The sequence below is a fragment of the Promicromonospora iranensis genome (genome assembly GCF_028994775.1).
Classification (GTDB): domain Bacteria; phylum Actinomycetota; class Actinomycetes; order Actinomycetales; family Cellulomonadaceae; genus Promicromonospora; species Promicromonospora iranensis_A.
In genome coordinates this window covers 460291-517447 of sequence record NZ_JAJQMN010000002.1, presented here as the reverse complement: position 1 = coordinate 517447, position 57157 = coordinate 460291, and the positions used below count along the sequence as shown (strand labels likewise).

The 57157-nt window shown below is 72.3% G+C and carries 51 protein-coding genes (2 of these 51 running past the window's edge); 24 read left to right on the top strand and 27 right to left on the bottom strand.

Features of this window, described 5'->3' with window-relative positions:
* Positions 1 to 891, bottom strand: the 5' portion of a protein-coding gene (locus LUU90_RS05085) for a helix-turn-helix transcriptional regulator (protein WP_275002206.1). Its footprint begins 99 nt before the window's first position; the window shows 891 of its 990 coding nt (coding positions 1-891); the start codon lies at positions 889 to 891; the stop codon falls past the left edge of the window.
* 48 nt (positions 892 to 939) lie between these two features.
* Between LUU90_RS05085 and LUU90_RS05080 the strand changes: the two genes are divergently transcribed.
* The gene (locus tag LUU90_RS05080; RefSeq protein WP_275002205.1) at positions 940 to 2070 is read left to right on the top strand and encodes an FAD-dependent oxidoreductase; all 1131 of its coding nucleotides are present in this window, start codon (positions 940 to 942) and stop codon (positions 2068 to 2070) included.
* Between the two features lie 137 nt (positions 2071 to 2207).
* Here LUU90_RS05080 and LUU90_RS05075 read toward each other — a convergent pair whose 3' ends face one another.
* Positions 2208 to 2915: a hypothetical protein gene (locus tag LUU90_RS05075; RefSeq protein WP_275002204.1), complete on the bottom strand. Its 708-nt coding sequence runs from the start codon at positions 2913 to 2915 to the stop codon at positions 2208 to 2210.
* 403 nt (positions 2916 to 3318) lie between these two features.
* Between LUU90_RS05075 and LUU90_RS05070 the strand changes: the two genes are divergently transcribed.
* The 8 genes from LUU90_RS05070 (at position 3319) to LUU90_RS05035 (ending at position 14114) form a co-directional block, all read left to right on the top strand.
* The gene (locus tag LUU90_RS05070) at positions 3319 to 4218 is read left to right on the top strand and encodes an ABC transporter ATP-binding protein (protein ID WP_275002203.1); all 900 of its coding nucleotides are present in this window, start codon (positions 3319 to 3321) and stop codon (positions 4216 to 4218) included.
* Positions 4215 to 5417, top strand: a complete 1203-nt coding sequence (locus LUU90_RS05065; RefSeq protein ID WP_275002201.1) for an ABC transporter permease — start codon at positions 4215 to 4217, stop codon at positions 5415 to 5417. The genes LUU90_RS05070 and LUU90_RS05065 overlap by 4 nt, the downstream gene beginning before the upstream one ends.
* Positions 5414 to 7201: a PQQ-binding-like beta-propeller repeat protein gene (locus LUU90_RS05060; protein ID WP_275002200.1), complete on the top strand. Its 1788-nt coding sequence runs from the start codon at positions 5414 to 5416 to the stop codon at positions 7199 to 7201. The genes LUU90_RS05065 and LUU90_RS05060 overlap by 4 nt, the downstream gene beginning before the upstream one ends.
* A 64-nt stretch (positions 7202 to 7265) precedes the next feature.
* A complete protein-coding gene (locus LUU90_RS05055; protein WP_275002199.1) occupies positions 7266 to 8885 on the top strand; it encodes a PQQ-binding-like beta-propeller repeat protein in 1620 nt (539 codons plus the stop codon).
* 41 nt (positions 8886 to 8926) lie between these two features.
* Entirely contained in the window at positions 8927 to 10585 is a 1659-nt protein-coding gene (locus LUU90_RS05050; protein ID WP_275002198.1) for a PQQ-binding-like beta-propeller repeat protein, read from the top strand.
* A gap of 30 nt (positions 10586 to 10615) precedes the next feature.
* Positions 10616 to 12325 (top strand): PQQ-binding-like beta-propeller repeat protein, encoded by a 1710-nt coding sequence (locus LUU90_RS05045; protein ID WP_275002197.1) that lies wholly within the window; start codon positions 10616 to 10618, stop codon positions 12323 to 12325.
* Between the two features lie 93 nt (positions 12326 to 12418).
* Complete coding sequence (locus LUU90_RS05040; protein WP_275002196.1) at positions 12419 to 13204, top strand: deoxyribonuclease IV; 786 nt, start codon at positions 12419 to 12421, stop codon at positions 13202 to 13204.
* A gap of 46 nt (positions 13205 to 13250) precedes the next feature.
* On the top strand, positions 13251 to 14114 hold the full coding sequence (locus tag LUU90_RS05035) for an NAD-dependent epimerase/dehydratase family protein (RefSeq protein WP_275002195.1): 864 nt from the start codon (positions 13251 to 13253) through the stop codon (positions 14112 to 14114).
* 59 nt (positions 14115 to 14173) lie between these two features.
* On the opposite strand, the gene LUU90_RS05030 is transcribed toward LUU90_RS05035, so the two are convergent.
* A complete protein-coding gene (locus tag LUU90_RS05030) occupies positions 14174 to 15043 on the bottom strand; it encodes a DNA/RNA non-specific endonuclease (RefSeq protein ID WP_275002194.1) in 870 nt (289 codons plus the stop codon).
* Between the two features lie 95 nt (positions 15044 to 15138).
* Between LUU90_RS05030 and LUU90_RS05025 the strand changes: the two genes are divergently transcribed.
* Positions 15139 to 17826 carry a phosphoenolpyruvate carboxylase gene (locus LUU90_RS05025; RefSeq protein WP_275002193.1) on the top strand — a complete coding sequence of 896 codons (2688 nt, stop codon included), beginning with the start codon at positions 15139 to 15141 and terminating at the stop codon, positions 17824 to 17826.
* Positions 17827 to 17880: 54 nt separating this feature from the next.
* Entirely contained in the window at positions 17881 to 18618 is a 738-nt protein-coding gene (locus LUU90_RS05020) for a sirohydrochlorin chelatase (RefSeq protein ID WP_275002192.1), read from the top strand.
* 61 nt (positions 18619 to 18679) lie between these two features.
* On the opposite strand, the gene LUU90_RS05015 is transcribed toward LUU90_RS05020, so the two are convergent.
* Complete coding sequence (locus LUU90_RS05015; protein WP_275002191.1) at positions 18680 to 19612, bottom strand: 5'-3' exonuclease; 933 nt, start codon at positions 19610 to 19612, stop codon at positions 18680 to 18682.
* A 138-nt stretch (positions 19613 to 19750) separates the two neighbouring features.
* On the opposite strand from LUU90_RS05015, the gene LUU90_RS05010 reads away from it, so the two are divergent.
* Entirely contained in the window at positions 19751 to 20149 is a 399-nt protein-coding gene (locus LUU90_RS05010) for a hypothetical protein (protein ID WP_275002190.1), read from the top strand.
* A gap of 96 nt (positions 20150 to 20245) precedes the next feature.
* Here the strand turns inward: LUU90_RS05010 and LUU90_RS05005 are convergent, their stop codons facing one another.
* From LUU90_RS05005 to LUU90_RS04975, 7 genes are all read right to left on the bottom strand, one after another.
* Complete coding sequence (locus LUU90_RS05005; protein WP_275002189.1) at positions 20246 to 20641, bottom strand: fluoride efflux transporter FluC; 396 nt, start codon at positions 20639 to 20641, stop codon at positions 20246 to 20248.
* Positions 20638 to 21168: a fluoride efflux transporter FluC gene (locus tag LUU90_RS05000; protein WP_275002187.1), complete on the bottom strand. Its 531-nt coding sequence runs from the start codon at positions 21166 to 21168 to the stop codon at positions 20638 to 20640. The genes LUU90_RS05005 and LUU90_RS05000 overlap by 4 nt, the downstream gene beginning before the upstream one ends.
* Entirely contained in the window at positions 21165 to 21626 is a 462-nt protein-coding gene (locus LUU90_RS04995; RefSeq protein ID WP_275002186.1) for a universal stress protein, read from the bottom strand. The genes LUU90_RS05000 and LUU90_RS04995 overlap by 4 nt, the downstream gene beginning before the upstream one ends.
* A 24-nt stretch (positions 21627 to 21650) precedes the next feature.
* Complete coding sequence (locus tag LUU90_RS04990) at positions 21651 to 22673, bottom strand: sigma-70 family RNA polymerase sigma factor (protein ID WP_275002185.1); 1023 nt, start codon at positions 22671 to 22673, stop codon at positions 21651 to 21653.
* A gap of 132 nt (positions 22674 to 22805) precedes the next feature.
* The gene (locus LUU90_RS04985) at positions 22806 to 25001 is read right to left on the bottom strand and encodes a SpoIIE family protein phosphatase (protein ID WP_275002184.1); all 2196 of its coding nucleotides are present in this window, start codon (positions 24999 to 25001) and stop codon (positions 22806 to 22808) included.
* Between the two features lie 91 nt (positions 25002 to 25092).
* Positions 25093 to 28122, bottom strand: a complete 3030-nt coding sequence (locus LUU90_RS04980; RefSeq protein ID WP_275002183.1) for a helix-turn-helix transcriptional regulator — start codon at positions 28120 to 28122, stop codon at positions 25093 to 25095.
* A 65-nt stretch (positions 28123 to 28187) separates the two neighbouring features.
* Complete coding sequence (locus LUU90_RS04975) at positions 28188 to 28442, bottom strand: hypothetical protein (protein ID WP_275002182.1); 255 nt, start codon at positions 28440 to 28442, stop codon at positions 28188 to 28190.
* Between the two features lie 406 nt (positions 28443 to 28848).
* Here LUU90_RS04975 and LUU90_RS04970 point away from each other — a divergent pair, with 406 nt between their 5' ends.
* The 5 genes from LUU90_RS04970 to LUU90_RS04950 all read left to right on the top strand — a co-directional run bounded on the left by LUU90_RS04970 (position 28849) and on the right by LUU90_RS04950 (position 33774).
* Entirely contained in the window at positions 28849 to 29466 is a 618-nt protein-coding gene (locus tag LUU90_RS04970; protein WP_275002180.1) for a hypothetical protein, read from the top strand.
* A gap of 176 nt (positions 29467 to 29642) precedes the next feature.
* Positions 29643 to 30011 carry a YciI family protein gene (locus tag LUU90_RS04965; protein WP_275002179.1) on the top strand — a complete coding sequence of 123 codons (369 nt, stop codon included), beginning with the start codon at positions 29643 to 29645 and terminating at the stop codon, positions 30009 to 30011.
* Positions 29999 to 31258: an RNA polymerase sigma factor gene (locus LUU90_RS04960; RefSeq protein ID WP_275002178.1), complete on the top strand. Its 1260-nt coding sequence runs from the start codon at positions 29999 to 30001 to the stop codon at positions 31256 to 31258. The genes LUU90_RS04965 and LUU90_RS04960 overlap by 13 nt, the downstream gene beginning before the upstream one ends.
* Positions 31259 to 31378: 120 nt before the next feature.
* Positions 31379 to 31564 carry a hypothetical protein gene (locus tag LUU90_RS04955; protein WP_275002176.1) on the top strand — a complete coding sequence of 62 codons (186 nt, stop codon included), beginning with the start codon at positions 31379 to 31381 and terminating at the stop codon, positions 31562 to 31564.
* 212 nt (positions 31565 to 31776) lie between these two features.
* Complete coding sequence (locus tag LUU90_RS04950; RefSeq protein ID WP_275002175.1) at positions 31777 to 33774, top strand: penicillin-binding transpeptidase domain-containing protein; 1998 nt, start codon at positions 31777 to 31779, stop codon at positions 33772 to 33774.
* Between the two features lie 57 nt (positions 33775 to 33831).
* Here the strand turns inward: LUU90_RS04950 and LUU90_RS04945 are convergent, their stop codons facing one another.
* The 7 genes from LUU90_RS04945 to LUU90_RS04915 form a co-directional block, all read right to left on the bottom strand.
* Positions 33832 to 34299: a hypothetical protein gene (locus LUU90_RS04945; protein WP_275002174.1), complete on the bottom strand. Its 468-nt coding sequence runs from the start codon at positions 34297 to 34299 to the stop codon at positions 33832 to 33834.
* Positions 34300 to 34516: 217 nt separating this feature from the next.
* Positions 34517 to 34921 carry an SHOCT domain-containing protein gene (locus tag LUU90_RS04940; RefSeq protein WP_275002173.1) on the bottom strand — a complete coding sequence of 135 codons (405 nt, stop codon included), beginning with the start codon at positions 34919 to 34921 and terminating at the stop codon, positions 34517 to 34519.
* A gap of 216 nt (positions 34922 to 35137) precedes the next feature.
* Positions 35138 to 35824, bottom strand: a complete 687-nt coding sequence (locus LUU90_RS04935; RefSeq protein WP_275002172.1) for a response regulator — start codon at positions 35822 to 35824, stop codon at positions 35138 to 35140.
* Entirely contained in the window at positions 35821 to 37200 is a 1380-nt protein-coding gene (locus LUU90_RS04930) for a sensor histidine kinase (protein WP_275002170.1), read from the bottom strand. Before LUU90_RS04930 ends, LUU90_RS04935 begins: the two co-directional genes overlap by 4 nt.
* 179 nt (positions 37201 to 37379) lie before the next feature.
* The gene (locus LUU90_RS04925; protein WP_275002168.1) at positions 37380 to 38615 is read right to left on the bottom strand and encodes an amidohydrolase; all 1236 of its coding nucleotides are present in this window, start codon (positions 38613 to 38615) and stop codon (positions 37380 to 37382) included.
* 51 nt (positions 38616 to 38666) lie between these two features.
* Positions 38667 to 38963, bottom strand: a complete 297-nt coding sequence (locus LUU90_RS04920) for a DUF4287 domain-containing protein (RefSeq protein WP_275002167.1) — start codon at positions 38961 to 38963, stop codon at positions 38667 to 38669.
* Positions 38964 to 39068: 105 nt separating this feature from the next.
* Complete coding sequence (locus LUU90_RS04915) at positions 39069 to 39500, bottom strand: HIT family protein (protein ID WP_275002166.1); 432 nt, start codon at positions 39498 to 39500, stop codon at positions 39069 to 39071.
* 95 nt (positions 39501 to 39595) lie between these two features.
* Between LUU90_RS04915 and LUU90_RS04910 the strand changes: the two genes are divergently transcribed.
* The gene (locus tag LUU90_RS04910) at positions 39596 to 41674 is read left to right on the top strand and encodes an NAD(+) synthase (RefSeq protein ID WP_275002165.1); all 2079 of its coding nucleotides are present in this window, start codon (positions 39596 to 39598) and stop codon (positions 41672 to 41674) included.
* Positions 41675 to 41776: 102 nt separating this feature from the next.
* Entirely contained in the window at positions 41777 to 42526 is a 750-nt protein-coding gene (locus LUU90_RS04905; RefSeq protein ID WP_275002164.1) for a copper resistance CopC family protein, read from the top strand.
* On the opposite strand, the gene LUU90_RS04900 is transcribed toward LUU90_RS04905, so the two are convergent.
* Positions 42523 to 43965 carry an MFS transporter gene (locus LUU90_RS04900; RefSeq protein WP_275002163.1) on the bottom strand — a complete coding sequence of 481 codons (1443 nt, stop codon included), beginning with the start codon at positions 43963 to 43965 and terminating at the stop codon, positions 42523 to 42525. The genes LUU90_RS04905 and LUU90_RS04900 overlap by 4 nt on opposite strands.
* A gap of 274 nt (positions 43966 to 44239) precedes the next feature.
* Between LUU90_RS04900 and LUU90_RS04895 the strand changes: the two genes are divergently transcribed.
* Positions 44240 to 44521: an HU family DNA-binding protein gene (locus tag LUU90_RS04895; RefSeq protein WP_275002162.1), complete on the top strand. Its 282-nt coding sequence runs from the start codon at positions 44240 to 44242 to the stop codon at positions 44519 to 44521.
* A gap of 109 nt (positions 44522 to 44630) precedes the next feature.
* On the opposite strand, the gene LUU90_RS04890 is transcribed toward LUU90_RS04895, so the two are convergent.
* The 3 genes from LUU90_RS04890 to LUU90_RS04880 form a co-directional block, all read right to left on the bottom strand.
* On the bottom strand, positions 44631 to 47183 hold the full coding sequence (locus LUU90_RS04890) for a lysylphosphatidylglycerol synthase transmembrane domain-containing protein (protein ID WP_275002161.1): 2553 nt from the start codon (positions 47181 to 47183) through the stop codon (positions 44631 to 44633).
* Positions 47184 to 47290: 107 nt separating this feature from the next.
* Positions 47291 to 48088, bottom strand: a complete 798-nt coding sequence (locus LUU90_RS04885; RefSeq protein WP_275002160.1) for a CPBP family intramembrane glutamic endopeptidase — start codon at positions 48086 to 48088, stop codon at positions 47291 to 47293.
* A 107-nt stretch (positions 48089 to 48195) separates the two neighbouring features.
* Positions 48196 to 49710 (bottom strand): S10 family peptidase, encoded by a 1515-nt coding sequence (locus LUU90_RS04880; protein WP_275002159.1) that lies wholly within the window; start codon positions 49708 to 49710, stop codon positions 48196 to 48198.
* Positions 49711 to 49860: 150 nt separating this feature from the next.
* Between LUU90_RS04880 and LUU90_RS04875 the strand changes: the two genes are divergently transcribed.
* The 4 genes from LUU90_RS04875 to LUU90_RS04860 are packed head-to-tail and all read left to right on the top strand — an operon-like array spanning position 49861 to position 52556.
* Positions 49861 to 50577: a hypothetical protein gene (locus LUU90_RS04875; protein ID WP_275002158.1), complete on the top strand. Its 717-nt coding sequence runs from the start codon at positions 49861 to 49863 to the stop codon at positions 50575 to 50577.
* Positions 50570 to 50872 carry a transcriptional regulator gene (locus tag LUU90_RS04870; RefSeq protein ID WP_129782740.1) on the top strand — a complete coding sequence of 101 codons (303 nt, stop codon included), beginning with the start codon at positions 50570 to 50572 and terminating at the stop codon, positions 50870 to 50872. The genes LUU90_RS04875 and LUU90_RS04870 overlap by 8 nt, the downstream gene beginning before the upstream one ends.
* A complete protein-coding gene (locus tag LUU90_RS04865; RefSeq protein ID WP_275002157.1) occupies positions 50869 to 51717 on the top strand; it encodes an ABC transporter ATP-binding protein in 849 nt (282 codons plus the stop codon). The genes LUU90_RS04870 and LUU90_RS04865 overlap by 4 nt, the downstream gene beginning before the upstream one ends.
* Positions 51714 to 52556: an ABC transporter permease gene (locus LUU90_RS04860; RefSeq protein WP_275002156.1), complete on the top strand. Its 843-nt coding sequence runs from the start codon at positions 51714 to 51716 to the stop codon at positions 52554 to 52556. The genes LUU90_RS04865 and LUU90_RS04860 overlap by 4 nt, the downstream gene beginning before the upstream one ends.
* 80 nt (positions 52557 to 52636) lie before the next feature.
* Here the strand turns inward: LUU90_RS04860 and LUU90_RS04855 are convergent, their stop codons facing one another.
* The 5 genes from LUU90_RS04855 to LUU90_RS04835 form a co-directional block, all read right to left on the bottom strand.
* A complete protein-coding gene (locus LUU90_RS04855; RefSeq protein ID WP_275002302.1) occupies positions 52637 to 55048 on the bottom strand; it encodes a heavy metal translocating P-type ATPase in 2412 nt (803 codons plus the stop codon).
* A 202-nt stretch (positions 55049 to 55250) separates the two neighbouring features.
* Complete coding sequence (locus LUU90_RS04850) at positions 55251 to 55559, bottom strand: heavy-metal-associated domain-containing protein (RefSeq protein ID WP_275002155.1); 309 nt, start codon at positions 55557 to 55559, stop codon at positions 55251 to 55253.
* Positions 55560 to 55608: 49 nt separating this feature from the next.
* Positions 55609 to 55977, bottom strand: a complete 369-nt coding sequence (locus tag LUU90_RS04845; protein WP_275002154.1) for a metal-sensitive transcriptional regulator — start codon at positions 55975 to 55977, stop codon at positions 55609 to 55611.
* Between the two features lie 52 nt (positions 55978 to 56029).
* Entirely contained in the window at positions 56030 to 56617 is a 588-nt protein-coding gene (locus tag LUU90_RS04840) for a hypothetical protein (RefSeq protein ID WP_275002153.1), read from the bottom strand.
* Positions 56614 to 57157: the 3' portion of a hypothetical protein gene (locus LUU90_RS04835; protein WP_275002152.1), read on the bottom strand. Its footprint extends 134 nt past the window's final position; only the last 544 of its 678 coding nucleotides appear in the window; the start codon falls outside the window, past its right edge; its stop codon occupies positions 56614 to 56616. Before LUU90_RS04835 ends, LUU90_RS04840 begins: the two co-directional genes overlap by 4 nt.

The window sequence follows — 57157 nt, the reverse complement described above, 5'->3', positions numbered from 1 at the left end:
CCCGGCGACGCCCGCCCAGGACCACGCGCCGATGGTGAGGCGGGACCGTCCGGCGTCGAGGTGCTCGACGACCGACCCGCCGGGCGCCCACCTGGCGACGGTCTCGGCCGGAAGATCGAGCTGTGCCGAGCCGACGCACTCCCACGCCGAGACGGTGTCCCCCCGGTCGTGCGTGGTCATGACGAGCTGGGCGACGTCGCCGCCCGGTACCTCCCTGCGGACGAACCGCTTCCCGGTCGGTGCGTGGGCGTGGATCTGGTCGAGGCGGTGGACCCGCCACGCGTGCTCGGTGAGGTCGTAGGCGACCAGGTACCAGCGCCCCGCCCAGACCACCAGGTGGTGTGGCTCGACACGTCGTGGCGGGACGAAGTCGGCGTCCCGGGGATGCGGGCGCGTGCCGTCGGTGCGCAGCGTCTCGAAGACGAGCAGCTCCTGGTGGCGGACCGCACCGCCGACGGTCCTCAGGGCGGCCGGCGGGATCGGCGGAGCCGAGAACTCCCAGTAGTTCTGCAGCGTGGTCAGCCGCAGCGCGTCCATGGTGGACCGGAGCGCCGGCGACACCACCTGCTTCAGGGTGTCCACAGCGCGCGCCGCGTCCTCGCCGAGACCGAGGACGCTGCTCGGCGCCGTCTGCAGGGCAACGGCCACGGCGAGTGCCTGCTCGTCGTCGAACAGCAGCGGCGGGAGCGGGTGGCCGGTACGGAGCTCGTAGCCACCGGCCGGTCCCCGGACGGTCGTCACCGGGTAGCCGAGCTGCCGCAGGGTCTCGATGTCCCGCCGAGCCGTGCGTTCGCTGACCCTGGTGCGAGAAGCGAGCTCGCTGAGCGGCCAGCGTCGGCGCGCTGCGAACAGGGACAGCAGCTGCAGGGCTCGTCGCGAGGTGTCGCTCACCACCAGGGGTTCGAGGCGGCGGTCTTCGAGAAGGATGTGGACGCGGCGGTGACCGGCGGCTACCACATCACCCTCGACGGCCCGGCGCAGTCAGCGCTGCGGGAGCTGGTCGAGCCGGAGATCTTCGAGCGGATCCTGGCGTCGGCGTCGGCGCTACGGCTGCGGGAACCGGACGCGTTCTGGGACCGGAAGGGCCGGATGCTGGGCCACGGGGGCGACCGGAGCGACGATCCTGGCGTGGACATCGACCGGATCACCCTGCGCCTCCTGCTGGCTGAGGCGGCCGGTGACAGTCTCCGCCTGGGCCGGACCGTCACCGAGGTCGGACGCACCGCCGAGGGGCGTCCGGACGTAAGGTTCGCCGACGGGTCGTCCGCCACCGGCGACCTGCTGGTGGGTGCGGACGGGGTGCACTCGCTCGTCGCACGCCACCTGGCCGGCGGTCCCACCAACCGTCCGGCAGGCATCATCGGGTTCTCCGGCAGGACCTCCGCCCTGGACCTCGACCCGGACGAGCAGCGGCGGCTCGGACCGAGATCGGGCATGGTGATCGGCCCACGAGGGGCTGCGCTCTACGTCGGGTTCCTCGACCCCGCGGGAAACGCCGTGCTGGACGCGCCCGGCTTCCGGGCCTCGATCACCACGGGACCGACCTACATCTGGGGCGCCATGTTCCCCGAGTCGCCCCGGACCGGCTCGCTGCGCGAGCTGGCAGGACCTGCGCTGCGGGACACCCTGCTGGCTCGCTTTCGGCAGCACGGCTGGAGCGAACGCCCCCTCGAGGTGATCACTCGGGCGGACGCCGCGAGCGTGGCCGCGTTCAGGTTCAACGCCGCCTCGACCCGGGCGCGCGACCTCGCCCCGTGGCCGGCGGGCCGGACCACCGCGCTCGGGGACGCCGTGCATGCGACGCCCCCGACGGCCGGTATGGGGGCCGGCGTGGCGATCCGCGATGCCGCGAGCCTGGTGACGCACCTCCAGGAAGCTCGCGCCGACACCATGGCGCTCTCGGTGGCCGTGAGCCGGTTCGAGGCGGAGATGCGGCTCCGCGGCGGCGCGATGCTGACCCTGGCCATGAAGACCGTGCGGATGATTCTGGCGACCGATACCCGGTTCGGGGCCGTTCTTACCGGAGCGGCACTACCGACGCTGGCTGCTGTCCAGCGACTCAGACGGTGAATCGGACTGTAAAGCGCCGAATCAGCAGAATATCCGTTTTCTAGAGGGTGCCCGGAAAGCGCGAAGAAGCGAGGCCCTCGGCAAAGGGCCTCGCTTCTCTGTGTGCGGTGATACCGAATGTCCTGCAGTAAACCGGACTATTCGGTCGGTTCGGTGGAGGGCTCGGTCGACGGGTCCGGAGAAGGGTTCTCCGACGGCTCCGGCGAAGGCTCCGTGGTCGGTTCCTCGGACGGCGGAGTCGTGGGTTCCTCGGACGGCGGAGTCGTGGGCTCCTCCGACGGCGGGTCGCTCGGCTCCGGGGTGGGCGTCGGGGTCGGCGTCGGTGTGGGAGTCGGCGTGGGGTCCGGCGCAGGTGTCGGGGTGGGCGTGGGCGTGGGCCGGGGCGACTGCGTCGGCGGGTTGGTCGGCGGGTTGGTCGGCCTCTGCGTCGGCGGCCTCACCGGATCCGTCGAGGGCCGCGTGGGGTAGCTGGGCCGGGACCCGTCGCCGACGTCGATACCAGGCAGGGGCGCCCTCGTGAAGCCGGTGCCTGGCTGGTCAGGGGTCGGGACGGCCAGGTGCCTGGGCGTGTACGTCGACGCGGGCGGCGGGGTGTACGTGAACCGGTTCGGCTGCTGCGGGCCCGCGTGCACGTCGACCGTGCCCCTCTCCCCCGGCCCGGACGCGGGCTCGCGCTTCAGCATCATCGGCGGCAGACCCTGCAGCGCGTCGGGAGCGGACGCCGGTCCGGCCGACGTCTCCCGGTCCTGGTCCGACCCCGCCGGTTGTACGGCGACGGCACCGACGATCCCCGCCGTCAGCACGAAGGCTGCGGCCGTTCCTGTGACGATCAAACGCTTGCGCACGCTTAGCTCCCCCTGCGGGTTCAGATACTGCCTTGTGCCCTTCTGCCTGACGTTTCGGTGGCTGAGTACCGAACCGCGAAGCATCCGCCGGAGCGCAGCGCTCATTTCTCCGGGGACGGGCTGACGAACCATTCAGCGCGGCCCTAGTTCGAGCAACGCTCCGGTCGGGACAATACGTGGCAGAACGCCATCGGCAACCGGTACGTGTAATACCAGGTCAAAGCCTGAATGGATGCAGGCGCACACACTGCGTTCGGCATAAAGTCGCATGATCGGCAACTCGAAATGCCGATCTTCTGACAGTTTGCCGACCATGGCGGGGGCGGTGCCCCACCTACAGGGTGAGGCGGGTCCCTCTTGCGGTGGATCTCATCAGAGGTGACGCCGCCATAGCGTGGCTGCCATGAGCGATCTGGAGGTGCGGGACCTGACCCGCGTGTTCTTGTCGGGTGGTGCGCCCCGGCGAGCGGTGGACGGCGTGAGCTTCACGGCGTCGTCGGGCCTGCTCACGGGGTTCGTGGGTGGCAACGGCGCCGGCAAGACGACGACCATGCGCATGATCATGGGCGTCCTGGCGATCACGAGCGGCGAGGTGCGGTTCGACGGCGCCCCGGTCACCCGGTTCGATCGCCGTGAGTTCGGGTACATGCCTGAGGAGCGCGGCCTCTACCCGAAGCAGCCGGTGCTGGAGCAGCTCGTCTACCTGGCGCGCCTGCGCGGCATCGCCGCGCCCGTCGCCCGGCGTGAGGTGCTGGAGCACCTCGACCGTCTCGGGCTCGCGGACCGTGCGAAGGAGCACGTGGAGAAGCTGTCGCTCGGTAACCAGCAGCGCGTGCAGATCGTCGCGGCGATCATGGGGCAGCCGAAGGCGCTCGTCCTGGACGAGCCGTTCAGCGGCTTGGACCCCGCGGCTGTTGACGCGATGGCCGACCTCCTGCGCGAGCACACGCGGCGGGGTGTGCCCGTGCTGTTCAGCTCGCACCAGCTCGACCTCGTGGAGCGGCTGTGCGAGCGGCTCGTCATCCTTGGTGGCGGCAGGGTGCTCGCCAACGGCGCGCCCGACGAGCTGCGCGCGCAGGGTGTCACCCGGCACCGGCTGGTGCTGTCGGGCGACGCGGGCTTCGTCCGCGGTGTTCCGGGCGTGCTGGCCGTGGACGTGGACGGCCCGTCCGCGCTGGTCGAGGTGCACGACGACGCCGCGGCCACCCGTCTCCTGACCGCTGCCCTGGAACGCGGCTCGGTCCGAGAGTTCTCCCCCGTGAGGCCGACGCTGGCCCAGATCTACCGTGAGGTGACCGCATGAGCAACGCGTGGATGGTGGTGGCGACCCGCGAGATCGTCGTGCGGGCGCTCAACAAGGGGTTCCTGATCGGCCTCGCGGTGACCGTCGCGATGATCGGCGGGCTGATCGGCTTCACGTCCTTCATGGAGGGGCGCACCCAGTCGTTCGACGTGGCGGTGGTCGCCGGCGACGAGTCGGCGGCGACGGCCGTGGAGTCCGCCGCGGCCGACGCGGCGTCGGACGACCGGAAGATCGAGCTCAGCGTGCTCACGGTCGACGACACGGCAGCCGCCGAGGCCGCGCTCGACGACGAGACCGCCGACGCGTGGCTCAGCTCCGGTGCGGCGACCGGCACCGACGGCTGGACCCTGTCCGGTTGGCGGGAGCCCGACCCGGACCTAGCGCAGCTGATCGAGACCACGGTGCGTGACCAGGTCCTGGCCGGCCGGGCGGCCGACGCGGGCACGAGCATGAAGGCCCTGACGGTGGGCAGCGAGGTCGAGACCGAACGGCTCGACGGCAATCCGGTGGACCCGCAGATCGTGTTCGCGGCCGGGTTCGTCCTCGCCTTCCTGTTCTTCGTCGGTGCCGTCGGCTCGGGCGCGATGATCGCGGGGAGCGTGATCGAGGAGAAGCAGTCCCGGCTCGTCGAGATCATCGCCACCGCCGTGCCGCTACGGCAGCTCCTGGCGGGCAAGATCATCGGCAGCTCCGCGATCGCTCTGGCACAGAACGTGCTGCTCGGCGCCGTCGGGCTCATCGGGGCCTCGTTCACGGACCTCTCGGCGATCCTGCCCGCGATGACGTCCACCATGCTGTGGTTCGTCGTCTTCTTCACGGTCGGGTTCGTCGCGGTGGCCGCCCTGTACGCGGTGGCCGGCTCCCTCGCGTCGCGGACGGAGGACCTCCAGTACACGACCAGCCCCCTGATGATGCTGCTCATGGGCGTCTACGTGGTCACGTTCTCCGCTGACGGCGTGTTCGAGCGCGTCCTGTCCTACATCCCGCCGGCCTCCATCGTGTCGATGCCGGTGCGGGTCCTGAACGGCGACGCGCTCTGGTGGGAGCCGCTCGTGTCGCTCCTGATCCTCGTGGTGACCACGCTCGGCGCGGTGCTCCTGAGCGAGCGCGCCTACCGCGGTGCGCTCATGCAGACCGGCGGCCGGGTCAGCTGGAAGTCGGCGATGGCCGCGGAACGGGGCACTACCCTCGGGGCGTGACCGAACGCACCCAGCACGACGACACCGGGAACGGGACGCCCGAGCCGTCGAAGGTACACACCTTCGACCTCATCGACGAGGTTCCCGGTGTCTCGGACGTCGGCGGAACGGACGCCGGCGAAACGGCAGCCGCAGGCACGGACGGCGACAGCCCGGACGGGGCCGAACCGGACGCCGCCGACGAGCCGGCTCCCCGCGAACCCGGCCGGGTGACGCAGGCGCTCATCGGTGCCGGGGCCGCCGTCGGTCGGACCGCGCGACGGGGTGGGGCGGCCGTCCGACGGCGGCTGCCCACCACCCGCCGCGGCAGGGTGCTGCTGGTCGGGAGCGTGGTGTCCGTCGTCGTGCTGGCGGTGGCGGCCGGGGTGCTGGTCGACGCACGGCTGCGCGAGCAGGCGCTCCTCGCGACCCCCGCCGGGGTGCGGAGCCTGGAGGCGAAGCCCGCCGAGCAGTGGTCGATGGACCTGGAGAACCCGATCGCCGCGACCCTGGTCGAGATGCCGGGTGTGCTCGCGATCGTGGGCGACGCGAAGGTCCGCGGCGTGGACCCCGCGACGGGCGAGGAGCTGTGGACCGTCGACCTCGAGGAGGATCTGGACTGCGGGCCGACGACGCGCCTCGGCACCGGCGGGTCCGAGTCCGGTGGGCCTGCCGACCCGCTGGTCTGCGTCACGTCGTCCGGTGACGGCGGCGATCGGGTGCAGGGCGTCACGGTCATCGAGGTGGACGGCGCCACGCGGAGCCGCGAGCTCGACCCGGCGGCCCAGGTGACGCCCGCCCCCGGCGGCGGGCTCATCCACTTCGAGCCCACCGGCGGCGAGCAGGAGCAGGGACCCGTGGTGGTCGACAAGCTGGGCGCCCCGCACCTTCCGAAGGCCTTCGTCGGCCCCGACCTGACGGTCCGCGTGGAGGACGCCGCGACGGGCACGGAGCGCTGGAGCGAGACGGTGGCCTTCGGGGCTCCGCGCCCCGACAGCTGCATCACCTACGACGAGAGCGGCGCCCCGGTCCTCGACGTCGCCGGCGCGCTGGGCTGGGACCTGCACGGTGACGTGCTGGAGGTGCAGGGCTGCGGGGTCTCGGCGGCGTTCCTGCTCGACGGGACCCGGCTGGACGACCCGGAGGACCCGGAGGACCCGCCCGCCGACGGTGTGGACACCGCGTCGTTCGCGGCCCTGCCCGACGGCGGCTGGGTCGGTCCCGACACGACGGTCACCGACGCCGCGGTCCCCGGCGACGTCGTGCACCTGCCGCACGGCGCGACCGTCCAGCTCGACGGCCAGGTCCTGGTGCCGTGGGCGACCGACGGCCGTGACCCGGGCATCCTGCTGGAGCGCGTGGGCGTCCACGTCGAGGCGAGCTCCACGTCCGAGGGTGACGCCGGGGCACGGCTCTGGTCCGCTCCTCAGCTCCGGGCCACGGCGCTCCTGGCCCGCGTGGCCCGCACCGCCGTCGTCCTGGACGAGCAGGGTGCGGTGCGTGGCATCGACCTCGGCACGGGCGCGGACCGGTGGACGCTCGATCCCGAGACGCTCTCGTTCGGCGACATGGCGTGGGCGGCGGAGTCGACGATCTTCGGTGCCTACACCGACGGCGACACCCTGCTGCTGCCGGTGAGCGCCGACCCGAGCGGTAGCGCGTCCGGCCTGCGGCTGCTCGCCGTCGACCTGCGGGACGGATCGACGCGCTGGGAGATCGAGCAGGAGACCCCGTACACCCAGCTGATCAGTGTCGACGGGTACCTGGCGCAGATCACGCAGGAGGGCGTGGTGGGCCTCGGCTGACCGCCGGTCGAGCCGCGGCCGGCTGCGGCCCGGAGCGCGCAGGTCGCGCGGGTAGGCTCCCGCCATGCCCCGGCCCGACAAGCAGGAGCCCGTCGTCTTCGACCTGGTCGAGGAGCACGGGCCGGACGCCGCGGCCGGCACCGACGAGGGACCGGACGCCGCTGCCGAGCCCCTGGCTCGCCCCCCGCTCCTGGTCAGGCTGTCGCGGGTGCCGCGCCGGACCTGGCTGCTCACCGCCGCGGCCGTCACCGTCGTCGCGGTGGCCGTCGCAGCCGTCGACCTGGTGCGGGACGACCGGCGCGAGGAGCTGATGCGCACCTCGTCGGTAGGCGTCGCGTCGCTCGCGGACCCGCCCGCGGAGATCTGGCGGGTGCCGTTCGACACGCTCCCCGAGCAGGGCCAGGACATGCCCCTGGATCAGCAGGTGGTGACCATGGGACCCCTGCTCGTGGTGCCACCGGCGAAGGCGCAGAGTCAGTGGGTGGCCCCGGCGCCCGACCGGGGCGAGCCGGTCCTGCCGGGCTTCGAGGACGTCGTGGCCATCGACCCCGAGCGCGGCGAGGTGGCCTGGCGCGTCCCGCTGGGCGACCACCCCACCTGCGGCCCCACCGGCTACGACGCGTCGACGTCGACCGAGGCGCTGGTGTGCGTGCACGGCGCGGACGATGTGCGCGAGGTGCTGACCATCGCCCCGGACGGGAGCACCAGGGCGCGGTCCGCGGACCTGGCACAGGGCGAGCAGGTGTTCCCGGGACCGGACGGGCTGGCCGTGCGGACGAGCCGGACCGGCGAGCCGGCCGGGGCGGTGGCGTGCGAACCGTCGGTCGGCTGCTCGCCCGAGTTCGTGACCACCGGCCGCGACCTCCTCGTCGTCGCGGAGGACGCCCGGACGGGTACCGCACGCTGGAGGGCCGTCGTCGACTTCGACCCGATGAACTCGATGAACTGCCAGGCGACGGTCGAGTCCGGCGAGCGGTTGACCGTCGAGTCGGCGGTCGACACCGACGTGGTCGCGGTCCGGGCGGGGGCCGGGACGGTGGTCGTCGACGGGTGCGGCGTGTCGGCGACCCTGTCGGTGTCGGGCACACGGCTCGATCTGGCCGTCGCCGCGGACGGGTCCTCGCCGGCGTGGGTCACGGAGCTCGACCCGGGCCGTTTCGCCCTCCAGGGTGAGGGTCCGGGCACGACGGTCGTCGACGAGGCCGGCGAGACCCTGCAGACCCTGAACGGCTGGGTGCGGGTCGACGCGACGTCACCCGACGCACCCGACGACCTGTGGTTCGTCACGACGAGGACCGACGGGTCGGGGTTCGAGGCGCAGCGCGAGGACGGCTCGGTGGCCTGGTCGGAGCGGTACGGCTGGAGCGTCCTGCTCGCCGGCCGGGACGTCGTGGTCGTGGACCGCGGGAACACGGTGGTGGGCCTGGAACGGTCCACGGGTGCGGAGCTCTGGACGTGGAGCCGGGACGGCCTGGCCGGGCTCGCCCGCTACCGGACCCTGACCGACGGTGAGGCGTTGGCGCTGGCGCACCTGTCGCGGGATGGGGTCGGTGAGGGACGGTTCGTTACCCTCGACCTGGACACCGGCGAGCAGCTCTGGGACATGCCGACGACCGGCCCGGTGGTCGCCGTCGGCGGACACCTCGTCGAGTTCACCCGGGAGGGTGTGCGCGGTCTGGGGTGAGGCCCGCCGGACCGGCTGATCCCGGCGCTACGCTCTGGCGCATGGCGCGCGGGCCGGACGAGGGCGACGCGTTCGTCTTCGACCTGGTCGAGGACGACGCGGCCGCTGGTGATGGGCCGGCGCGTCCGGCGGAAGCGGCCGATCCGGCCGATCCCGTGGCGTCGGGCAGCCCTGGCCGGAAGCGGCGGGTGGCCGCCCAGGTCGCCGCGGTCCTGGCCATCGTGCTCGGGACCGGGCTCGCCGTCGACGATGTCCGGGACCACGCGCGGAGCGAGCGGATGCGCGACGTCTCCCACGGTGTCACCGACCTGTCGTCACCCCTGGTCGGTACCTGGATGTGGGACGGCACGGTCGGTTCCGGCCCGAGCACGGACGTCGCGGTGCTCGGCGGTGTGCTGGTGCTCGAGTCCGACGGCGAGCTCGTCGCACTGGACCCGACGACCGGTGACGAAGCCTGGACCGTCCCGCTCGGCCGGAACGCGGACTGCGGGCCGAAGGGGTCGTTCGCCGGGACGGACCCGGACTCGGCAGCCCTCGTGTGTCTGCAGGGGATCGGCGCCGAGCGCGAGGTCATCGCTGTGCGGTCGGACGGGACGGCGTCCCGCCCACGCGTTCTCGACGCCGCCGACGCGCGCCGGTACGGACAGCCCCACGTCGGGCCGGACGGCACGGTGCTGCGCGCGAGACGGGTGGGGCTGCCCTCGGCGATCGATGTCGGCGATGCCGAGTGCACCGACCTCGGCGAGTGCACCGGAACGGTCCAGGCGGGCCGGGACCTGGTGCTGCGTGCGGAGGACGCGGCGACGGGTGCGGAGCGCTGGACGGTGACCGTGCCGTTCCGTGCGGCGGACGCCACGCAGTGCTCCCGCACGTTCGGAGGGTCCTGGGTCGGCTCGTCGACTCGCCTGGTGCTCAGCGGGCAGCTCGCCCCGGACACCTTCGGCGCCCGGGTCGGCGCCCGGCTCGTCGACCTGAACGGCTGCGGCATCCAGGCCTCCGTCACGCCGGACGGGGTGGTGCTCGGCACGGAGCTCTCACCGGGCCGGGGCGTTGTCACCGGGCTCGGCGCGACCGGCTACGCCGCGACGAACTTCGAGGGCGTGCCGCGCGCCACCCTGTACGCCGCGGACGGCGGCGTCGTCGGTGAGATCACCGGCTACCCGCTCGTCCCGTGGGCCTACGACGAGGCCGGGCCCGCGACGCTGCTCGCGGTGGACGAGCCCGCTCGTCGGCTGCGCGCCTACGAGGCGGACGGCACACCGCGGTGGGACATCGCGCTCCAGTCGGGCGGTCAGCAGTTCCTCGCGCAGGTGGGTGACACGGCGGTGGTCAGCACCGGAGGAGGGAACGTGCGCGGGCTGGATCTCGCGACGGGCGCGGAGCGGTGGGTCTGGGGCGGATCGGCCCCGGCATCGGCGGACGACGGCGGGTACTTCGGGAGCGCCCACGTGGTCCAGGCCTTCACCGACGGTGAGTCGGTGCTGCTGCGGACCGAGGGCGAGGCCGGTGGGACACAGGGGCTCGTCGCGCTCGACGCGGCTTCCGGAGCGGTGGTCTGGGACCGGGCCGGCGGCGGGCCGCCCACCACGTTCGGTCCGACCGACGGCGACACCGTCGAGCAGGGCGTGGTCGGCGACCTGGTCGCGGTCGACGGCAACCTGCTCGAAGTCACCCCGCGCGGCGTACGGGGTCTCGGGTGACTCGGGCCGGACCGGCATACGCTCGACCGCATGGCACGTGATCCGGATCAGGGTGGCGCGTTCGTCTTCGACCTGATCGACGACGGAGCGACCGATCCCGAGGGACCGAGCGCTCCACCCGGCGCGGGTTCAGAGGACGAGCCGGACGGTGCCGGGTCGGCGTCCGGCGAGCCGCCGTCGGGCGGGGCGGGCCGACGGCTGCGGGTCCTTGCACCGGCCGCCGCGGTCCTGGCGATCGTGTTCGGCACGGGGCTGGTGTTCGACGGCGTGCGGGACGGCGCGCGGATGGACCGGATGCGCGACGTGCACGGCGGTGTCGTCGACGTGTCCGCGCCGCTCGTCGAGACGTGGGAGTGGGAGGGCGACGTCGGCTCGCCCAGCGCCCTGGAGGAAGGGCTGGGAGCCGAGGTAGCGGTGCTGGGGGACGTCCTCGTGTTCGAGTCGGGCGCGGACCTGGTGGCGGTCGACGCGGCGTCGGGCGCCGAGACGGTCGAGTCGGGCACCACCCTGGTCGCGCTCGACGCGGCGACGGGTGCGGAGGCCTGGTCGGTGCCGCTCGGGGCTGTTGCCGACTGCGGGCCGATGGGCTCGGCGGACTGGGGTGAGGTCACGACGACGAAGCTGGTGTGCCTCACGGGCTCCGGAGCGGACCGGGCGGTCACCGTGGTGGGCCCGGACGGCGTGGTCTCGGCGACGCGTGTGCTCGATCCGGCGGACACCCGCCGGTTCGGCGCGGCGCGGCCCGGGCCGGACGGCACGGTGCTGCGCGGGGACCGGGTCGGACGGGCGTCGACGACGGACCTCGGCGACGCGCGGTGCACCGACATGGGGGAGTGCTCGGGCACCGTCGAGGCCGGCCAGGACCTCACGCTCCGTGCTGAGGACGCCGTCACGGGCGAGGAGCGCTGGCGGGTGACGATCCCGTTCCGGCCCACGCGCGCCGACCAGTGCGCCAACTGGTACGGCAGGTCCTGGGACGGGGGAAGCACTGCGGTGGACGTGACCGACATGCTCGATCCGAGCGCCTTCGGCGCGCGGATCTCCAGCGGGCTGGTGCAGCTGTACGGGTGCGGCATCGAGGCCGCCGTCACGGCGGACGGCGTGCTGCTCGGCACCGAGATCGAGCCCGGGACGGGCAGCGTGGATCGCCTCCGCGCCGGCGGGTACACCGGATACGCGTTCGGCGAGGAGATGCGGACCGTCCTCTACGACGCCGCAGGGGATGCCGTGGGCGAGATCGACGCGTACGCGGCGGAGCCCGTCGCCGTGGACGGGGTCGGGCCCGACACGCTCGTCGGGATGGGTGGACCGGGAGGCGGTGTGGGGGCCTACGAGCCGGACGGCACCCTCCGTTGGGAGGCCGAGGTGCCGGCGAACAGCCAGATGTTTCTCGCGCAGGTTGCGGGGACTGCCGTGATCCTGTCCGGCACCGGGGCGGTCCGTGGGCTGGACCTCATGACCGGTGAGGAGCGGTGGACGTGGGACGACTCGGGCTCCGACGAGACGGCACGGTACGTGACCCGAGCGTTCACCGACGGGCAGTTCGTGCTCCTGGCCACGGAGTACGCCTCCGGTGGTACGGGGCTGGTGTCGCTGGACGCGGTCTCCGGTGAGGTGGCCTGGGAGCTGCACGGCGACGAGGACACCGTCGATATGGACGTGCGCTTCGGCGGCACGATGTTGTCGGTCGACGGCAACCTCCTCGAGGTCACGCCGAACGGCGTCCGCGGTCTCGGCTGAAGAGATGGCTCGCCGTGACGCCGGTCGGCGTGCGCGCGCTGGGCTGACGCCGTCGGCCGTCGCCGTGTCGGTGTGCCGTCCTATGGTGGGGCCATGGTGAAGATCGGCGCGCACGTGGACCTGACCGACGCGATCGGTGCGGCGAAGTCGCTCGGCGCGGACACGGTGCAGGTGTTCCTCAGCGACCCACAGGCCTGGAAGGTTCCGGAACTGCCGTACGAGGGTGGCGCGGAGGCTCTCCGGGCCGACGCCGCGGCGGCCGGTCTGGACCTGTACGTGCACGCGCCGTACGTGATCAACGTGGCGTCCACGAACAACCGGATCCGGATCCCGAGCCGCAAGCTCCTGCAGCAGATCATGGACGGCGCCTCCGCGATCGGCGCCAAGGGCGTCGTGGTCCACGGTGGGCACGTCACCGCGAACGACGAGCCGGCCAAGGGCTTCGACAACTGGCGCAAGGCCATCGACGCCCTGGAGACCGACGTCCCGGTGCTCATCGAGAACACGGCGGGCGGGGACTACTCCATGGCCCGCCGCCTGGAGCGGATCGAAGCGCTGTGGGCCGCCGTGACCTCGGCGAACGGCGGCGAGAACGTCGGGTTCACGCTCGACACCTGCCACGCCTGGGCGGGCGGCATCGACCTCGCGACGGCGGTCGACCAGATCCGGGCGATCACCGGCCGCATCGACCTGGTGCACGCCAACGACTCGCGCGACGTGGCCGGGTCCGGGGCCGACCGGCACATCAACTTCGGCGCCGGCCAGATACCCGAGGAGCTGCTGATCGGTGTGATCGCGGCGGCGGGCGCCCCTGTCATCTGCGAGACCAAGGGCGACATGAGGCCCGACATCGCCTGGCTGCGCGAGCGCCTCGGCTGATCTTCTCGCTGTCGAGCTCGTCGAGACCACCTGGCAGGATCGGACGATGGCAACGACGCAGCGAGCAGTGGTCACAGGGGCGAGCGGCAAGCTCGGCCGGTTCGTGGTGGAGCACCTGGTGGAGTCGGGCTACGAGGTGGTCGGCACCGACCGCGTCGCGCCTGCCCCCGGCAGCCCGGGTGACTTCACCGTCGCCGACCTGACGGACCTCGGCCAGGTGATCGAGCTGCTGTCCGGTGTGGACGAGGGGCGCGCGGCCGACGCCGTCGTGCACCTGTCCGCCATCCCGGCACCCGGCATGGCGACCAACGCCGCGACCTTCCGCAACAACGTGCCCAGCACGTACAACGTGCTGCGCGCCGCGCAGGTGGTCGGCATCCGGAACGTGGTCACGGCGTCGTCGGAGACGGTGCTCGGCCTGCCGTTCGACGTACCGCCGCCGTACCTTCCGGTGGACGAGGAGTACGACGTGCTGCCGCAGTCCACGTACTCCCTCGGCAAGTCGCTCGAGGAGGAGATGGCCAAGCACTTCACCCGGTGGGACCCGGCGCTGAAGGTCGCCGCGCTGCGGTTCTCGAACGTGATGCGTCCTGAGGACTACGCCCGTTTCCCGTCCTGGCAGGACGACGTCGAGGCGCGGCGCTGGAACCTGTGGGGCTACATCGACGGCCGCGACGGCGCGCAGGCGGTGCGCCGCGCGCTGGAGGCGGACTTCACCGGGTTCGAGGCGTTCGTCATCGCCAACGAGGACACCGTGATGGACCGGCCGTCGGCCGACCTGGCCGCCGAGGTGTTCCCGGACGTGCCGCTCCGCCGTCCGCTCGTGGGAAGGGAGACGCTCCTGAGCATCGACAAGGCGCGCCGCATCCTGAACTACGCCCCGACCCACAGCTGGCAGCATCACGCCTAGCCCGCTGAGTGCTGGGTATTTGTTGCTTCCTGCCCCTCTATCGCGCAAATACCCAGCACTCAGCGGCGAGGGAGGGTGATCTGGTCGCGGGTTCGGATCTCCGACCACGCGCGTGCCCGGGGTAGCCGGTGGATGGTGATGTCCGTCGGCCGGCTGCCCGACGGCGTCCGGGGCGGCTCCGCGAGCACGTCCGCGCCCGGGAGCGGGCCGAGGCCCAGGCGGGTCAGCGCGGCGACGTCGGCGACGGGCACCTGGTAGGTCCGGAACGGACCGAGCGGCGGGATGTCGTCCCGGGCCAGGGCCTGGGCGGTGATCTCGTAGAGCTGGGCGTCGTCGAGCTGGGGCGTCTGGTCCAGCACGAACCCGGTGGCCTGCAGCACGTCGCCCGGCCCGACCCAGGCGACGATCTTCCAGAACAGGCGCGGGATGCGGACGCCGCGGTAGAGCGGGTCGTCGGCCGCGAAGACCGGCCCGGTCTGCACCACGATGCGGTGGTCATGGGCCGCGGCGTACCGGAGCACGTGGTCCTCGAGCCCGTTCCACAGCTCCTTGGACTGGTTGAACCTGTTCACCTGCGGCGCCGCGTTCGTGTAGGTGAACGTGTCGTGGTTGGCCCGTGCCGCGGTCTCGGCGTCGCCCCAGACGGGGTCGAGCCGCCGGACGAGGTGGCCGCGGTCGAGGGGGTTGCCCGAGTACAGTTCGCTGCCCGACTGCTCGTCGGTCGGGACGCGGCCGTCCAGCCGCCACCGGCCGCTGCGACGCAGGGCCAGGAGCGTGGCGCCCTCGACGACGCAGGCCGTCGCCGAGGCGAGCCGGCGGCGCGGGTCGAGCAGCACCGAGAAATGGGTGTAATGGAGGACACGTACCTCGACGGGCGAGACCGGGAGCGGGACGGTGAAACCGAGGAAATCTGCGTCGTAACCGGTCACAGGCAGACAGCCAACCAGAGTCGGACTGGTCATGACCAGACCAACAACCGGACACGATGAACGGGCATTGGCAATCTCGTCCTAGGCTCTAGCCCGTGAGTGAATCAACTCAGACCGTTCGCGGCAACGCCCGGCACGAGGTACCCGACCCGCTGCGCGAGGATGTACGCCTCCTGGGCGGACTTCTCGGCAGGATCCTCCGAGAGGACGGGGGCCAGGATCTGCTGGACGACGTCGAACGTCTCCGCGAGCTGACCATCCGTGCCTACGGCGACCCGTCGCCCCACGCGCTGGACGAGGCGGCGGACCTGGTGGCGTCCTTCACCGTCGAGCGTGCCGAACAGGTCGCACGTGCCTTCACCTGCTACTTCCACCTCGCCAACCTCGCCGAGGAGTACCACCGCGTCCGCGTGCTGCGCTCCCGCGAGGCCGAGACGACCTCCGGTCCGGCGGTCCTCGAGGACACCATTCCCGCGGCCTTCGCCCGGCTCACCGAGGAGGTCGGGCGCGACGAGGCCCTGCGCAGGCTCGGCGAGCTGGAGTTCCGGCCGGTCCTGACGGCGCACCCGACCGAGGCTCGCCGCCGGGCGATCAGCGGGACCATCCGCCGCATCTCGGATCTCCTGGCCGAGCGGGACACCCGCCGGCTCGGCGGGGTGACCCTCGTCGAGAACGAGCGGCGCGTCCTCGCCGAGATCGACACCATGTGGCGCACCGCACCCGTGCGGACCAGCAAGCCTTCGGTGCTCGACGAGGTCAAGACGGTCATGGGTGTGTTCGACGCCGTGCTCGTCGACGTCTTCGGCGACGTGTACCGACGCCTCGATGACTGGCTCCTGGCCGACGACGCCGGCCGCTCCACCCCCGTCGCGAAGCCGTTCGTGAAGCTCGGGACCTGGATCGGCGGCGACCGCGACGGCAACCCCAACGTCACCGCCGAGGTCACCCGGCAGGCCGCGTCCCTGGCGGCGGACCACGCGCTGGCAGCGCTGGAGCGGCTCGCGGTGGAGACCGGGCGCAAGCTGACGCTCGACGCAGAGGGCACCACCCCGTCGTCGGGCCTCAACGCCCTGTGGCAGCGGATCCGTCAGATGTCCGAGGAGGTCGCCCGGCGGGCCCAGGAGGCCTCGCCGAACGAGCCGCACCGGGCGGTCATGCTGGCCCTCGCGGAGCGCGTCGCCGCCACCCGGACGCGCAACGCCGACCTCGCGTACGCGAACGCCGAGGAGTTCGAGGCCGACCTGATGGTCGTGCAGGACTCGCTGGTGGCCGCCGGCGCAGCCCGCGCCGCGTACGGGGACCTGCAGCGGCTGGTCTGGCAGGTGCAGACCTTCGGGTTCCACCTCGCGGAGCTCGAGGTGCGGCAGCACTCACAGGTGCACGCGGCAGCGCTGGACGAGATCCGTGAGCTGGGGGTCAACGGAGCGCTGAGCGACAAGACCCGCGAGGTGCTCGACACCTACCGTGCGCTCGGCGCCATCCAGCGCCGGTTCGGTGAGAGCGCCGCGCGCCGCTACATCGTGTCGTTCACGCAGGCGCCGGAGCACCTCGCCGCCGTCTACGAGCTGGCGTCCTACGCCTTTGCCGACGACCCGCAGGCGGGTCCCGTGATCGACGCGATCCCGTTGTTCGAGACCTTCGCGGACCTGCAGAACTCGGTGCCGATCCTCGATTCGATGCTGACGCTGCCCGCCGTGCAGAAGCGGCTGGCCGACAATGGTCGACGCGTCGAGGTGATGCTGGGCTACTCGGACTCGTCCAAGGATGTCGGTCCCGTGGCGGCGACGCTCGCCCTGCACGACGCCCAGTCGCGGATCGCCGAATGGGCACGCAACAACGACCTGAAGCTCACGCTGTTCCACGGCCGTGGTGGCGCGCTCGGTCGTGGCGGCGGCCCCGCCAACCGCGCGGTGCTCGCCCAGCCGCCGCACTCGGTGGACGGCCGGTTCAAGCTGACCGAGCAGGGCGAGGTCATCCTCGCCCGGTACGGCGACCCCACCATCGCGTCCCGGCACATCGAGCAGGTCGCCGCGGCGACGCTGCTGGCGTCCGCGCCGTCGGTCGAGGCAGTGAACGAGAACGCCGCCGCGAAGTTCGCCCCCCTGGCCAAGGCGCTCGACGCGACCTCCCGCGAGCGGTTCCACGAGCTCGTGAAGGCCGACGGGTTCCCGAAGTGGTTCGCGCAGGTCACGCCCCTGGAGGAGGTGGGACTGCTGCCGATCGGGTCGCGTCCGGCCAAGCGCGGCCTCTCGGTCAACTCGCTCGACGACCTGCGCGCGATCCCCTGGGTCTTCTCATGGTCGCAGGCCCGCATCAACCTTGCCGGCTGGTACGGCCTGGGCACCGCGCTCGCCGCGTGCGGCGACGTGGAGCTCCTGCGGTCGGCGCGCAACGAGTGGCCGCTGTTCGCGACCCTGCTCGACAACGTCGAGATGTCTCTCGCCAAGACCGACGAGCGGATCGCGGCGCAGTACCTCGCGCTGGGTGACCGCGACGATCTCGCGGCGATGGTGCTCGACGAGCTCCGCCTGACCCGTGAGTGGGTGCTGAAGATCAGCGGCAACGAGTGGCCGCTGGCCTCCAAGCGCGTGCTCGGCCGCGCCGTGCAGCTGCGGTCGCCGTACGTCGACGCCCTCTCGCTGCTGCAGGTCCGCGCGCTGCGCGGCCTGCGCACCGGCTCCGACGGCGGCTCCGCGGTCGACGGCGACTACGCCGGCCGGCTGCAGCACCTGCTGCTGCTGACGGTCAACGGTGTCTCGGCGGGCCTGCAGAACACGGGCTGACCTGAGCGGCCGTTCTCGGTGGTGGCAAGGACCGGTGGACCGATGGGAGAGACGATGAGTGCGGTACTGGTCGGGACGTCCCACGGGACCGACGATCCTGCTGGTCAGGCGGCGGTCCGCGCGCTGCTCGACGGCGTTCGTGCGGCCCGGCCCGAGCTCGACGTGCGCGAGGCTTTCGTGGACGTGCAGCAGCCGGAGGTGGGCGAGGTTCTGGCGGCCGCGGCCGACGACGCGGGTTCCGCCGTCGTCGTGCCGTTGCTGCTGTCGACCGGGTACCACGTGCGGCACGACATCGCGCAGGCGGTCGCCGCGGTCAACGGCTCCGGCGCGGGCCCGGCAGTCGCCGCGGAACCGCTCGGGCCGCACCCGTTGCTCGTCGACATCCTCGCCGACCGGTATGCCGCCGCGGAGGCCGCGCACGGCCCCTTCCGGTCCGACGACGCGGTGGTCCTCGCCGCCGCCGGGTCCTCCGTGGCAGCCGCTGCCACCGCCGTCGAGGAGGTCGCCAGCGCGCTGGCCCAGCGCCTGGGACGGCCGGTCACACCGTCGTACGGGGCGGGCGCGGAACCGCGCGTGCCCGCCGCGGTGACCGCCGCCCGAGCCGGTGGCGCCACGGCACGCGTCATCGTCGTGTCCTACCTGCTGGCACCCGGGTACTTCCTGGACCGCGTGCTGGAGGCGGGTGCCGACATCGTGACCGATCCGGTCTCCGGACCGGCTCGAGCCGAGAAGGCCGACCCGCGCCTGGTCCAGGTGGTCCTGGACCGCTACGACGCCGCCGTCAGCTCCTGACCCACCGGTCGGACGCGCAGGTCACTCCGGTGACCTGCGCGTCCGACCTGTCCGGCTGCGCTCAAGCCCAGCCGAAGGCGGTGCGCACCCGCTCCACGCTGGACTTCAGGCCCCACTGGGCGGTCAGCGCCTCCAGTGCCTCCGGATCGGCGGGTGCCTGGGGCACCGCCGGGTCGAACTCCGGCAGCGGCACGTCCCGCGCCACCTGCACCACGATCGGCGCCACCCGCAGGTAGGCGTCGGCCTCCTGCAGGCGACGGCGCTGGGTGGTGGTCAGGCCCTTGTCGCCGGCGTCACGGGCCGCGAGGATCCCGGCCAGCGTGCCGTACTGGGCGAGCAGCTTGGCGGCCGTCTTCTCGCCGACTCCCGGCACACCCGGCAGGCCGTCGCTCGGGTCACCCCGCAGCGTCGCCATGTCCGCGTAGGCCTGCCCGGAGGCGACGCCGTACCGCTCGGCGAGGCGCTTCTGGTTCACCACGTCGGGGTCACGGATGCCGCGCGCGGGGTACAGCACGCGCACCCCTGCGGCATCGTCGACCAGCTGGAACAGGTCGCGGTCTCCCGTGACGATGTCCACGGGGCCGGCGTTCTGCTCGACGGCGCGGGTGGTCAGGGTGCCGATGACGTCGTCCGCCTCGTAGCCGGGAACGCCGACCCGCGCGATGCCGAGCGCCGCGAGCACGTCCACGATGATCGGGACCTGGGCGAGCAGCACCTCGGGCACCTCCTCGATGCCGGTGGTGCCCGGGGCCTCCTGCGCGACGCGGTGGGCCTTGTAGCTCGGGATCGCCTCCACGCGGAAGGCGGGGCGCCAGTCGTCGTCCCAGCACGCGACCATGCGGTCGGGGCCGTGCGTGGTGGCGAGCCAGGCGACGGTGTCCAGCAGGCCACGGACGGCGTTCACGGGCAGGCCGCTGGGCGCCCGCAGCGAGTCGGGGACGCCGAAGAACGCGCGGAAGTACAGCGAGGCGGTATCGAGGAGCATCAGGCTCATGCAGCGAAGCCTGCCACGGCACACCGACACGCGTACGGTGAGCGCCCTGGAGGCGCCCTAGGCCGCAGTACGGGAACAATCTGGGGGAATTGGCGCCCGAACGCCGGTTCCGGCCTGGTGTGCCCGTAGTGTCCGAACATGGAAAGCAAAGAACAGCAGGTGACCGAGGTCATCGAGGGCCTCGGTCTTGGCCTGGCGGCGATCGGCGAGACGCGTGTGACCTCCGCGAGGGCGGATCTCGAGCGCGCGCTGGCCTACGCGTGGACGAGCTGGGAACACACCAGCGACTACCCGTTGATCGAGCGGGTGCAGAAGCCGGAGAACGAGCTCCGGGCCGGGATCAGCGGGTCGAGCCGACGGACGAACGCCGCGGTCGTCTGGCGGGAGCGCGACGGCTCGTACGTCGTCGACATCGCGCTGGTGAACCGGACGCCCGAGGAAGCGGCACGCTTCGTCGGCGATCGACCGCTCAAGGAGTGGACGCTCCTGGCCGAGCTGTTCCTCAGCGCGATCAACCCGGGCGAGGCGCCCGGGTGAAGGGCCCCGGGTGACGAACACCCGGGTGCAGGCACCCGGGTGAAGGATGCCCGGACTCACCGCCGCCGGTGACCGGCGGCGGTGCTCCGACGCGGGTCAGCCGAACAGGCCACCCACCGCCATGCCCAGCCCGGCGGCCGCGACGGTCACCGCCAGGGTGCCCAGCGAGGTGGCCAGCGCGAGGCGCAGCCGACCGGACTGGGCAAGGCGGACCGACTCCATGGTGGCTGTGGAGAACGTGGTGAACCCGCCGCACAGGCCCACCGTGAGGGCGAGCAGCAGCACGGAGGCGACGTCCTCCGGGACGCCACGCTCGACGAGCGCGAAGGCCAGTGTCGCGAACACCCCGATGAGGAACGAACCCACGACGTTCACCACGAACGTGCCCCACGGGAACCCGCCGCTGTGCCGGGCGCGGATCTCACCGTCGACCATGAACCGGGCGGCAGCGCCCACGCCGCCGCCGGCAGCCACCACGAGCAGCTCGATCATCGGCGTGACCTCTGCTCCCGGCGTCGGTCGGCGCGTGCGGCGATCGCGATCCCGCCCAGGCAAGCCGCCGTGCCGCCGACGAGGGTGAGCACGACGTACAGCAGGGCGAGCCCGGCGACGCCCTGGGTGAGCAGGTGCTGTGTCTCCAGCGCCAACGCCGAGTAGGTGGTGAACCCGCCCAGGACGCCGGTGCCGATGCCGAGGCGGACCTTCCGCCGCCGGACGGTCTCCCGGCCGCGCCGCGAGAGGGACTCCAGGAGATAACCCAGGGCGAACGAGCCCACGAGGTTCACCACGAACGTGCCGACCGGGAACAGGAGCAGCGCCGGGACGGCGCCGTCGAGCGGGACGGACACCATGTTCAGCGGAGCGGTCGACCATCCGCCCACCAGATGGCGGGCCGTCGAGCCGCCGGCTCCGCCGAGCGCGACGAGACCGATGTACCGCCAGTCGCGATGCGGCGCTCGTGTCACGCGGTGTGCCCCCTCGTGAACGGTCGACAGGTTGTGGAAGAACCTATCGCTCACGATGCCGATCCCGTCCCCGGAAGAACGACGACGGGGCGCGGCTGGTTGTGGATGAGTCGGCCGGCGACCGTCCCGCCCACGATGTTCGTGGTCCAGCCGCGCAGGCCGGAACGTCGTGCGCCGACGACGATCATGGCGGCCTCCACCTCGTCGGCCACCCGTCCCAGCTCTGCGGCCGGGTCGCCGGCACCCCGGAGGGCGCTCCACGGCAGGCCGACATCGGCCATCGCCCTGTTCAGCCCCGCCAGGACGTCCGCCCCGTACGCGTCCGAGGACACGGCGATGTCCGGGTCCACCGACACGGTGAACCCTCGGGAGTCCGAGACGGCTGTCTCGTCGACCCACACACATACGAGCTCGATCAGGCTTCCACCCAGGGACTGGACGAGCGACGCTGCCCGCCGAGCCAGGTCCGGGTGCTTGTGGTCAACGCCGACCACCACGGATCGCACAGTCACCCTTGTGAGGGTATGGCCAAACGCCTAGTCGAGGTGGTCCGGCAGGCCGAATCGAGAGAACCACTTCTCCGTGTCGAGAAAAGTGGTGATGCCGGTGATGTGCTTGCCGTCGTTCTCCAGCACGACGATCCCCCACGGGAAATGGCCGCCCTTCGGGTCCGGCCGGTACTGGGCGAACCCCGGGGTGCCGTTGACGTGGATGGGCACGCAGCGCGAGCCCTCACACTCGTAGCCCGGCCCGGTCATCCACGCCTGGATGTTCTCGATGCCCTCCAGCCACATCGCGTATGGCGGCATGTTCATGACCGCGTCCTCGCGGAGGAGGTTGGCCAGCGCCTTCATGTCGTAGCGCTCGAACGCCACGACGTACCGCTCCAGCAGCTCGGACTCGTCCGCCGACGGCGGCGCCGAGGCCTCGGAGGTGCCCGACCTGTCCGGCGCCTTGTCGGCGAGCGTGGCGCGTGCCCGCTGCAGCGCACTGTTCACCGAGGCCACCGAGGTGTCGAGCAGCGTCGCGACCTCCGTCGCGGGCCAGCGCAGCACCTCGCGGAGGATGAGCACGGCACGCTGCTTGGCCGGCAGGTGCTGCAGCGCGGCGACGAACGCCAGGCGCACCGACTCGCGCGCCACGGTCGTGTCCGCAGGGTCGCCGGCGCCGGGCAGCACGTGCTCGGTCGGGACGGGTTCGACCCACGCGTACTCGGGCAGGACGGTGGCGAGGCTCTCCTCGACCGGATCGACCGCGGCGCCGAGGCCCATGGGCCGCTCCCGCTTGGCCCGGCTGGAACCCAGCTGGTCGAAGCACACGTTGGTGGCGATCCGGTACAGCCAGGTGCGCAGCGAGGAACGGCCCTCGAACCGCTCGTAGGACCGCCACGCGCGCAGGAGGGTCTCCTGGACCGCGTCATCGGCGTCGAAGGCGCCGCCCAGCAGTCGGTAGCAGTATCCGGTGAGCTCGCGGCGGTAGACCTCCAGCTGCGCGGAGAGCTCGTCCGCGGCCAGGGTCTCTCCGGTGCTCTGCCTGGGTTCTGACGCTGTCTGTGCCATGGATCACACGGTACGCGGCACCACTGACACGCTCTCGTGGATTCGACTCTGGCCGAAGCCGCCGGCCGAAAATCACCCGGCGAACCCTCCCGGGCCGTCCGGGGCCGGCCAGATCCCGCGATCCCGGCGGATCTACTTCAGGTCGAGCTCGAACCACACGGTCTTGCCGGTCCGCCGGCTCTCCCGCTGTCCGGTCCGCCGCTGCCCGGTGCTGGGCTGACCGTGCCGGTCCACGCCCCAGCGGGATGCGAGCCGTTCGAGGAACTGCACGCCCCGCCCGCCGAAGTCGGTGACCGTCGGGTCACGGAGCTCGGGCTGCGCGGTCGAGGAGTCGCGCACCCCGACACGGAGGCGTTCCATGTCCACCTCGACGGTGGCGGTGAACGGCGCCTGCCCGTGGTCGACGGCATTGGTCAGCACCTCCGACGTCAGCAGCATCACCGTGCGGCGCAGCGGCATCGGCACGCCACAGCTCTCCAGGACGTCGTCGACCCAGATGCGGGCCGGTCCGACGTCGCACAGCGACGGGGCGAGCTTGCGTTCCGCCGTGGCGGGACGACCGGGCGAGGGCGGCCCCGACGGGGCTGCCGCCCGCACCCGGACGGCCAGTACGGCGACGTCGTCGCGCTGGTCGTCCGATGCGAGGCGACGCACGAGGGTGACGGGCAGCGCGGCCGTGGCGGTGTCGCCCAGCACCCCGAGCGTCTTCTGCAAGCGGTTCAGCCACTGGTCGGGTGTCGTGCCGCGCTGCTCGGCGAGGCCGTCCGTGTAGAGCAGGAGCGTGTCACCGGGGTGGAGGGTCGTGACGTGGTCGGTGCGTTTGGCCGTCGGCCGTACGCCGAGCATCATGTCCGGCAGCACCGAGAGGCGTTCTACCGTCCCGTCCTCGCGCAGCACCAGCGGTGGCGGGTGGCCGGCGGTGGACCACGTGAGCTGGTAGGCCCCGGCGATCCGCTCCAGCCGGGCCACCACGGCGGTCCCGCTGGCGAGCAGGCCGAGGCCCGAGTTGGCCTTGTCGAGCAGGGTCAGAAGGGCCGACGGCGACTCGTCGTGGCTCCACGCGAACGCACGCAGCAGGGACCGGAGCTGGCCCATCTTCGCCGCGGCGCGCATGTCGTGGCCGGTCACGTCGCCGATCATGAACATCGTCGCGTCGTCGTCCACGGCGACCGCGTCGTACCAGTCGCCGCCGATCTGGTCGGACCGCGTGGCGGGGGAGTAGGTGGCTGCCATGTCGAGGTGCGCCACCTCTGGCAGGCGGCTGAGCATCGCCCGCTGCAGCGTCTTCGCCGACTCCCTGCGCTCCTCCAGGAGCCGTGCTCGTTCGAGCGCGTGCCCCGCGTAGTGCGCAAGACCTGTCTGGAGCGCGTACGAGTCCTTGTCCGGCCCGCGGTCCTGCTCCCACGCCAGCACGATGACTGCGACCACGGCGCCGGCCGTCACCACCGGAAGGAAGGCGCGGGCGCCGACCCCGGGGTCGCAGAGGCCCCTGACGTCGGGGAAGCCGGAGAACAGCTCCTCGCCCGTCCGGAAGAACAGGGGGCGGCCCGTGCGGGCCGCCTCCGCCAGCGGCCGGTGGTCGTCCAGCTTGGCCTGCCGCAGGCGCTGCGGGAACTGGGGCTCCGCGTGGACCAGCGAACGGTAGGTGATGCCCCGGCCGTCGGCGTCGGTCACGGCGAAAGCGCAGTACCGCGCGCCGATCCCGGCCGTACCGACCTCGACGATCACCTCCTCGACCTGGTCCAGGGTGTTGGCGTTCGCGAACGCCTCGCTCAGGGAGAGCAGGAACCTGCTGCGGCGGTTGGCCCGGACCGCCGTCTGCTGGATCCGGCGCGCGCGCTCCCGCTCAGCCCGGAGCCGTAGCTCCGCGGTGCAGGCCGCGGCCAGGTCGGCGAGGGAGGCCAGGTCGTCCTCGGACCATTCGCGGGGTTCGTCCACCACCGCGCACAGCGCGCCGACTGCTCGGCCGCGGAGGTCGAAGACCGGGTAGCCGGCCACGGCGACCAGTCCCATCTCACGGACGAGATAGTTGTCGCGTAGGAGCGGGTCCAGGCGGGCGTCCGACGACACGACCGGCTCACCGCGCGTGGCGACCATGTGCGTGAGCGTGCCGGGGTACTGCAGCATGCGGTTCGACTGCATCGGCTCCGGCATCCCGGAAGAGCCGGCGAGCACCTGGCCTTGGGGGACCGCGAAGTAGACGACGGCGGCCGGCACCCTCAGGTGGCGCCGAACCAGGCGAGCGAACCGGTCAAAGGCCTCATCAGCAGTGGGAGCACCGAGACCGACGTGCTCGAGGTCTCGCAACGCCTGGAGGTCCGTCGGCATCTACTCAGTATTGCGAGAGAAGGGCGTGTGCGCGATAGATGTACCGGATGTGTCCCTTTTGCGCCGGGCCGGTAGCCTGCCGCGTTCCCGGTCAGACTTCGAGCAACCCGCGCTGGTGTGCGACGCTCACCGCTTCCGCCCGCCCCGAGGCGCCGAGCTTGGCGAGCAGGTTGGACACGTGCACGCTCACCGTCTTGGTGGAGATGAACAGCCGCTCGCCGATCTGCCGGTTCGACAGGCCCTGCGCGACGAGGCCGAGCACCTCCTCCTCACGGTCGGTCAGGGTCGACGCGGTGGCACGACGTACTCCGGGCAGGTCGAGTCGGGCTCGCCGGGCCAGCGCGCGGACGGCGTCGGCCAAGGGCCTGGCACCCATGTCCTCCGCCTCCGAGAGCGCCTCGGCCGCCTCGACCTCGGCGGCCTCGCGCTCGCCGGTCCCCAGCAGGGCCTCGGCCCAGCGATAGCGGGAGCGCGCCACCTCGTAGCGGTAGCCGAAGTCGAAGGCGTTCACCGCGGCCTGCCACTCCGCGGCGGCTGCCCGCCACAGCTCGCCCGACGCCGGCTCGTCGCCCCCGGCGCCCGCCGATCCCGGGGCGTTCCCGACCACGGCGTGCAGGCGGGCGTTCTCCGCGGTCGCGCGCTGCAGCCAGGCCCGACCCTCGGGTCCGAGCACACCGCCGCGGGGGCGGCCGCGCTGGGCGGTCTCCCTCGCGATGGCCAGCAGCGAGTCACCGCTGTCGATCCGGGCCGCCGCACGAGACTCCACGGCGGTCGCCGCGGCGGAGCCTGGCGCGCCGGTGCGGCCGGCGGACCGGTCGGCCTCCGCCGCGTCGGCCAGGGCGGCGATCGCCAGCGCCGACAGCCAGATCCGGCCGAGGAACACCTCGGTCCACACCTCGCCGAGGTGGTCGGTGATGCGCACGGCCAGCGCCGCGGCGTCGTCGTACCGGCCGGCCCAGGTCAGGGCGTCCACCAGGCTGCCGCCACCGATCAGGGCGATCTGGCCGTCGCTCTGCCAGTGGTCGAGGAGGGCCTCGCCACGCGTGATCACGTCGCCGTCGCCGCGCGCGACCGCCGCGTACATCCGGGTCGCGTTCATGACGTGCTTGGCGGTGGTCGGCACTCCCTCACTGTTCCGTTCCGCGAGGTCACCACGGAAATAGAGCATGACCTCCTGCAGGATCCGCAGGTTGAGGGTGGGTGTGCTCCAGGCCAGCCCCAGCTCCTCCGCCCTGGCCAGCGCGTGCTGCACCCGCTGCTCGGCGGCCTCGAGCTCCCCCGCGTAGAAGCGGTTGGCCGTACCGCTGTACAGGGTGCGCATCTCGGTGAGCACGTCGCCGGCCTCGGCGGCGGCCGTCCGAGCCTCGTCCAGGAGCGTCGAGGCCCGGTCCGGGTCGGCGACGTCCAGCACCGCGAGGGTGGACAGCGCCCAGGCGAGCGCGCCGGACTGGCCCGTGGCACGCGCCTCCTCGATGGCGCAGTCGGCATGCACGCGGGCGTCGTCGTCCTGGTCGACGATCATCGCGATCCGAGCGAGCAGGGCGTTGGTCCAGATCCGCTCGGGGCTGCGTTCCGGCAGGATCTCGAGGGCGGCCCGCAGGTCCGCGATCGCCGCTTCGACCTGGCCCGGTGTCTCGTCCCAGGTCGGCAGGTCGAGATAGCGATGCACGAGCACGTGCTGCATGCCGGCGCGTCGCACCGGGTCGCTGACCCCGTCGACCGCGCGCCGGGTCAGCTTGACCGCGCGCACCGGGTCACCCGCCCGCGCGGCGGCCTCGCCCGCGGAGAGCGCGACGGTGACCCGGTCGCTGCCGATCCGCTCCTCGGCGTCCGGGACGGACTCCCAGAGGGCCAGCACCTGTTCCCAGTGCTTCAGCTCCTCCTCGGGAGCGAGCAGCCGGCGGGCGCGCAGGGCCGCGTCACGGGACGCGGTCAGGGCGGCGGGCAGGTCGTGCCCCTCGAAGGCATGGTGCGCGCGCTCGGCCGCGCTGCCGATCGGCATGCCGTCGGGCCCGTCCTGCTCGATCACCGCGAGGTAGGCGCGGTGCACTGCCGAGCGTTCGCCCGGCAGCAGATCGGCGTAGAGGGCCTCGGCCAGCAGAGCGTGGCGGAACTCCAGGTGTGCCCCGGACACCACGAGCACCTGCTGGGTCACGGCCTCGCGCAGCGCGGTGTCGACGTCCAGCGCGCCCCATCGGGCGGTGGCGGACCGCAGCAGCTCCTCTCGCACCCGGCGTCCGGCGACCGACGCGATGCGCAGCACCTGCTGCACCTCGGGGTCCAGCCGTTCGAGCCGGGTGCGGAGCACCTCGGTGAGGGTCCAGGGCAGGCCGGCCGAGGACGGCCCGGCGTCCAGGAGCTCCTCGGCGAAGAAGGCGTTGCCCTCGGACCGGTCCAGCACCTCGGCGAAGCTCGCGGCTGCCAGGGGCCGGCCGGCCAGGACGGTGGTGAACTCGCGCAGCTCGTTCTCGTCGAACGGCTGGAGGTCCATCCGCTCGACGTGCTCCAGCCGGGACAGCTCGGCGAGCAGCGGGCGCAGCGGATGGCGCCGGTCGACGTCGTCCGACCGGTACGTCACGATGATCAGGAGGTTCTCCGAACGCGCGCGGGCCGCGAGGAAGCGCAGCACGTCGCGTGTCGAGGCGTCTGCCCAGTGGGCGTCCTCGACCACCAGGACCAGTGGCCGGTCGGGCTCGCCCGCCACCGCGAGGCTGCGCGCGATGCCCTCGAACAGCTGGAGCCGCTCGTCATGGTCGGCGTCCGCGCTGCTACCTGGTTCCAGCAGCCGCCACAGCGCCGGCCGCTCGGCCACGAGCTCGGCCACCCGGGCGGCGGCGTCCGGCCCCGCAGCCCCGGCCTGCAGCTGCGTCAGCGCGTCGGTGAACGCGAGGTACGGGATGCCGACCTGCCCCAGGTCCACACAGTGCACGACGACGGCGCTCGCCCCCGCCTGCTCGGCCGCCTCGGCGACGTGACTGATCAGCCGGGTCTTGCCCACGCCGGCGTCACCGCCGACGAGCACGAGGCCGGGCCGGCCCGCCGAGGCGCGCCCCACTGCCAGCAGGAGCGAGGCAGCCTGCTCCTGCCGGGAGACCAGGGGGATCGTCGTGGAGCGTCGCACCTGCACATCGTGCCACCGCTCACCGACACTCCCCCCGGTCTTTCGCGCCCCGCTCCCCACCTCGATCACGCGAACAGGCCACGACGTCCGGTGGACGCCGGGCGCATACCCGCGATGCCCTCCCTGATCTGCTCGGCGCGGTCGGCACGCACCTGGCGTTCCGACCGGCGCTGCGACGTGCGCTCCGAGCGGCGCTCGGCTCGGCGCTCCGCCCGGTCGGCGCGGTCCGCACCGCTCGTTCTCCGGTCACCCCAGGCCTTCCTGAGCTCGGTCCGCCGGTACTCGATCTCCGCTTCGGCGGCGGGTCCCCACAGCGACATGATTCCTCCGGATGTCCCCGGCGGGCCGTGCGCCCGTCCGGCTGATGAGGAAGACACTCGTCCTGAGGTCGGACCCTCCGGATCAGGCGGTCGGGCAGTCCTGGTGGGCGAGGTACCTCAGACACGCGTCTGAGGTACCTCCTGAGTCGTCTGAGGTGCCTCTGAGGTGCCCTGAGGCACACCGCCGAGGCGGAGCAGGGCTCCGGGACAGGGCCCCGCGACCCGCGAGATTCAGGCAGTTCACAGGCTCACTATTGCGATCTACGTCACACCAGACGCACACTGGAGCAAGTAGCGAACCCAATTCGGGGGTGGAATCGTGACCGGAACCGAAGCTGGAACGTACGACATCTTGCCCATGCTGGGTCGAGGGAAGCACCGCAACCCCAAGAAGGGCGCGTGCTTCATGGAGCTCGCATCCTTCCTCGCAGGCGAGAAGTGGAGCGACCACCCCGCCTGCACCCACCCGCTCATCGCGATGCTGGCCCGTGCGGTGAACGACCTCACGGCGGACCACGCCCGTCCGCAGCTCGCTCCACTCATCCCGTCGGTCATCGGCCTGACCAGCACCGACCCGCGCTGGGACGTGCGCATCGCACTGCGTGCCGCGCAGACGGCGCTGCCCGTCTCGCCCGCCGACCGGCAGCAGACGCTGGCTGTAGCGATCCTCGGCTCCGAGCGCATGCTCGACGTTCTGGAGGACCGCCCCTCCGGCACGCTGGCACCGGAGAGCAAGGACGCGCTCGCGGCCGTGCCGAAGACGGCAGCCTGGGCGGAGCGTTTCTGCGCCGGCACGAGCGTGCGACCCAAGCGGTTCGTCCGTGACGCCGCACCGAGCGTGGTCTCCACCGCGGTGCAGGGCATCTCGGAGGCCTTCGTGCCCGACGTCGATGCGCGGCTCCGCGAGCTCCTCGCCGCCACGATCGACGACGCACGCCGCTGGGCCGGGAACGCGGACGACGACGCCCGCACCCTCGACCCGCTGGCCTGGGGCCCGGTGGTGAAGGCGGCACCGACGGCCTGACGATCAGGCTGAACAGGGGGAACGGGCCGGGGCGCACCAGGGGGTCGCCCCGGCCCGAGTCATGTCCCGGGCCGCGTCCCCCGACTCCTGCCCGGAGAGCCTCTCGGACCTGTCGATCGGGCGCCTGCGAGATCGTCACCCCGATGTCAGACAGACACCGACCGGAGGACAGAACCATGCGCTACACGTTCCTGCTGCACTACCCGGAGATGACGGACGAGGAGCTCGGCGCCGATCTGGAGGAGGGCCAGCGGGCCTTCGACGCCTACGCCACGGCGCTCGACCAGGCAGGGGTGCTCGTCTCGGCAGAGGTGCTGCAGCCGTCGTCGTCCACCACGACCGTCGCCGTGCGTGACGGTGAGCTGCGGGTCCAGGACGGCCCGTTCGCCGACACGAAGGAGCAGCTCGGCGGCACGTTCGTCGTCGAAGTGCCCGACCTGGACGCCGCGCTGGCCTGGGCGCAGAAGGCTCCCTCGGTCCAGTGGGGCACCGTGGAGGTGCGCCCGTCGGCCACTCGCTTCGAGAACGGCGCGTGGACGCGCTGACCGGGCACCAGGAGGTGCGGGCCGCCGCAGAAGCGGCGGCCCGCACCTCGTACGGCCGACTGCTCGCCCTGCTCGCGGCGCGCGACGGCGACATCCCGCGGGCCGAGGACGCCCTCGCCGACGCGTTCGAGCGCGCCTTGCGGCACTGGCCCGACGACGGCGTGCCGCGCAATCCGGACGGCTGGCTCCTGACCGTGGCCCGCAACCGGATGCGGGACCTGTACCGCTCGACCGCGCACCGTACGGCGGCCGGATCGGACACCGGCCCCGAACCCGCGGTCCCGCCAGAGGACCCCGACCCGGGTGAGATAGGCGACCGCCGCCTGGAGCTCATGTTCGTCTGCGCCCATCCCGCGGTCGAGGCCGGCATCCGCACACCGCTCATGCTGCAGACGGTGCTCGGCGTCGAGGCACGCGACATCGCGGCGGCGTTCGCCGTGCCGGCGCCCACGATGGCGCAGCGGCTGGTCCGGGCCAAGCGCCGCATCCGGGACGCGCGCATCCCGTTCCGCGTCCCCGACCGTGACGAGGTGCCCGCACGGCTGCCGCCGGTGCTGGAGGCGGTGTACGGCGCCTATGCGATCGACTGGCGCGGGGCCGCGCCGGAGGTGCGCGGGTCGCTCACCGGCGACGCGCTCACCCTCGCCCTGCTGCTGGCCCACCTGCTTCCTGAGCCGGAGGTGCTCGGCCTGGCCGCGCTGCTCTGCTTCTCCGTGGCCCGCGCGGACGCCCGGGAGGTCGACGGCGTGTTCGTGCCTCTCGACGAGCAGGACGTCGCCCGCTGGGACGCCGGACTGATCGAGCACGGGGAGGCGCTGCTGCGGCGGGCGCTCGGCGGCTCCGGCGCCGCGCCCGCCGGACCACCCGGCCGGTTCCGGCTCGAGGCCGCCGTCCAGTCCGCACACTGCGCGCGGGCCCGCACCGGACGTACCGACTGGCCCGCGCTGCTCACCCTGCACCGGGCGTTGCTCCGTGTCGCCCCGACGCTCGGCGGACGGGTGGCGCTCGCAGCGGTCCTCGGCCGGGTCGACGGCCCGGAGGCCGGGCTCGCCGAGCTGGACGAGGTCGCGGCGTCGGACCCGGCATCGGGCAGGTTCCAGCCGTTGTGGGCCACCCGAGCCCACCTCCTGGCGGAGTCCGGGGCGGCCGAGGCCGCCCGTACCGCGTACGCCAAGGCGCGTTCGCTCACCACGGATCCGGCCCTGCGGGCCTTTCTGGCGGGCCGGGCGGCTGACGTGACCGGGTGAACTCTGTCGCCGCGGTCACAAAACCCGGGTCGAAGCCTCCCTACCAACGAAACGAGCTCCTGGTGCGTCCTGTTCGACTGAGGGCGCCCACCTCGAGGAGCCAGGGAACGGGGATCGACCATGACGACCAGCACAGCAGCGCTCACCGGCACCGATGTCGCCGCGATCGAGCGTGACCTGCGGCGCATGGAGCTGCTCAACCGGCGGGAGCACAGGATTCGTGCCACCGGCCGTGCGGCACCGACGATCTCGTACCTCAAGCTCGCCACGCGCCCTCGTGACCGCTGGCGGTTCCCGGACGCGTGACGTCGCCGGGCGGGGCCGCAGATCCAGGGGGTTCGGCGGCCCCGCCCTCATTTCACCAAGACCTGCGCCGTTTCACCCAGGAGATAACACGTGCCGATCATGGCCAGGCCCTTAGGCTCCTGGGCATGAGCGGACACTCTTCACCCCATGTGCCTGCGGATGGTCATGCGCCGGTCCCGCCTCCGCCAGGTGGGTATGCAGAGGTCGGGTACGTGCAGGTGCCACCGGCAGCAGGCCCGCCGCCCGCCGCGCCGGCGCCCCGGCGCAAGGGCAGGCTGGCGCTGATCATCGGTGGCGTCGTCGTCCTGCTGCTGGCGGTCGGGGTCGGCCTGTGGTTCCTGTTCCGGGAACCGCCGATCCCCGACCCGGAGCCCGCCGCCGAGGAGCTCGCCGCAGCGCTCCAGGCGGGCACGCCCGCTGACTTCCCGCTCGCGATGGACACGTCGGCCTCGCCGGACGAGCAGTACGCCCAGGTGTTCGAGCAGCTCCTGACCGCCGTCGGCGAGGATTCCGGGACCGTGACGGTCAAGAGCGTCACGCCGGTCGAGGAGGGCGACGACGGCACCGCGACGGCCACCGCGACGCTCGCCTGGACCTGGCCCGTCGCGACGGAGGCTGCCTGGGAGTACGAGACCGTCGCGCAGCTGACCTACCCCGGCGCGACGGACGGTGAGGCCGGCGAGTGGGAGGCCGCCTGGAACACCGGCGTGCTGGTCCCGGGCCTGGAGCCGGGTGAGCGGCTCGCCGTCGAGCGCACCGAGCCGGCGCGTGGCGAGATCGTCACGACCACCGGCGAGACGCTCGTGGGCCTCACGCCCGTGCACCACGTGGGCATCGACAAGACCCGTCCGGGCTGGGACACCGCCGCCGAGAAGCTCGGACAGGTGCTGGAGTTCGACAGGGCGACCACGGACGACATCGCCGCGCAGGTCGCCTCGGCCGGGGAGAAGGCATTCGTCGAGGTCATCACGATCCGCGACAACGACCCCGAGTACGACTTCGAGGCCGCCATGGCGATCGACGGTGTCGTCGGGGTCCCCGACGAGCTGCCGCTCGCGCGGGACCGCGACTTCGCGCGGCCCCTCCTCGGTTCGGTGGGCGAGGCCACCGCGGAGATCGTCGAGGAGTCGGAGGGCACCATCAAGCCCGGCGACATGGTCGGGCTCTCCGGCCTGCAGGCTGCCCACGACGAGCAGCTCCGCGGGGTGCCCGGCCTGGCGGTGACCATCAAGCCCACCGAGGGCGGCGAGAGCCGCGAGGCCTTCACCATCGAGAAGAAGGACGGCGAGCCGGTAGCGATCACGCTCGACCCGGAGACACAGCTCCGGGCCGAGGCGGCGCTGTCCGACCTCGACGACCTGGCAAGCGCCATCGTCGCGATCAAGCCGTCGACCGGCGAGGTGCTCGCGGCGGCGTCAGGCCCGGGTTCCGAGGGGTACAGCACGGCCACGCTGGGGCAGTACCCGCCGGGGTCCACGTTCAAGATCGCGACGTCCCTCGCGATGCTGCGCTCGGGGATCACGCCGGAGACCACGCTGCCCTGCACGGCGACCATCGATGTCGAGGGCCGCCAGTTCCAGAACGTGCCCGGGTACCCCGAGTCCGCGATGGGTGACGCCGTGCCGTTCCGGACGGTGTTCGCCAACTCGTGCAACACGGGCTTCATCTCGCAGCACCAGGAGATCTCGCAGCAGCAGCTGCACGACGCCGCCGCGTCGCTCGGTCTGGGCGTCGAGCCGGCGGCCTTCGGTGCGGCGGCCGCGATGGGCGACGTCCCGACGGAGGCGGAGGGCACCGAGCACGCCGCGTCGATGATCGGCCAGGGCCAGGTGCTGGCCACACCGCTCGCGATGGCTACCGTCGCGGCGAGTGTGTCCGCAGGTCACACGGTGTCACCGTGGCTGGTCGAACCGACCGGTGAGAAGGCTGCCGACGAGGCTCCGGCGGGCGACCTGACCGCTGACGAGGCGGCGACCCTGCGCGACCTGATGGGCGGCGTGGTGCAGGAAGGCTCGGCGACCGTGCTCCAGGACGTGCCCGGGATCGTCGGCGCGAAGACCGGTACCGCTCAGTTCGGCGACGGCAACAAGGCCCACGTCTGGATGCTCGCCATCACGGACGACCTGGCGGCGGTCGTGTTCATCGAGGAGGGCGAGCTGGGCTCCACGACGGCCGGCCCGGTGATGCACGAGTTCCTCACGGGCCGGTAGCCCGTCGATCCCCGGTCGGCTGCGTCGAGACCCGACCAGCTCGACCGGGGTATCGGATCAGCCCTTGAAGCCGGCCTCGGTGCAGGCGGCCTTGTAGGTCTGGATGGCTCCCGTGACCGCCTTGGGGCGGGCGATGGAGCCGTCGAGCGCCTGGTCGAACGGCGCGCGGACCGCCTCGAGGTGGGCGATGCTCACCTCGTCGGCCTTGCCGATCAGCAGACCGAGGGACTTGCTGACGGTGCTGACGGAACCGGTCAGGTCCTCGTCCAGCGTGCCCGCGACCGCGGCGGAGAGCTGGGTGACGTCGGAGACGAGCCGAGTCGTGAAGAACGCGTTGCACGTCTCGACGAGGTCGTACTCGCCGGTACTGACGGGGGCTTCGACGACGGGCGACGGGGCGCTCTGCGCGACCTCTTCGCCCGAGGGCGTGAAGTCGCTGGCCATGTCCTCGAGGGCCGCGCATCCGGACAGCAGGAGTGCACAGGAGACCAGTGCGGCCGTCGCCCAGTTCTTGCTGGTGCTCACGATCTACTTCCCTCACGTCATCGGGTCAGAAAAGTGCGTTCGGTCGCACTCGCCCGCGAGTCTAGCGTCCATGCCGCAACAGAAGACCAATCGTTGCCGTCCGCCGAGCGGGTTCCGGCGCCTCGTGCGTCGCCACGCGGCGGATGCCCCGGTCACAGAGGTGACCGGGGCATCCGAGGCCTGCGCCGACGGCCGCGTCGGGAACCAGGGGCGGGTGTCAGCGGTCGCCGTCGGCGGGCGGCTGGTCCTGCGGGGTGGTCGCGGTGGGCGGCGCGTCGGACGCCGTCGGGCCGGTGCCCGTCCCGGCGCTCGGGTGGGCGGTCGGGTACGGGTCCGCCGAGCGGAGCACCGTGAGGCGCGAGCGGTACTCGGCCTCGTCGATCTCCCCGCGGGCGAAGCGGGTGCCCAGCAGTGTCACCGGGTCGGTGCCGGCGGCGGAGTGCGCCGCCCAGGGACCGCCCCAGCCGGCACGCGGTCCACGGCGGGCTCGCCGTGCGACCAGGATGATCACCGCGACGAACAGCAGGAACCAGAGCAGGGGAAAGATGAAGAAGAACGGGCCGGGTCCGCCCCAGCCGTAGTGCGGCCCGTTGGCGAGGACCTCCGTCGTCGCGGTGAGCATGTCGACCTCCAGCATTCGGTTCGGCCGGTCGTTCCGGCCATGGCACCAGGCTGCCGCCGTCCGACACCGGGGTCGTCACCCCCGCGTACCCGCTCCCCTACACCCGTGGTGCCGCCTGCCTCGTTCCTCCGCCCCCACCCTGCGCTGCACCTCCGGCCCACGCTCTGTCTGTACCAGGTGGGCCTGCGGTTCCGCTCCGGGCGGGTGCCTCGTTCCTCAGCCCCCACCCTGCGCTGCACCTCCGGCCCACCCGGGGCGGACGAGGCCCGCCTCGTACGCGAGCACCACGAGCTGCGCGCGGTCGCGCGAGCGGGTCTTCATCAGCACCCGGGAGACGTGGGTCTTCACCGTCGACTCCGAGAGGTACAGCTTGCGGGCGATCTCGTCGTTCGCCAGCCCGCCCGCCACCTCGACGAGCACCTCACGTTCGCGCGGGGTCAGCTCGTCGAGCGCGGGCACCGGCCGGACCGTGCGCGTCGCCTCCGCCACCTTGGCCAGCAGCCGCCGGGTCACCGTGGGTGACAGGAGAGCGTTGCCGGACGCCGCCACCCGCACGGCCCGCACCAGCTCCGCCGGCTCGGTGTCCTTCACGAGGAAGCCCGAGGCTCCCGCACGGATGGCCTCGGTGACGTACTCGTCGAGCTCGAACGTCGTCACCACGACCACGTGCACGCCCGCCGCCCGGGGCTCGGCGATGATCCGCCGTGTCGCCTCGAGCCCGTCCAGGCCCGGCATCCGGATGTCCATGAGTACCACCTGGGGGAGGTGGTCGAGAGTGAGCGCCACCGCCTCGTCGCCGGTGGCGGCCTGGGCGACGACACGCATGTCGTCCTCGGAGTCGATCAGCGCGCGGAACCCACCGCGTACCAGGGCCTGGTCGTCGGCGAGCAGGACGTCGATCATGCGGGTCCTCCGGTCTCGGTCGGTGCTGCCTCGCTCGCCGAGCTCGCCTGCCTCGGCGCCGGCAGCGTAGCCCGGACCTCCCAGCCGGTGCCGTCCGGGCGTGGGCCGGCGGTGAGCGTGCCACCGGATCCCTCGACCCGTTCGCGCATCCCGAGGAGCCCGTAACCGGGCTCGACCGGCCCGCCGGCCGGGACGCCGTCGTCGGCCACGACCACCTCGACGCCCTCGCCCCGGGTGACCCGCAGGGTCACGCGACGGGCGGACGGCGCGTGCCTGCGCACGTTGGTCAGCGACTCCTGCACCACGCGGTGCACGACGCCGACGACGTGGTCGGGCAGCTCGCCGACGTCGGCGGCGAGCTGGACGGTGACGTCGAGACCGTCGGCGCGGGCCTGGTCGGCCAGGTCCCGCAGCCCGGTGAGGTCCCAGGTGGGGGCGAGCGGCGCGGCGGCGTCGGGCAGCGCGTCCCGGGCGATCGGGGAGGTGCCCTCGCGGACGATGCCCAGCACGGTGCGGACCTCCGCGAGGGCATCCTTGCTGGTGTCACGGATGTGGGTCAGCGCCTCGCGGGCCTGCCCGGGATTCTTCTCGAGCAGGTGCAGGCCCACCCCGGCCTGGACGTTGATTGCCGACAGAGAGTGGGCGAGGACGTCGTGCAGCTCGCGGGCGATCCGCAGACGCTCCGAGGCGACGGCGGTGCGCTCGCGCTCCGCGGCCGTGGCCCGTGCGGCGGCTCGTGCCGCGGTGCGCCGCGCGACCCGGTCCCGTGCCGAGCTCGCGATCAGCAGCACGACGACGAGCCATGCGGCTGCCGCGATCAGCGCGGTCGGGGTGAGGAACCAGGCGCTGTCCCCGCCGCTCCACCTCGGACCGCCGGAGCCCGGCCCCCAGTCATCGTGCCGCCACTGCGGCCGCTCGACCACCAGCCGCTCGACGCGCGGTGCGATCAGCGAGGCCGCGGCGCCGATGCCCCCGGCGAGCAGGGCGGCGCCCGACCATGCGATCAGGCGGGCCCGGCGCACCTCGCCGCTGAGCATGACGCCGACGAGCACGGCGAGCGGGCCGAGGAACACCGGTCCCCACGGGAACCCGAGCAGCAGGAACGTGACGGTCGCCGCGACCGAGAGCGCTGTGGCGAGCGCCGGACGCAGCGGTAGGAGAAAGAGCAGCGCCGCGGGTGAGACCAGTAGGAGGAGGAACCCGACAAGGCCGGGTTCCGAAGCCCAGGTCTGACCGTGCGCGGCACCGATCGAGCCCAGGTTGGTGGCGAGAACGGTGGCGACCGCGACGAACACGCGGGGCCGTACGCGGTCGAACGGCCCGGGGGCGTGCGGGTCGGTAGGGACGTCGCTCGTGGGACGGGTGGTGCCCGGCATGCTCGCACGCTACGCCGAGCGGTACTCCGCTGCGTCCCCCCAGGGTGCCGATGTATGTCACCCCGGGGTGCTGGACCACCCGGTGGGGGTGGTCGGCAGAAGGTCAGGTAGTCGGCATTCCGAGGTACCGACCACATGACGTTATGCCGACCACGCGGTGTTGTGCCGACCGCGTGGGGTCAGGCGAAGCGGGTTGCGCGCTCCAGGACGTGGCCGGCTCCGCGGCCGCCGTCCGCGGCGGGGTCCCAGGTGTAGACCTCGGTGCCCGTGATGAAGACGCGCTCGGCGCGCGCCGTGGTGTCGAGCGGGTCCCCCGACCAGAGCACGACGTCGCCGTCGAGCCCTTCCTTGATGGCGCCCACTCGGCCGTCCAGGCCGAGGAACGACGCCGGGTTGGTGGTGATCGCGGCCAGGGCCGTGGCCCAGGGCAGGCCGTCGCGCAGGGCGAAGGTCGCCTGGTGCACCAGGAAGTTGATCGGGATGACGGGGTGGTCGGTGGTGATGGCGACCCGGACGCCGGCGTCGGCCATCTTGACCAGGTTGAGGATCGACCGGTCACGCAGCTCGACCTTGGAGCGCGACGTGAACATGGGGCCGTAGATGACCGGGATGTCCTTCTCGGCGAGCACATCGGCGATCTTGTGGCCCTCGGTGCCGTGGTTGATGACCAGCCGGTAGCCGAACTCCTCGGACAGGCGGATCGCCGTGGCGATGTCGTCCGCGCGGTGCGTGTGCTGGTCCCAGGCGAGCTCACCGGCCAGGACACGGGCCAGGGTCTCCTTGCCGAGGTCGCGCTCGAACGGCTTGCCCTCGGCCGCCGCGGCGTCACGCTGGGCGACGTAGTTCTGGGCGTCGACGAACGCCTTGCGGATCACGGCCGCGACACCCAGGCGGGTCGACGGAAGCTGCTTCCTGTCGCCGTAGACGCGCTTGGGGTTCTCGCCGAGCGCGCTCTTGACCGACACCGAGTCGCTGAGGACCTGCTCGTCGACGGTACGGCCGCCCCAGGTCTTGATCGCGACGGTCTGGCCGCCGATCGGGTTGCCCGACCCCGGCTTGATCACCGCGGTCGTCACGCCTCCGGCGAGAGCGTCGCGGAAGCCCTCCTCGTCGACGTGGATGGCGTCGAGGGCGCGCAGCGCGGAACCGTCGGGGTCGGTCATCTCGTTGGTGTCGTTGCCGGCCCAGCCCTCGCCCTCCTCGTGCACACCGAGGTGGCCGTGGGCCTCGACGAACCCCGGCAGGAGCCATCGGCCCTGCGCGTCGATGCTCTCGACTCCCTCGGGAACGGTGACATCCGGCCCGACGGCGGTGATGACGCCGTCCTCGATGAGGACCGTCCCGTGCTCGACGGCCTCGGTGGCGACGGGGACGACGTGGGCGTTGACGATGGCGATGCTGGAGCGGGTTGTCATGGGTACATCATTACCCGAGGTAACGAGGTGTCAGGACACCCGGTCGGCCACTCAGCCGGACGCCGCCGGGTTGGTCGCCTTGCCGTCGAGCCAGAGGACGTCGGAGTCGTCGCGGTGCGAGCCCGAGGTGCCCACGTGCTTCGTGCTGATCTGCGGCCCCTTGGTGATCACGTGGACCATGGCCATGCCGTGCCCGCGACCCAGGCCGTAGTCCTCCTTGAGCCACTCGAGGATCGGCCCCGCCTTGGTGGAAGCGTCGAATCCGCGCTCCTCCGCGAGCTTGATGAGCTCACGCGGGGTGTGGCCGGTCTTGGTCTCGACGGCGTCGAGGTAGGCCTGGAAAGACATGCGTGCTCCTTTCACATGGGGACACCGGACCGTACCGGGTCCTCGGAGGTCAGACGGCGAGGACGCCGGAACTCATCGATGGTTCCCCGAGTGGGACGCCCGCGCTCAGGTGGTCGGGCGCAGAAGGTCTGCCGCGGCGGCGATGCGCGCCGGGTCGCCCGGTGTCGGCGTCCACGGAAGGCGGAGCGCGTCACGCACCGGGTCGTCACGGAACCGGGGCACCACGTGGATGTGGAAATGGAAGACCGTCTGCCAGGCAGCCTCCCCGGCACAGTTCAGGAGGTTCACGCCGTCGGCGCCGAGCCGGTCAACGGCCCGGCCCGCGATGCGCTGCGCGGTCACGGAGCAGGCAGCCAGGTCCTCGGGAGTGATGTCGTGCAGGTCGCGGGCGTGTGCCTTCGGGATCACGAGCGCGTGCCCGTCGGAGGCTGGGTTGATGTCCATGAAGGTGAGCGTGCGCTCGTCCTCGTCGATCCGGGTCGAAGGCAGCTCACCGCGCACGATGCGGCAGAACAGGCAGTCGGGGTCCTGAGTCATGGGAGGACCGTAGCGAACGGAAGGGCTCGTGGGACGGGCCGGCGTCGAGATGCCCCGCGCCGCGTACCTTCGCGCGCATCCATAGACTCGAACCCGTGGACTTCTACAACGCCTACGCCCACGGGTTCGCCCGGGTCGCGGCCTGCACCATCCCCGTCGCCGTCGCCGACCCCGCGGCCAACGCCGCGATGGTGGTCGAGCAGGCGCGGCAGCTGCACGACGACGGCGTCGCCGTCGCGGTGTTCCCCGAGCTCTGCCTGAGCGGCTACGCGATCGACGACCTGCTCATGCAGGACACGCTGCTGGAGGCCGTGCTCGACGCGCTCGCCGACATCCGGCAGGCCAGCCTCGACCTGACCACGATGCTGGTCGTCGGGGCACCGCTCCTCGTGGGGAGCCGCCTGCTGAACACCGCCGTCGTCGTCCACCGGGGGCGGATCCTCGGCATCGCGCCCAAGTCCTACCTGCCGAACTACCGCGAGTTCTACGAGAAGCGGCAGTTCGCTCCGGGCGACGAGCACCGCGGCACCCTCACGCTGCTCGGTGAGGAGGTGCCGATCGGCGCGGACCTGATCTTCCGGGCCGACGACGTGCGCGGGCTCAACATCCACGTCGAGGTCTGCGAGGACATGTGGGTGCCGGTGCCGCCGAGCGCGCTCGCGGCGCTCGCGGGCGCGACGGTGCTGCTGAACCTGTCGGCGAGCCCTGTCACCGTGGCCCGTGCCGAGGACCGCCGGCTGATCGTGCGCAGCGGGAGCTACCGCTGCAACGCCGCCTACGTCTACACGGCCGCAGGCCAGGGCGAGTCCAGCACCGACCTGTCCTGGGACGGGCAGACCATGGTCTACGAGGCGGGGGACCTGCTCGGCGAGACCGAGCGGTTCCCCGACGGCGCACGCGCCACCGTGGTCGACGTCGACCTGGATCGCCTGCGCCAGGAACGGCTCCGGCAGGGCACCTTCGACGACAACCGGCGCGGGCTGGGGATGGTCGCGGCCAACGGCCTGGGCTCGACCACCGGCGCAAGGTTCCGCGAGATCACGTTCAGCGTCCGGCCACCGCAGGGCGACATCGGCCTGCGGCGCAAGGTGGACCGCTTCCCGTTCGTGCCCGACGACGCCGACCGCCTCGCCCAGGACTGCTACGAGGCGTACAACATCCAGGTCACCGGCCTCGAGCAGCGCCTGCGCGCCATCGGCCAGCCGAAGATCATGATCGGCGTCAGCGGCGGCCTGGACTCGACGCACGCGCTGATCGTCGCGGCCAAGGCCATGGACCGGCTCGGCCGGCCCCGCACCGACATCCACGCGTTCACGATGCCGGGCTTCGCGACCGGCGAGGAGACCAAGGACCGCGCGGTCCGGCTCTCCGAGGCGCTGGGCGTGACGTTCCAGGAGCTCGACATCCGGCCCGCCGCCGAGCAGATGCTGCGCGACCTGGACCACCCGTTCGCCGACGGGACCAAGCAGTACGACGTGACCTTCGAGAACGTCCAGGCCGGTCTGCGCTACGACTACCTGTTCCGGCTCGCGAACCACCGCGGCGGGATAGTGCTCGGCACGGGCGACCTCTCCGAGCTGGCGCTCGGCTGGTGCACGTACGGCGTGGGCGACCAGATGTCGCACTACGCGGTGAACACCGGCGTGCCGAAGACGCTGATCCAGCACCTCATCCGGTGGACGGTCGACAGCGGCCAGTTCGCGCAGCTGAAGAGCAGCCCGGTCAACGCCGTCCTGTCCGAGATCCTCGAGCAGGAGATCACGCCCGAGCTGATCCCCACCGAGGAGGGCGAGACGCCACAGTCCACCGAGGCGACCGTCGGTCCGTACGCCCTGCAGGACTTCACGCTGTTCCACGTGCTGCGGCGCGGCTACCGGCCGTCCAAGATCGCGTTCCTGGCCTGGCACGCGTGGCACGCGGTGGACGACGGCGAGTGGCCGCCCGGGTTCCCGTCGTCGGGCCGCACGGAGTACGACCTGGCGACGATCCGGCGCTGGCTCGACGTGTTCGTGCGCCGCTTCTTCGCCTCGCAGTTCAAGCGGTCGGCCCTGCCCAACGGCCCGAAGGTGTCTCCGGGCGGCACGATGTCGCCGCGCGGCGACTGGCGGATGCCGTCGGACGCGACGTCGGCGGCCTGGCTGACGGAGCTGGAGAACAACGTCCCGAGAGCGTGATCTTCTGCTCTCGGCGCGATCGTTGCGCCTCGAGCGGACGTCTCGTCGCGACCGGACCCGCCCACATCTCGGGCGGGTATCTCGGGCGGGTAGGGTGCCACCATGCCTGCTGTCTCCGTTGCCCTGGCTCGGCCCGGGAACCGTCGCCTCGTCCGGGTGATCACCGTGTTCGCGGCGATCCTGACCTTCGTCGCACTGCTCCTGGTGGGTGGTCCGGCGAGCGCTCACGACCAGCTCCTGTCGTCCGACCCGAAGGACGGCGCGACACTCGACGAGCACCCGGCGACCATCTCGCTCACCTTCAGCGCGTCGCCTCTCGACACGGGCATCGAGGTCGCCCTGGTCGGCTCCCACGGCCGCCTCGTCGCGGAGAGCGAGAACATCCAGGTCGACGACAAGGTGGTGACCGCCCAGCTCGCCGAGGGCGTGCCGCCGGGCGAGTACACCGTGGCGTGGCACGTAGTCTCCTCCGACGGGCACCCGATCGACGGCGAGTTCACCTACACGGTGGAGGGCCAGCTCCCCGAGGGTGAAGAGGAGCCCGAGATGTCCACGCAGGAGGCCGAGCCGACCGAGGCTGCGACGACCGAGGCCGAGCCGACCGCCACCGACGGCGCGGAGCAGCCCACCACGCCCGCCGAGCTGGCCGGTGCCGGCGACGGCGCCGGTGTCAGCGGCCTGGCCGTGACCGGCGGGCTCGTCGCCGCGGTGCTGGTCGTGCTGGGTGTCGTGGTGATGATGCGACGCAAGATCCTCGAGAACGACCGGCTGCGCCGGGCCAACGAGTCCGACCCGGAGGACCCGGACGGCGAGAAGCCCAACGCGAACCCGGACGACAAGCCGAAGGTCTAACGCACCAGGTCGCCGGCAGGCCGGGCCGGCCTCGCCGCCCGGACCGCCAGGATCACCGTCACGACGGCCGGCACGAGCAGGATGGCGCCCGCCGTGTTGACCGCCTGGAACCCGCCCCAGGCCAGGAGCGGGCCGGCGAGGGCCGCGGAGCCCGCGCCGAAGTAGTTCATCAGGGCGTCCGTCGCACCTTGCAGGGGCAGCTTGACGTGGGGCTCCGCCACGGAAGCCAGGACTGCCGACGACGCGATCACGCACGCCGACCAGCCGAGCCCGAGCAGCACGAGCGCGACCGCCGTGAGCACCTCCGTGTCGAGCACCGGTGCGGCGGTGCTGTGCCCGGCGTGCGCACCGGCGTGCGCTCCGGGCTCGGGCACCAGGGCGGCCGCCGTGAAGCCCAGGACGACCGCGGCGCCCTGGAGCACCATCCCGCCGACGGCGACGCGCAGGGGGCCGAACCGGTCGGCCAGCCACCCGAACACCGGGCTGAACGCGAACATCCCCAGCACGTGCAGGCTGATCACGATGCCGACCAGCTGCAGCGACATCCCGCCGTGCTGCATGTGGACCGGCGTCATCACCATCACCATGATCATCACGCCGTGCGCCACGGCGGTGGTCACCACGGCGAACCGGGCCCGTGGGTGCGCCCACGCCCAGCGCAGCGCGGCCAGGGCACCGGTCCGCCGGGGTTCGGCGCGCGCACCGCCGTCGTCCTGCGTGCCCACCCGGCCGACGGCACTGCTCGCGGCCGAGACCGCCGCGCTGCCCGCGGGGTCCCGGTACAGGACCGCGAGCACGAGCCCGGCCAGCAGGTAGGCGACGATCGAGAAGAGGTAGGGGCCGCCGAGCGCGGGTACGCCGAGCCCGCTGCCCACCACAGCTCCCGGTGCCGCGAGGTTGGGCCCCACCACGGATCCGACGGTGGTGGACCAGAGGACGACCGACATGGTCCTGGCGCGGGCACCCGAACCGACGTTGTCGGCGGCCGCGTACCGGGACTGCAGGTTGGTCGCGTTCGCCACGCCGTACAGGGTGAGGCCCACGAGCAGCACGACGAGCTGTCCGACCACCGCCGCTGTCACGATGAGCAGCGCGCCGATCGTGGACAGGGCGTAGCCGAGCGACAGTGCCCAGCGGCGTCCGCGGACCTGCGCGAGCGTGGCGAGCGGGATCGAGGCGACCGCGGCGGCGAGCACGCCGACGGCCTGTGCCAGGCCGGCCATGGACGTGCCACCCAGGCTCTCGGCGAGCAGTGCGCCGACGGCGGCACCGGACGCGACCCCGACGCCGGCCAGCAGGTTGCTGAACACGAGCACGACCAGGTTGCGGCGTGCGTGCGGGACGTCCGCGGGGGCAGGCACGCCGGGTTCCGCAGCGTCCTGGGAGCCGTTCACGGCGCCCTCGACGGTGGCTGGGACCTCGGACGGCGGTTTCTCCACGATTTCCTCTCATTGGCGAAGCAGTACCAGAACGGTAGACCGCTATGGGTTGCGGAAGTCATCGGATAGTGCGAGGTGACATCGCCTCGGAGGGCCCTCCACCGTCGTCGTCCACAGGCTCGTACACAGGTTCGCGTCCTCTGAGAGCGGAAAGTTACCCACGACTCGCCGTGGAAGTGCCTGTTCTCCGCGAATTCCTGCCGATCTGCTGGCAGTATGGGGCCTCGTCGTCGGGCGGGTACCGCCGCACGACGTGACCGATGAAGGGAACCGCATGTCGCTCAACAAGTCCGAGCTCGTCTCGGCCATCGCCGCCAAGGCTGAGATCAACAAGACCGAGGCCGAGGCCGCGCTCAACGCCTTCCAGGAGGTGCTGATCGAGTCGCTCGCCAAGGGCGAGGCCGTCAAGGTGACGGGCTTCCTCTCGGCAGAGCGCGTCGAGCGTGCCGCCCGCACGGGCCGTAACCCGCGCACCGGCGAGGAGATCCAGATCCCGGCGAACTTCGGTGTCAAGATCAGCGCCGGCTCGCTGCTGAAGAAGGCCGTCGCGAAGTGACGCTTCGCCGCTGATTTCTACAGCGACGCGAAGGCCCGGCTCCCCACCAGGGGGTCGGGCCTTCGCACGTTCGGTGCGGGTCGCGGCCGGCGCACGTTCAGGCGGACGTTCAGAGGTCGCCCTTGCGCTCCAGGTACTTCATCGCGACCCAGCCCATCGGTACGCGGCCCCAGTAGGTGCACAGGCGGTACAGGATGGTCGCGGAGAACGCGATGGTGGCCGGTACACCGGCGGCCGTCAGACCGGCTGTCAGGGCGCCCTCGACGCCGCCCAGGCCGCCGGGTGTCGGGATGAGCGCACCCAGCGCGTTGCCCACGAGGTTGACGAGCGCGATGTCGACCAGCGAGAGCGACTCCCCGAACGCCGCGAGGCAGCACCACAGGGCGACGATGTAACCGAGCGTCATGACGAGGTTGCCCGCCACGCCGAGCGCCAGCCGGCCGGGGTGGCTCAGCATCTGGGCCAGCCGGGGCCACACCTGCCGCAGCCGCGGCCCGATGTACCCCATGCCCCAGCGCCGTACGGGCGGCACCAGCAGCGTCGCGACGACGGCGAGCGCGATGCCCGCCAGCGTGATCAGGACCGCCGGTGACGGCAGCTCCACGAGCGCGCCGGACCCGGTGAAGATCGACAGGGCCACGAGCAGCAGCACCGTGACGACGAACTGCGACACCTGCACCAGCGCGACGGTGGCGACCGCCATCGACATCGAGACACCGCGCTGGGTCAGCAGCCGCAGGTTCAGGGCGGCCGGACCGATCCCGGCCGGGGCCGCCAACGCCACGAACGAGCCCGCGGCCGCGGTGAGCGTGGCGCGCGCGATCGGTACGCGGGCCGGTGAGAACGCGACGAGCGTGAGGCCTGCGCCGAACCAGGTGATGATGGCGAGGGCGAACGCCACCGCGATCCACCACGGGTTGGCCTCGCGCACGGCCTGCGCGATCTCGTTGAAGTTGATGGTGGTGACGATCACGGCGACCGCGATGATCATCAGCGTCGTGGTGAGCACCGTGCGGGCGCTGAACCGGGAGATGCGCTGCGGCTGGACGCTGGCCTCGGGCAGTCGCTCCACCAGCGCGTCCCGCAGCTCGCCGAGGAGGCCCTTCGTGCGGCGTACTTCCTCGCGGGTGGTCCGGGGCAGCGCGATCGACTGGATCAGGGGACCGATGGCGGCGATGTCGGCGTCGGGCAGGGCGCGGACCGCCGAGGCGACGGCGCGGCGTGGGCCGACCCGCAGGCCGATGAGCGCGAGCATCTGCACGAGGTCGAGTCGCCGCGACAGCGGCGACGACGCGATGTCGCCCTGCTCCCAGCCGGTGATCCACACGTGCGGCCCGCCGTCGGGGTCCCGGTGCGTGAGCACGATGTCCTGCGTGAGGGCGCGGTGCGTGAGCCCCGCGCCGTGGGCCCGGCCGAGCTGTTCCCAGGCCTCGGCGAGGACGTCGTCGTGCACCTCGTCGTCGGGCAGGTCTCGGAGCGACCGGGCCGCGGAGGCGTGCTCCAGGACGAGCGCTATCGAGTCGCCGAACTCGCCGATCCCCAGGAGCCGCGGGGTGCGGACCCCGGCGGCGGTCGCGGCGTAGGACAGGAGGGCGGTGCGCTCGGCGACGGCCTTGAGCGAGATGGCGGCCCGCCCTTCGATGCCACGCAGCCGCAGGGCCCGCCAGAGGCGCGTGATGAGCCCGACGACCTGGCGGTCGCCGTCGAGCACCACGACGTCGCGGCGCACGTCGTCGTGGCAGTAGAGGGCGTAGACGCGGTGGTCGCCCGCGCGGCTCAGGGCGAGCGCCACCGGGTCGGCGGGCGCGGCGTCCGGGGCGGCACTCCTGGCGGCCTGGGCGGACGCCGTGGCCTCGTCGCCGGCCTGCTCCGGCTGGGCGTGCACCCGGGCGAGCGACGTCGGCACGAAGCCCGCGCGTCGCACGGCCGCCACGAGGTCCGCCCCGTAGGCACGCTCGCTGCGGGTGCCCGAGACGTACTGCACCGACGAGCCGGCGAGCCGGCCGAGCAGCAGGGCGACGAGCACACCCGGCAGCGACACCTGTCCGGTGATCAGCACGATCAGCAGTGCCGCGAACATCAGGTTCCACGAGATGCGGACGGTTCGACGCCGGGTGGCCGGCCCGGCGACCGTGAGCATCGCCGTGACGGCTACCGCGTACTCCGGGATGGCCAGCACGTAGCCGGTCCCGCGTTCCCACACCGACATGCCCCGTACGAGCTCGTCCGAGCCGAACTGGTACAGCAGGACGGTGGTGAGGACCCCCAGGAGCAGGCCGAGGACGGCACCGATGATCGACTCGACGATCTGCCGCCCCAGGCGGCGGACCCCCAGCTCGATCATCACGGCGACCGGGGCGAACAGGCTGACCAGGCCCTGCAGCACCGCGACCGGGACGAACAGGAGCGTGGCCAGCAGGTCGTTGAAGCTACGGACGTCCTCGGTGACGCCCGCCGTGGTGCCGTGCGCGGCCACCGACAGGAACATGACGCCCGCGATGCCGAGCGCGCACCCGATCATCCACACCAGCGCACGGGGGTGCCGCACACGCTCTTCCGGCGTGTCGACGACGCGAACGAGGTCGGAGGCGGCCGGTGCTGAGTGCGGTGCTGCGGTCAGGTCGGCACCGGCGTCAGCGCGGCCGGTGCGCGAGGTGGACATGAATCGGATTCTAGGGGCGTTGGGCCGCGCATGACCGGAGGTACCGGCGTGACACCCGCTATATCCGGGTCAGGTCCGTGATGTTTCTGGTGTCTGCCTGCGCCGGCTCACCGGATCCCCAGGGCCTCGCGCCACTCGGCGGGTACGAGGGCGTAGCCGACGAATGCCACGACGTCGAGCAGGGTATGGGCGACGACCAGCGGCATGACGCGGCGCCGACCGTCGGGCTGGAACCTCGGCGAGGTGTAGAACCACGAGAAGACGACGCCCATCACCACGTTCCCGAGGAACGGCCCGATGCCCTGGTACAGGTGGTACGAACCGCGCAGGAGCGAGCTGGCGACGATGAACTTCACCCGGTTCCAGCCGAGCTCCCGCGTGCGCTCGTAGAGGTAGCCGACGGCGATCACCTCTTCGAGCAGCCCGTTCTGGAACGCGCTCAGCAGCAGCACCGGCACCGTCCACCAGTGGGTGTCCAGCGCGCTGGCCTGCACCTCGACGGTGATGCCCAGCGCGCGGCCGAGGGCATAGAACGCCAGCCCCGGGATGCCGATGGCGGCAGCCAGGGCGACACCCCAGCCGAGGTCCCGACCGGGGCGGGACCGGTCCAGGCCCAGGCTGCGGACGGCGCTGCGGCCGTGCTCGCTGAGCAGGTAGAGGGCCAGGGCCACCGGGACCAGCGCGAACCCGATGCTCAGCAGCTGGTAGACCAGATCGAGGTACGGGCGCTCGGACTGGCTCGCGTTGAGCGTGGCGGTCTGCTCCCCGAGGGGGGTCTCTGCGGTGAGGCGAGCCGCGATGTTGACGAGGGCGTACACCGCGGACTGGCCCAGGCTGAGCCCGAGCACTATCCACACCTCGGCAGCGACGCGACGGTTGGAGACTGGCTGCTGGCTGACGCTCACGCCGGGAAACTTACCTGCTGCTCCTGGCAGTACGGCAGCCGGTCGGCAGAACGTCAGGTGATCGGCAGCTCGAGGTGCCGATCACCTGACGTCCTGCCGACCATCGGTCAGCGGTTCGACGCGCGGCGGACGAAGTCCGCGAGATCCGCTGCCTGCGCCACGCGGGACTCCGGGTGGACGTACATCATGTGGCCCGCCGGGTACACCCGGGTCTCGATGCGGTCGCGGTAGGAAGCCGGGATCGCCATCTGGTCGAGGCTGTACTCGATCGCCTCGACGGGCACACCGCCGTCGTACCGGCCCATGGCGATGTGCACCTGCAGGTGCGGGTTGATGATCATCGCCGTCGCGAGCTTGTCGGCGACGTCGACCGCCTGGCCCTCGAACTCCTTGTACGACCAGGGGTGCACCTGGCGGGACAGCACCTCGTAGATCGCGTCGTGCTCGTACTCGAGCTCGCCGCGCAGGTAGTGGTGCAGGGCAGCGGTGTACGGCCCGGAGGTGGCGGTCATGAACGGGTCGTACGGCATCTGCTCGTGGATGTAGTGGTCGGCGGGCCCGGTGAACCGGGTGTCGAGGCGGCCGGTCACGAGACGGCGCGAGCGCAGCAGCTCCGCATAGACGCGGGTGTGCTCGAGCCGCAGGTTGGCGCGGTCGACGTAGTCCTCGCTGAGGCCGGTCAGGGACGCGATCTTCGTGACGGCGGCGGCGCGCTCGTCGTCGGGCACGCGGGCCCCGCGGGCGAGGATCGAGGCGTAGGTCTCAGCCCAGTCCCTGGCCTCGGCGACGACGTCGTCCAGCGTGCGGTCGCCGAGCAGGCCGTGGTACTGCGCCGTCGCGGCGTAGAGGGGGAGGAACAGCGGGTGCGGCAGGTTGGAGTGCTCGCCGTCGAACAGCGCCTCCAGGTTCAGCGCCGGAGCGACGAGCATGACGCCGTTGAAGAACATCCCGAAGCGCTGCTGCAGGTACTCGGCGAGGGCTGCGCCGCGGGTGCCACCGTAGGACTCGCCGATCAGGAACTTGGGGCTCATCCACCGGTCGTTGCGGCTCGTCCACAGCCGGATGATCTCGCCGACGGACTCGAGGTCGCCCGTGAACCCGTGGAACGGCTTGGCCTGCTCGCCCTCGGTGGCGCGTGAGAAGCCCGTGGAGACGGGGTCGATGAACACGAGGTCGGAGACGTGCAGCAGCGTCTCCAGGTTGTCGACCAGCCCGTACGGCGGCGCGGTCAGGTTGCCGACATCGCCCGAGTCGACCCGGCGGGGCCCGAGCAGGCCCAGGTGCAGCCACACCGACGACGAGCCGGGGCCACCGTTGAACGCGAACGTCACCGGCCGCCGCGTCACGTCCGTGTCCTGCCCCTCAGGACCCGTCGAAGGATCAAGCGTGTAGTACGTGATCGAGACCTCGGCCTTGGGCTTGCGGCCGTCGTACTTGTCGTCGGTGAGGACCTCCTGGCGCAGCACGATCCGGCCGGTCGTCGCGGTGTAGGACAGGTCGCCCTGCGGGGTGTGCAGCGTGTGCGCCGTGGTGACGAGGTCGTCGGTGGGTTCGGCCTTCTTGGGCGCTCCCGCCGTGCTCGTCGCGATGTCGGTCTGGCTGGTCTTCTCGTCGTCGGTCACGCCCGGGAACCTACCTCGCCCGGGGAAGCGGTCTCCAGGGGATTCAGCGGGTGGCGTAGGCCGGAGATCTCCGCACGTAAAAGTGCTTGCGGTCCGGACCGCCATCCGGCAAACTGGTTTGCAGTACAAACCAAACCTGAGGCGGAGACGATGACGGACGACACCCCGGCAGGCGAGCCGGTACGAGCGAGCGACGACGGCCCGGCGTCTGGCGCCGGCCTGAGCCCCGCCGAGACCCTGCGGCTGATCCGGCAGCAGCAGGAGGCCGCACGGGACGCCACCGAGCCCGACGGGCGCCTGCTGTTCGCCGCGTGGGGTCTCGCGTGGCTGATCGGCTACCTCGCCATGTGGCTCAGCGCCCGCGACACGGGCCTGGCGGAGAGCTGGGCGGGCTGGGTCCTCGCAGGGTGCATCCTCGGCGCGGTGGTGTTCACCATCGTGCACAGCATCACGCGCACCGCGGGCACCCGTGGCGCGAGCGCCCGGCTCGGTGCCATGTACGGGTGGTCCTGGTTCCTCGCCTTCACCGCCTTCGGCGTGCTGCTGGGTGCTATGGGCCACGCCGGTGCGTCCCCCGAGGTCATGGCGATCGCCTCCAACGGGTTCGCCTGCATGATCGTCGGCCTCCTGTACATCGCGTGCGCTCTCCTCTTCGAGGAGGTCCGGATGTACGCCCTCGGCGCGTGGATGCTCGTCACGGCTGTCGCCGCCGCGTTCGCGGGCATGCCGAACACCTACCTGGTGATGGCGGCCGCGGGCGGTGGCGGGTTCCTGGCCATGGTCGCGGTGGAGCAGTGGTTCCGTGCCCGGCGCCGGTCGCCCGGGTCCGTCCCGCGACGGACGGAGGGCGGTGGGCACGGTGCCTGAGGAGCTCGACCCCGTCATCCACGCGCCCGCACGCCTGCGGGTGGTGGCCTCGCTCGCGGCCCTGGGCCGCGGGGACGAGGTGGCCTTTCCCAAGCTGCGGAAGCTGCTCGACATGACCGCCGGAAACCTGTCGACCCACCTGCGCAAGCTGGAGGACGCCGGCTACGTACGGGTCACCAAGACCCACGAGGGCAGGATGCCCGCGACGTACCTGGCCCTCACCGATACCGGCCGCACCGCGTTCGCGGACTACCAGGCGGCACTGATGGACCTTCTGAAAGGAGCACAGGGATGAGCGCGGTAGAGGTCAGAGGGGTGACCCGGCGCTTCGGCGACGTCGTCGCCCTCGACGATGTCTCGCTGGAGGTGGGGCACGGCGAGCTGGTCGGCCTGCTCGGCCCCAACGGGGCCGGCAAGTCCACGCTGCTGTCGCTGGTCAGCGGCCAGCGTCGGCCCGACGCCGGGGTGGTGCGCCTGGGCGGCCAGGACCCGCGGGACCCCGCGGCGCGCACGGTGCTCGGCCTCACCCCGCAGGAGACGGGGCTGCCCGCGACGCTCCGTGTACGCGAGGTGGTCGACTTCGTGGCCGGTCACTACCCCGTCCCCGTGCCGACCGACGAGCTGCTGGACCAGTTCGGGCTCTCCGAGCTGGGCAGGCGCCAGACCGGTTCGCTGTCCGGCGGGCAGAAGCGGCGGCTCGCCGTCGCGCTGTCCCTGGTGGGCAGGCCGAGCGTGGTGCTCCTCGACGAGCCCACCACCGGGCTCGACGTCTCGGGGCGCACCGCCCTCTGGGACGCCATCCGCCGGTACCACGCCGACGGCGGCACCGTGCTGCTGACCTCGCACTACCTCGAGGAGGTGCAGGCGCTCGCCGAGCGCGTGGTGGTGATCGACCACGGCAAGGTGCTCGCGGACGACTCCCTCGAGACCGTCCTCGGCCGCGTCGGCGTGCGCCGTGTGCTGCTGACCGACGCCGCAGGGGTGCGGCAGGAGCACCTTGTCCCCGACTCGGACGCCTTCGTGCGTGACCTGGTCACGTCAGGGACCGAGTTCCGCGACCTGGAGATCCGGGGCGCGTCGCTGGAGGAGGCCTTCGGACAGCTCGTGAGCCATGAGGCCACGGAAGGAGCAGCGCGATGAGCGAGACCATGACCACGAACAGCACGGGGGCCACGAGGCGACCCGTCACGGACGCGCCCGCGGGTCCGGACGGTGGTGCGCGCACCCAGCCGTTCCTCGCGCTGACGTGGCTGCACCTGAGGTACCAGTTCCTGGAGACCGTCCGGATCCCGATCGCGGTGCTCGGGAACGTGCTGTTCCCGGCGCTGTCCATGTTCTTCTTCGTCGTGCCGCAGCAGGGGGTCGCGGGCAACCCGCTGTTCGCGACGACGGCCGTCGCCGGGCTCGGGCTGTTCGCGGTCTGCTCGGCCAGCCTGTTCACCTACGGGCTGGGCGTGGCCGAGGACCGGCAGCTCCCGTTCTACCCGTTCCTGCGTTCGCTGCCGGCGGGCCCCGGCCCGCAGATGGTCGCGCGTGTGCTCAACGGCGGGGCCTTCTCCCTGTTCGGCCTGCTGCCGCTGATCATCATCGGCTGGCTGTTCACGTCGGCCACCCTGACACCCGGACAGCTGCTCGCCGGGATCGGGACCATCCTCGCGGTGTCCGTGCCGTTCGTGCTGCTCGGCATGGGCATCGGGTACGCGCTGTCGGCCAAGGCCGCGCTGCCCGTCGTGCAGATCATCCTGTTCCCGCTGGCCTTCGCGGGCGGGCTGTTCATGCCGCCCCAGATGTTCCCGGGCTGGCTCGACGCCATCTCCCAGGCCACGCCCACCCGGGCCGGCCGCGACCTGCTGGTCCAGGCCACCACGGGGGCGGAGGCCTACACGCTGGCACTCCCCGTCCTGGCCGGCTGGACCATCCTGTTCGCGGTACTGGCCGTGGTGGCCTACCGCAACGACGAGGGCCGCCGCTTCCGCTGAGCCGGAACCGCTGGTCGAGCTTGTCGGGGCCTGCGCGGTCTCGACAAGCTCGACCAACGAGGGGCTCGACCGGCGAGGGCCTACTCCGCGCGGCGGAGGCGGAGCGAGTTCGTGACCACCAGGAGCGAGCTGGCCGCCATCGCCCCGCCCGCGATCATCGGGCTGAGCAGGCCGGCCGCCGCCAGCGGGATCGCCGCGACGTTGTACGCGAACGCCCAGAACAGGTTCTGCTTGATGACCCGCAGAGTCTTCCGGGACAGGCGTACGGCGCTCGCGGCGGCCCGCAGGTCGCCGCGGACCAGCGTGATGTCGCTCGCCTCGATGGCGACGTCGGTGCCCGTGCCCATCGCGAGGCCGAGGTCGGCGGTGGCGAGCGCGGCGGCGTCGTTCACGCCGTCGCCCACCATCGCCACCGTGTGCCCCTCGGCCTGGAGCCTGGCCACCACGGCGGCCTTGTCGGCGGGCAGCACGCGGGCGATCACGTCCACATCGGGGATGCCCACGGCCTGCGCGGCCACCCGGGCGGCACCCTCGGAGTCGCCGGTCACCAGGTAGGGCCGCAGACCCAGCTCCTGGAGCTCCGCGACGGCCAGGGCCGACGTCGACTTGGCCGGGTCGCGCAGCGCGATCATCCCGCGGGCGATCCCGTTCCAGGCCACGGCCACGGCGGTGGCCCCGGCCCGCTCCTGCTGCCCGACGGCGGTGCGCACCTCCTCCGGGACGGTGATCCCCTGCTCGGCGAGCCAGGTGAGGCGGCCGACCAGCACGCGGCGGGTGTTCAGCGCCCCGCCGAGAGCGAGGCCCGAGTGCGCACGACGGACCAGTCCTTCGACGCCGCCGCCCGGATGCGCGATGAAGCCCGTGACCTCGAGCGGTGTCTCGGTGTCCGGCTCACCGGCGGCTCGTCCCGCCGCCGCGATCGCGCTCGCGATCGGGTGCTCGCTCAGCGACTCGACGGCCGCCGCGTACCGCAGCACGTCGGGCGCGTCGCTGAGGTGGTTGGCGTCGGCCTCGGCCTCGGCCGGCTCGGCCGGCGGCAGGTCGGCTTCGGCAGCTTCGGCAGCTTCGGCCGTCGGCGGGTCGGCCTCGGTCGAGGGCTGCCGGGTCCCGGTGCTCCACACGTCGACCACCCGCATGCGGCCCTCGGTGACCGTGCCGGTCTTGTCGAGCACCACCGTGTCGACGCGGCGCGTGCTCTCCAGGATCTCCGGGCCCCGGATCAGCACGCCCAGCTGGGCACCGCGGCCCGTGCCGACCAGGATCGCGGTGGGCGTGGCCAGCCCCAGCGCGCAGGGGCACGCGATGATCAGCACGGCGACGGCGGCGGTGAACGCGGCCTCGACCTCCCCCGTCACGGCCAGCCAGCCGGCCAGGGTCAGCACGGCGAGCACGAGCACCACGGGCACGAACACCGCGGAGATGCGGTCCGCGAGCCGCGCCACGGGAGCCTTGCCCGTCTGTGCCTGTGCCACGAGCCGCCCGATGCGGGCCAGCATCGTGTCCTCGCCCACCCGGGTCGCACGCACCAGCAGGTGCCCCGAGGTGCTGACCGTGCCGCCCACCACGTCGTCGCCCGGTGCCACGTCGACCGGCACCGGCTCGCCGGTGACCAGCGAGGTGTCGAGGGCGGAGGTGCCCTCCACCACCGTCCCGTCGGTGGCGACCGTGCCGCCGGGGCGCACCGCGAACACGTCACCGGCCTGCAGGGCGGTGACGGGCACGGCGGTGGTGCGCCAGCCGCCGTCGGGCAGCCGCAGGGGGTTGCCGTCCGGGCCGAGCATGATGCGCTCGGCGTTCTTGGCGCCCAGGTTGAGAAGTGCGCGCAGGGCGTCGCCGGCACGACGCCGGGACCGGTGCTCGGCGTACCTCCCGGCCAGGAGGAAGGTGGTGACGACCGCGCCGACCTCGAAGTACAGGCCCGGCCCGGCGCCGGGATCCGCGGGCCGGAGCGCGTCGGCGACCAGCACCCACAGTGACCACAGGGTCGCCGCGAGCACCCCGATCGATACGAGCGTGTCCATCGTGGAGGTCCCGTGTCGCGCGGCTCGCACCGCAGCGGCGTGGAACGGCCAGGCGCCCCACGCGACGACGGGCAGTGCCAGCGCGGCGACCACCCACTCGCCGCCCGGGAACGACAGCGCCGGGACCATCGAGAGCAGGAGCACCGGAACCGTCAGCACCGCCGAGACCCGTAGGCGGCGGAGCAGGTCGTCACCGCGGTACTCGGCACCGGCGGTTGCGCCGGGGGCCTCGCCGGGTGCGCCGTCGGCGCCGGACGTGCCGGAGCCGTCCGGCGTCCCGTTCGCCGTCCGGCGCCGCGTCACGTGCGCCTCGTACCCGGCCGACTCGACGGCACCGACGAGGTCCTGGTCGGTGACCTGCGACGAGAGCACCACGTGTGCCGACTCCAGGGGCAGGTTCACGGTCGCGGCGACGCCGTCGAGCCGGTTGAGCTTGCGCTCGACCCGGGCCACGCACGAGGCGCACGTCATCCCGGACACGGCGAGCTCGACCTCACCGACGGGGTACGGGGCCTCAACGGCGCTCACGGTTCTCCTTCTGGGGTGGGGTGCCTCGCCAGCCAACCCCTTCGAGGCCTAAGTTTCTCCGTCTTGAATCGGTTCAGAAGGGAGAAACTTAGACCTCGAAGAGGTGTGGCGGCGCAGGCCCGGCTCCGGTCCGGAGCACGGACGGTCAGGACGAGACGATCGGCAGCGTGCGGTTGGCCTGGCGAGCCGGGGCCTGCGCCGCGGACTCGGCGGCGACCGCGTTCTCGAGCACCTCGACGCCGGTCACGTCGTAGCCGGCCTCGTCGATGGCGTCCCGCAGGGGTGCCTCGGCGAGGGGCAGCTTGGAGATCACGCGCACCAGCGAGGTGTCCCCGGCGTGCAGCTCGACGCTGACGTCCTGAACATCCTGGACGCCCTTCAGCTCGTTGGTCACGGCGGACACGCAGTGCCCGCAGGTCATGCCGGTCACGGCCAGCTTGGTCACGGTCGTCATGTCGTCTCCTCGGATGGCGGGCCCGCTCGGACGGCGGGCTCGTTGGTGTTCACATGCGGACGAGGCGGGCGATCGCGTCGGAGGCTTCCTTCACCTTGGCGGCGCCGTCGGAGTCCGATGCCTTGGCGGCGTCCACCACACAGTGCCCCAGATGGTCCTCGACGAGCGCGAGGCTCACTGCCTGCAGAGCCTTCGTCACGGCGCTGACCTGTGTCAGCACGTCGATGCAGTACGCATCCTCGTCGATCATGCGCGCGATGCCGCGTACCTGACCCTCGATGCGGCGCATCCGTTTCAGGTACGCGGGTTTGTCGGACGCGTAGCCGTGCGGCCCGTCGTGCGCGCCGTCCGCCTCATGATGATCATTCTGCCCGACAGCGACCACTGCCGCCTCGGTGGTCTCCGTCGCCTCGGTCATCCTTCTATCAGATACCCCGAGGGGGTAGAGAGTCAAGTGTCCAGGTCACACCTCACCAGGATGCGGCGTCGAGCTCCGGATCACTCTCGCTGATGCTGATCGACGCGGCGAACTCGTCGAGCACGGGCAGCAACGAGTCGAGCTCCACCAGGTTCGTTGTGCCGAACGTGACCACGACGTCACGGCCGGCTGCGCGCCAGGCCCAGTTGACGGACACCACGATGTCGCCACCGAGAGCCGGCTCGGCGACGTAACGGATCGAACGGCGGCCCCGGCCGATGGCGCCGTCGACGTCGGCGACGTCGGGCTCTCTGGTCGCGCGCGGCTCGGGTAGGCCGAGCAGCATCTCGTCGTCGAGCTCCGGGTCGGTGGGCGTGTCGGTGACCTGCACCATCGCGAACGTCTTGTCCGCGGTGCCCAGCATCGCGAACCGGTGCACCGCCTCGGCCATCCGGGGGTACTGCAGCAGCATGCCAAGGACCCGGACCAGGTTGGTGTGCTCGACGGTCGTGTACTCGAACGCCTCGGACGCGAGTCGAGCAACGGTGGCCACCCACTCCTCGGAGCTCTGGCCGTTCCACGGGAACCGTTCCGGGACGTAGACCCAGCGGTCGGTGTCGAAGTCGATCCGGATCGTCATGGTGCGCCCTCTCGTCCGGTGGTGTCCGAGGCCGGCACCTTCGCGTCGACCGCTCCGCCGTCGATCCGGAGCCCTCTCCAGGCCAGGGACGACATGATCGTGTCGCCGAGCTCGGTCAGGGCGTCGACGAGCGGCGCCAGCTCGGGGTCGTCGGAGCCGGCGATCGTGAACGTACCGATCAGGCGCCCGACGTCCGGCACGGGCGGCTCCCAGACGTGGTGCACCGTCCGCAGGGGGCTGTTGGACGAGTCGGCGCCCGACCCGCCGGGCAGGTCGAGGCCGTCCAGGTCAGGGAGCTGGGCGTCTGCCTCGTGCAGGACCACCTCGCGCATCGCCTGACCGGCTCGTGTGGTGACCTCTGTGGCGTCCGGACCGACGGCGGGGCCGGTCAGCAACGCGGGCGCGAAGGTGCACGAGAGCGAGACGGGGGCCTGCCACGGGACACCGAGGGGGAGGACCAGGTCGACGACGCCCTTGTCCTTCGCCTGTGTCGCTACGTGCACGAGGGAGCGTTCGAGCATGCGCACGCGGCCGCGCATC

Coding starts and splice junctions, on each gene's coding strand:
- LUU90_RS04970 (WP_275002180.1), top strand. CDS start 28,849: ATGGAGCTCGCATCCTTCCTCGCAGGCGAGAAGTGGAGCGACCACCCC.
- LUU90_RS04985 (WP_275002184.1), bottom strand. CDS start 25,001: ATGCCGACGGACCTCCAGGCGTTGCGAGACCTCGAGCACGTCGGTCTC.
- LUU90_RS04990 (WP_275002185.1), bottom strand. CDS start 22,673: ATGGCACAGACAGCGTCAGAACCCAGGCAGAGCACCGGAGAGACCCTG.
- LUU90_RS05035 (WP_275002195.1), top strand. CDS start 13,251: ATGGCAACGACGCAGCGAGCAGTGGTCACAGGGGCGAGCGGCAAGCTC.
- LUU90_RS05055 (WP_275002199.1), top strand. CDS start 7,266: ATGCCCCGGCCCGACAAGCAGGAGCCCGTCGTCTTCGACCTGGTCGAG.
- LUU90_RS04840 (WP_275002153.1), bottom strand. CDS start 56,617: ATGACGATCCGGATCGACTTCGACACCGACCGCTGGGTCTACGTCCCG.
- LUU90_RS04855 (WP_275002302.1), bottom strand. CDS start 55,048: ATGACGTGCGCCTCGTGCGTGGCCCGGGTCGAGCGCAAGCTCAACCGG.
- LUU90_RS04845 (WP_275002154.1), bottom strand. CDS start 55,977: ATGACCGAGGCGACGGAGACCACCGAGGCGGCAGTGGTCGCTGTCGGG.
- LUU90_RS05020 (WP_275002192.1), top strand. CDS start 17,881: ATGAGTGCGGTACTGGTCGGGACGTCCCACGGGACCGACGATCCTGCT.
- LUU90_RS04865 (WP_275002157.1), top strand. CDS start 50,869: ATGAGCGCGGTAGAGGTCAGAGGGGTGACCCGGCGCTTCGGCGACGTC.
- LUU90_RS05010 (WP_275002190.1), top strand. CDS start 19,751: ATGGAAAGCAAAGAACAGCAGGTGACCGAGGTCATCGAGGGCCTCGGT.
- LUU90_RS04925 (WP_275002168.1), bottom strand. CDS start 38,615: ATGACAACCCGCTCCAGCATCGCCATCGTCAACGCCCACGTCGTCCCC.
- LUU90_RS04935 (WP_275002172.1), bottom strand. CDS start 35,824: ATGATCGACGTCCTGCTCGCCGACGACCAGGCCCTGGTACGCGGTGGG.
- LUU90_RS05050 (WP_275002198.1), top strand. CDS start 8,927: ATGGCGCGCGGGCCGGACGAGGGCGACGCGTTCGTCTTCGACCTGGTC.
- LUU90_RS04915 (WP_275002166.1), bottom strand. CDS start 39,500: ATGACTCAGGACCCCGACTGCCTGTTCTGCCGCATCGTGCGCGGTGAG.
- LUU90_RS04850 (WP_275002155.1), bottom strand. CDS start 55,559: ATGACGACCGTGACCAAGCTGGCCGTGACCGGCATGACCTGCGGGCAC.
- LUU90_RS04920 (WP_275002167.1), bottom strand. CDS start 38,963: ATGTCTTTCCAGGCCTACCTCGACGCCGTCGAGACCAAGACCGGCCAC.
- LUU90_RS05070 (WP_275002203.1), top strand. CDS start 3,319: ATGAGCGATCTGGAGGTGCGGGACCTGACCCGCGTGTTCTTGTCGGGT.
- LUU90_RS04875 (WP_275002158.1), top strand. CDS start 49,861: ATGACGGACGACACCCCGGCAGGCGAGCCGGTACGAGCGAGCGACGAC.
- LUU90_RS05005 (WP_275002189.1), bottom strand. CDS start 20,641: ATGATCGAGCTGCTCGTGGTGGCTGCCGGCGGCGGCGTGGGCGCTGCC.
- LUU90_RS04895 (WP_275002162.1), top strand. CDS start 44,240: ATGTCGCTCAACAAGTCCGAGCTCGTCTCGGCCATCGCCGCCAAGGCT.
- LUU90_RS04930 (WP_275002170.1), bottom strand. CDS start 37,200: ATGCCGGGCACCACCCGTCCCACGAGCGACGTCCCTACCGACCCGCAC.
- LUU90_RS04890 (WP_275002161.1), bottom strand. CDS start 47,183: ATGTCCACCTCGCGCACCGGCCGCGCTGACGCCGGTGCCGACCTGACC.
- LUU90_RS04955 (WP_275002176.1), top strand. CDS start 31,379: ATGACGACCAGCACAGCAGCGCTCACCGGCACCGATGTCGCCGCGATC.
- LUU90_RS05015 (WP_275002191.1), bottom strand. CDS start 19,612: ATGAGCCTGATGCTCCTCGATACCGCCTCGCTGTACTTCCGCGCGTTC.
- LUU90_RS04940 (WP_275002173.1), bottom strand. CDS start 34,921: ATGCTCACCGCGACGACGGAGGTCCTCGCCAACGGGCCGCACTACGGC.
- LUU90_RS04860 (WP_275002156.1), top strand. CDS start 51,714: ATGAGCGAGACCATGACCACGAACAGCACGGGGGCCACGAGGCGACCC.
- LUU90_RS04965 (WP_275002179.1), top strand. CDS start 29,643: ATGCGCTACACGTTCCTGCTGCACTACCCGGAGATGACGGACGAGGAG.
- LUU90_RS05040 (WP_275002196.1), top strand. CDS start 12,419: ATGGTGAAGATCGGCGCGCACGTGGACCTGACCGACGCGATCGGTGCG.
- LUU90_RS05065 (WP_275002201.1), top strand. CDS start 4,215: ATGAGCAACGCGTGGATGGTGGTGGCGACCCGCGAGATCGTCGTGCGG.
- LUU90_RS05045 (WP_275002197.1), top strand. CDS start 10,616: ATGGCACGTGATCCGGATCAGGGTGGCGCGTTCGTCTTCGACCTGATC.
- LUU90_RS04905 (WP_275002164.1), top strand. CDS start 41,777: ATGCCTGCTGTCTCCGTTGCCCTGGCTCGGCCCGGGAACCGTCGCCTC.
- LUU90_RS04975 (WP_275002182.1), bottom strand. CDS start 28,442: ATGTCGCTGTGGGGACCCGCCGCCGAAGCGGAGATCGAGTACCGGCGG.